Here is a 56779-nt window from a genome sequence, read left to right on the forward strand (position 1 = left end):
CCCCGCCCAGGAGCGGGCGCGGCCGTCGTTCCGCCGGTCGGTCGTGCCGCCGTGGGTCAGGCGCGTTTGTGGGCGCCTCGGGCGGGCGTCGCGGGCAGGAAGCGCGGCTCCGCCCAGCCGCGCTCGGCGTAGGCCGCCGCCACCGCCGCCTCCACCGAGGACAGTCGGCCCTCGGGCACCAGCGCGATCACCGACCCGCCGAACCCGCCGCCCGTCATGCGCGCCCCCCGGGCCCCGCCCCTGACCGCCGCCTCCACGGCCACGTCCAACTCGGGTACGGTCACCTCGAACTGATCGCGCAACGACAGGTGCGAGGCGTTCAGCAGCGACCCGATCTCGGTGGCCTTCCCGGCGCGCAGCAGCCCGACGAGCGCCTCGACGCGGTGGTTCTCCGTGACGACGTGCATGGTGCGCTTGCGCTCGTCCCCCGACAGCCGGGACAGCGCGTCGGCCAGGTCGGTGACGTCGCGCAGCGCGGGCACCCCGAGGGTGCGGGCGGCCGACTCGCAGTCGGCGCGGCGCTTGGCGTACTGGCCGTCGGCGAGTTCGTGGTGGGCGCGGGTGTCGATGATGAGGATGCCCAGCCCCTGGGCGGCCAGGTCGAGCGGGATGGCGCGCGAGCCGAGCGAGCGGCAGTCGAGGAAGAGCGCGTGCCCCTCGACCGACAGCGCCGACGCGGCCTGGTCCATGATGCCGCACGGCATACCGACGAAGTCGTTCTCCGCCTTCTGCCCGAGCAGCGCGATCTCCATCGGGGTCAGGCCGAGGCCGTACACCTCGTTGACGGCCGAGGCGACCGAGACCTCCAGCGCGGCGCTGGAGCTGAGCCCGGCGCCCTGGGGCACGTCGCCGTCGACGGCGATGTCGGCGCCCCTGACCCGGTCGCCGAGCAGGGCGAGCACGCCGACGGCGTACCTGGTCCAGCCCTCGGAGTCCGAGGGCCGGGCGTAGACCTGAGGTTGGTCCGGCACCTGCGCGGACAGGATGCGGATCACGCCGTCGGCGCGCGGGCTGACGGCGGCCGTGACGCCCCACGGCACCGCGAACGGCAGGACGAAACCGTCGTTGTAGTCGGTGTGCTCGCCGATGAGGTTGACGCGCCCGGGGGCGTGCCAGACGGTCGCGGGGTCAGCCCCGAAAGCCGCTCGGAAAGCTTCAATTGCCCGCATGACCACACACTCCTCAACAAAGTTCCGTCCGTAGACTAGCGGCATGCAGGAGCTCCGGGATCCGGCCCTGGGTTCGGTCCGCGTCTTCCTCAAGCCCGACGACAACAAGCCGCGCAAGCTCAAGTACAACCTCGGCCACCGCCGCATCCTGACCTTCGGCGGGGCCTACTCCAACCACATCAGGGCGCTGGCGGCGGCCGGGCGCGAGCGCGGCATCGAGACGATCGGCGTGATCAGGGGGGAGGAGCACCTGCCGCTCAACCCGTCCCTCGCGTTCGCGGCCGGGTGCGGGATGCGCCTCGACTACCTCGACCGGGCCTCCTACCGGCGCAAGCACACGCCGGAGGTGCTGGAGCGGCTGCGCGAGCGCTGGGGCGAGGCGGCGGTCCTGCCGGAGGGCGGCAGCAATGCCGCCGCCGTACGCGGCTGCGCCGAACTGCCGGGCGAGATCGCCGAGGACTACGACGTGATCTGCTGCCCGGTCGGCACGGGGGGCACCCTGGCCGGTCTCTCGGCGGGGCTCGCGCCGGGCCGGCGGGCGCTCGGCGTGGCCGTGCTCAGGGGCGCGGGCTTCCTGGCCGGGGAGGTGGCGCGGCTCCAGCGCGAGGCGTACGGCCGGGTGTGGGACAACTGGGACCTCGATCTCGCCCACCATTTCGGCGGGTACGCGCGCACGACGCCGGAGCTCGACGCCTTCGCCGCGCGGTACGGCCTCGAAAGGGTGTACGTGGCCAAGATGCTCTACGGCGTGCTCGACCGGGCCCGGCGCGGCGGTTTCCCCCAGGGGGCCCGCGTCGTGGCGGTCGTGACGGGCTGGTCGTGATCGGCCGGTTGTGATCGGCCGGTTGTGATCGGCCGGTTGTGATCGGCTGGTCGTGATCGGCTGGTCGTGACCGGTCAAGGGAGCTGGTCGAGGATCGGGTCGAGCGCCGCGCTGAGTTCGCGCGCCAGCACCGTCACCGCCCGCTGCGCGCTCTCCTCGACCCGGTCGTGCGGGCCCTCCGGCTCCGGCGGCAGCTCGGCCAGCGGCACCGGCACCTCGACGAGGAGGGTGGCACGCAGGAACGGATTGCGGGCGAGATCCTGCTGGGACGGTTCGACGTACTGGCCGAACAGCTCCTGCCAGCCCTGCCAGCCCCGGTCGCGCCACCACGTCCGCGAGCGGGTGAGCTGCTCGGGCAGCGGGGAGACCAGTCTGACCCGCGCCAGCAGGGTGCCGTCCCAGGTGTTGCGCTCGCAGGCCGCGTCGAGGACGCGCCGGTCCCAGCGCACGTAGCCGGGCGACAGCGACGGCGGGACCGCAAGCCGCCAGGCCGCGCAGGCGAAACGCACCGGCGCGATGTCGCCCCAGTCGAACTCCGCCAGGTTCTTGCGCACGTGGACCGCGTAGCGCCCATCGCGCTCACGGTCGAAGTCCTGGTCGATCCAGAACGCCTTGCTCATGTGTCCCACCGTACGGCCCGGCGGCCTGCGCCGCCGGTGCGACGGGGCTGTCGAGACCACAGGATTTCAGTTATTGTTTGACCGGATGAAGTCATTCGGTCAAGAAACTGGGAAGTGAATGGCCCGCCCCCCCGCCGACCCCACCCGCATCCGCGAACGCGCCCACCGCGTCCTCGACGCCTCGGCCGACCTCGTCCTGCGCTGGGGCTACGACAAGACCACGATCGAGGACGTCGCCCGCGCCGCAGAGGTCGCCAAAGGCACCATCTACCTGCACTGGAATACCCGCGACCAGCTCTTCGTCGCGCTGCTGCGGCGCGAGCGGACCCGCATGCTGACCGAGGTGGTCGAGCAGGACCCGCGCACCCTGGACGAACTCGTCCACGCCGTCACGGCCGCCACCCTGCGGCTGCCGCTGATGCGCGCGGTGCTGCTGTCGGACTCCCAGGTGCTCGGCAAACTGGCCCGGCTCAAGCGCGACAGGACGCCCGGCGGCTTCGACGAGGGCTTCGCCCGGCTGATGGGCCGGCTGCAGGACCTCGGCGTGCTCCGCCGCGACCTGTCGCCCGCCGAACTGGTCACCATCGTCTCGTCGGTGCTCTACGGCTACCTCCTGATGGGAGAGACGGCGGCCGAGCCGTACCGGCTGGCCGACCCGCGCCTGGCCCACCTGGTCGCGGAGACCGTACGGCGGACCGTCGCGCCGGACACCGCGCCCGACGCGCCGGACACGGCGGCGGTCGCCGACGCCGTCCGCGTCTACCTCGGCGAAGCGGTCGAAACCGCCCGCCGCAAACTTGAGGACGTCCTCGAAGGAGGAACAGGATGAAGGTCATTCCGCTCGACGATCCGTCCGCCGACCTCGCCACGGCCGGTGGCAAGGGCGCGTCCCTGGCCCGCCTGTCCCGGGCCGGACTGCCGGTGCCGCCGGGTTTCCACATCACCACCGGCGCCTACCGCGCCTTCACCGCCCCCTTCCGCGACCGGCTCGGCACGGGCGACGCCCAGGAACTGTTCGCCGCCCACGAGATCCCCGCCGACCTCGCCGCCGAGATCCTGGCCGCGCACGCCGCCCTCGGCGACGACGTGCCCGTCGCGGTGCGCAGCTCGGCCACCGCCGAGGACCTGCCCGAGATGTCCTTCGCCGGGCAGCAGGACAGTTACCTCGACATCCGCCGCGACGGTCTGCTCGACGCGGTCCGCCGCTGCTGGGCCTCCCTGTGGAACCCGCGCGCCGTCGCCTACCGCGAGCGCAACGGTGTACCGGAGGAGGACGTCGCGCTCGCCGTCGTGGTGCAGGAACTCGTCGACGCCGACGCGGCAGGGGTGCTGTTCACCGCCGACCCGATCAGCGGCGACACCGGCCGGAGCGTCGTCAACGCCGCATGGGGACTCGGCGAGGCCGTCGTGGGCGGCGACGTCACCCCCGACACCGCCACGGCGGCGGACGGCGCCGTGCGCGCCTACACCGTCGCCGACAAGGCCGTGATGACCGTGCGCGCCCCCGCGGGCACCCGCGAGGAGCCGGTGCCCGCGCACCTGCGCCGCGCCCGCGTCCTCACCGACGCCGAGGTGCTGCGCCTGGCCGCGCTCGGCCAGGAGATCGAGCGCCTGTACGACCGCCCCATGGACATCGAGTGGGTACGGCGCGGCACCGACCTGCTGATCGTCCAGGCCCGCCCGATCACCGGCCTGGTCAGGGAACGGGAGGAGTGGAACGACAGCCGCGACGGCCGCTACCTGTGGAGCAGCGGCAACCTCGGCGAGGCCATCCCCGACGTGATGACCCCCGTCACCTGGTCCCTGGTCAAGATCTTCATCAACGAGGCCATGTCCGTGGCCCAGATGCCCGGACACAAGCTCGTCGGCAACATCGGCGGGCGCTTCTACATGAACCTCAGCATCGCGGTCTCCGCGGCCAAGGCGTTCGGCATGGGTGGCAGGCTGTCGGTGATCGAGCAGGTCTTCGGGCGGATCCCGCCCGGTCTCGACGTACCGCTGCTGCCGGACTCGCGCTGGACGCTCCTGCGGAAGATGCTGCCGATGGCGGTGCGCGTGCGCAGGCGCGTCGCCGGGAACCTCAAGCGGATGCGCCCGTTCCTCCAGACCGCCCGGCAGCGCTGCGACGCCCTGCGCGAGCGGGCCGGCAGCGCCGCCACCCGAGGGGAACTCGCCCGCCTCTGGGACCGGGAACTGCTGCCGTTCGTCGTGGAGACCTGCCAGATGCTGGAGGCGGCGGGCAGGCAGGGCGGCGCCGCGCTCACGATGACCCGCGAAAAGCTCACCAAGATGGTGGGCGAGAGCGACGCCGAGGCCATGCTCACCGGCGCCAACGCCGACGGTGAACTGGCCAGCATGGGCCCGATCGTCGGCCTGGAGCGGCTGGCCAGAGGCGAGATCGACAGGGACGCCTTCGCCCGCGAGTACGGTCACCGGGGCGCCCACGAGTTCGAGGTCAGCCTGCCGCGTCCCGGCGAGGACCCAGCCTGGATCGACAGGCAGCTCGCCGAAGCCGGTCCCAGGGCGGGGGACGAGCTGACCGGGCTGATCGAGCGCCAGCGGGAGGCCCGCGAGGCCGCCTGGCGGCGCTTCGACCAGCGCCACCCGGGCAAGGGCGGCCGGATGCGCGAGCAGGTCAGGCGGTGGAACGCCATCGTGCGCGACCGCGAGAGCACCCGGTCGGAGAACATGCGATCGTTCTGGGCGATGCGTGCCTTCGTCCTGCGCGCGGGCGAGCTGACCGGCCTCGGCGACGACGTGTTCTTCCTGTCGATCGAGGAGATCCTCGCCCTGCTGCGCGGCGCTCCCGCGCCGGTCGAGCGCATCCCGGTCCGGCGCGCCACCTACGACGGGTACGCCGCGCTGCCCATGTACCCGATGCTCATCGTCGGCGCCTTCGACCCCGTGCGCTGGGCGGCCTCGCCCGACCGCCGCCTCGACCTCTACGACGAGCGGGGGAGCGCCGTGCCGGTCTCCGACACCGTCCAGGGCTTTCCCGGGGCACCCGGCGTCGTCGAGGGCACCGCCAGGGTGCTGGCCGGGCCGGAGGACGGCCACCGGCTGCTGCCGGGCGAGATCCTCGTCACCACGCTCACCAACATCGGGTGGACGCCCATGTTCCCGCGCGCCGCCGCCGTCGTCACCGACATGGGGGCGCCGCTGTCGCACGCCTCCATCGTGGCGCGGGAACTCGGCATCCCCGCCGTCGTCGGCACCGGCAACGCCACCGTCCGCATCCGGGACGGCGCCGCCGTACGGGTGGACGGGGCGCGTGGCGTGGTCGAGGTGCTTTCCTGACCGCCCTGACCGGGTGGGGCCCGGGGGCCTCACCCGGTCAGGGCGTCCTCTGCCGGGCCCCGGTGGCCGACCCGGACGTACCACTCGTTGGACAGCAGCAGCGCGCGCGCCTCCTCCGGCAGGTTGAGCAGGAGCGACAGCGACGCACCCCGCGCGGCCTCCGACTCGTGGGCGAGCATCGCCCGGTACTTGCGCTCTCCCCACTTCGCGATGTCGATGCGGGTGGTCACATGCTCGTCGGGGGTGCCGGGAAGCGACTGGCCGGGCTCCGGCGGCGAGCCCAGCACCGCCTCCCACTGGGCGCGCACCACAGACAGCGGCAGCGTCGCCAGGTAGAGCGCCTGGGTGCGCCACGGCGCACCCGCGTCGCGGAACATCTGGCCGTGGGCGGCGGCCTCCACCGCCGCCAGCGTGACCCGGTGGGCGTGCACGTGATCGGGGTGGCCGGAGGAACCGTTCGCGTCGAAGGTGATCACCGCGTCCGGCCGCAGCTCGCGGATGTGGCCGACGACCCGGCCCACCGACTCCTCCAGCGGTACGTCCACGAAGCGCGGGGCGCCGGGCGCGGAGTCCGGGTCACGGGCGTCGGCATACCCCAGCAGGCGGGGCGGCTGAGCGCCCAGGATGCCGAGCGAGCGCTCAAGCTCGCCCGCGCGCACCGTGCCCTCGGCCCACGTACAGTCGACCACGGCGGTCCTCGCCCCGGCGTCGGCGTACTTCGCGAGGGTGCCGCCGCACCAGATCGCCTCGTCGTCCGGATGGGCGAGCACACTCAACACGGTGAAGGTCATGGTGGGGCAGCATAGGGCGTTCCGGTCGGTTCAGCGGGTGATTCTGCGGTCGCCGAACACGAAGGGCGAGTTCTCGCACTCGGCGATGAAGTCGCCGGGGAAACCGAGCTCGAAGTCCGCCGCCGCGTCGAGCCGCTCGACGGCCGCCGCCGGCAGGTCGAGCCCGGCCGCCCCCAGGTTCTCCTTGAGCTGGGCGAGGCCGCTCGCGCCGACGATCGGATGCACGGCCGCCGACCTCGCCCGCGTCCAGGCCAGCGCGGTCTGCGCGGGCGTCGCCCCCAGCTCGGCCGCGACCTCCTGGACGGCCCGCGCCGCCGCGTGGTCGCGCTCGGTGAGCGTCGCCGGATCGACGCGCGTGCCCCCGCCCCGCGCCTCGCCCCGCGTGCCGTCCCCGGTGTGCGCCCCGGACAGGATCCCGCCCGCCAGCGGCCCCCACGCCGCCACGCTCATCCCGGACGCCGCGGCCATCGGCAGCAGCTCCCGCTCGGCGTCGCGCCGCAGCACGTTGTACGGCACCTGCAGTCCCGCGAACGGCGTCCACCCACGCCACTCGGCCAGCGTGTTCGCCCGGCTGACCACCCACGCCGGGGCGTCCGAGACGCCCACGTGCAGCACCTTGCCCGCCCTGACGACGTCGTCCAGCGCCCGCATCGTCTCCTCGACCGGCGTGTGCCGATCCCAGACGTGGACCCAGTACAGGTCCACGTAGTCGGTGCGCAGCCGCCGCAGGCTCCGCTCCAGCGAGCGGACCAGGTTCTTGCGGTGGTTGCCCGAGGCGTTGGGGTCGTCGCGGTCACGGGTCAGCGTGTACTTCGTGGCCAGCACGAACCAGTCCCGCCGCGCCCCGAGCACCTCGCCCAGCACGTCCTCGCTGTCGCCGTAGGCCGAGGCGGTGTCGATGACGTTGCCGCCCGCCTCCGCGTACGCCTCGATCATGGCCGCGTACTCCGGCAGGTTCTCGCCGCGCCGGTAGAAGCCCATCGCGCCGAAGAACAACTCGGAGACCCGCAGCCCGGTACGGCCCAGCACCCGGTAGCGCACGGCTCAGATCACCTCCCGCGCCTCGTTCGCGAAGGCGTCCCCGGTCAGGCCCCACGACACGATGCGCCGGGGCCGGATCCGGATCCAGGCCGGTTCGAACGGGAAGGGCGCCCCGAGCCGCAGCCCCTCCTCCACACCGCCGTCGAGGAAGGTCTCCGCGACCCCGCGCACCTCGACGCCGCGCGGCAGCCACGGGTCCACGGAGGCGAGGTCGTCGACGACGAACGAGACGTCCGGGTTGACCAGCACGTCGCGGAACTTCTTGCTGCCCGCCATGTTCGACCCGGTGACCCCGCCGACCACGAGGGCGTCGGCGGCCGGGTCGAAGACGACGCCCACAGGCCGCGCGGACGGCCGGCCCTTGGCGTCGACGGTGGCGAAGCGGCCCAGCGGCTGGCCGGTCAGATAGGCGATCTCGCCTTCGGTGAAGACACTCATGGCGACGAGCCTGGCCCGGCCGCCGGGATCCGGGGAGACCGGCGTGAGGCTGTCCCCGGCAGGGCCACCCTAGAATCCGGATATGGGCGACAACGAGCTCGGCGCGTTCCTCCGCGCCCGACGTGAGGCCGTCACTCCGGCCGCCGCCGGCCTCCCGGACGGCGGCCGCCGCCGCACCCCTGGGCTGCGCAGGGCGGAGCTCGCCACTCTCAGCGGCGTCAGCGTCGAGTATCTGACCCGGCTGGAGCAGGGCCGTGACCGCCGTCCTTCGACGGAGATCCTGGCCGCGCTCGCCGACGCCCTCGGCCTGGACACCGGCGCCCGCGTGCACCTGCACCGGCTGGTCAAAGCGGTCTCCGGCGGCGTGTGCCAGGGGTTCACGCCGCCCGCCCAGCAGGTGCGGCCCACCGTGCGGGCGCTGCTCGACCGGCTCGGACCCGCGCCCGCCGCCGTCGTCAACTCGGTCGGGGAACTGCTCGCCTGGAACGAGGGGTTCGGACGGCTGGCGGGGGACACCGGGCTGCTCGACGGGCGGCCGCCCAGCTTGCCCAGGTTCGTCCTGACCAGCGCGGCGGCGCGGGAGGTCTTCCCCGACTGGGAGGCGGTCGCCGACCGGTGGGCCGCCGAGTTGCGCGCGGCCGCGGCGCTGGGTGATCCGTACGCGCGGTTGCTCGCCGACGAGTTCGCGCTGGTGGCGGGGGCCCGCTTCGCCCGCTCGGCCGAACTGCCCGCGCGCAGCGGTCTTGAGCGGTGGGTTCCGCCCTGGAGCGGTGAGCTGCGGCTGGCCTACGAGAGCCTGGAGGTGCCCGGCGGAGACGAGCAGCGGCTGCTCGTCTACCTGGCCGCCGACCGGGCCTCGGAGGAGGCCCTGGCCCAGGCTGCCGACCGGGCTTCGGAGCAGGCACTGACCGCCGCCGCCCTCGGCCCGGGGCGTTGAAGACGGCCGCCGAAGCCCTCGGATTGTGTGAGGATGACCGTTCCACCCGGTTCGCGGAGGAGGAACCTTGTCAAAGCGGGTCTTGGTAGCCGTGCTCGTGGTGGTCACGTCCGTCGTCGCCGCCGTGAGCATGGTCTGGGGCGAGCAGCTGCGCTTCACCGTCTCCTCGGGTGGCATGGAGGATGTCGCCCGTACCCTTCAGGTGGGCGAGGAACTGCGGGAGCAGGACATCGGCGGCCTCTCCTTCGAGCTCGTACGGAACGAGGACGGCCTGGTCTACTTCTACCGGGGCCGGGATCTCGACGGGAGCGGCCGCGGCTACGTCTGGAGCCCCGAGCGCCGCGTCGAGGCGAAGCACCTGGGCGGGCCCTGGTACGAGCTCGTCGACGACGCACACCAGTCGCCTTCGGTCACGCCCCTGCAAAGGGGTGCAATGCGGGTCGGCGCCGCGAATCCTTGACCAGAACTTGGCGCCACAGGACCTTGTGTTTACTTGGATCAGATGCCCCAGGCCATGTACTGGAGGGGTAACGAGTCAACACACTAGGCGGTCACGAATGAACCCGAACGCGTTACAGACCAAGGCGCAGCAACGCGGTTGGAACGTCGTCACCGAGCGGGACGCCCACGGGCCCATTCTCACGCTCGTCCGCGACGACTGGGAGCTCTGGGTGGCCTTCTCCGGGAAGGTCCCCGAGTCGGCGACACTGCGCAAGCCCGGCCGTCCCGAGCCCGGGAGGCTGGTGCTGCGCGAGATCGGCATGTGGGTACGCCGGGATCGCACGCAGATGAGCCGCTTCGCCATCGGCGACCGGGTGACGGTCGCGGGACGGATCGGTACCGTCACCGACATCCTGCTCGACAAGAGCCGCATCAGCGGCAAATCCGGGAGAGTCCGGCTGCAGGTCGCCTACGACGGCGGCGGCGTCTCGATCCCTTACAGCGAACAGGTCCATCGTCCGCACGCGCAGGCCGGACAACGGTGACCGTACGGCAGCACCCTCCTCTTCGCAGCGTCCGCGAAGCACCCTCCGCTGCCCGTCACCTCCTGAGGCCCGCCGAGGCCAGAGCACAGCGGCCGGTCGGCGCGATCATCGGCCACGCCACCGGGTAACCGCATCACCGGCCCGTCGGCACCTCCGCGCCCGCCGGGCGCTGCCGTGCCCGTCGGTGCCTCACGCCCGCCGACACCCCTGCGCCCGCCGACACCCCTGCGCCCGTTCGCGGACCTGCGCGTGGCGGCCACGCCTGCTCGCGTCACGGTGCGCCCGCGCACCTGCGCCCGTCGGGGCGGCTGTCAGGGCAGCGGGACCGAAGCGGTGGTTCTGGTGACCAGGGCGAGGCCGTCGTAGTCGTCGGCGAGTACCCCGGTGCCGAAGGTGAACTTGTGGGTGAACCGCGAGGCGGCGGCGCCGAACACACGCAGGTGCAGCCGTTCGCGCAGCCACGCTTCGACGGCCGCGGGGCGCGGGCCGCCGCGCAGGTCGGCCAGGTGGTCGTCCGGGCAGGCACGGAACAGCCTCGCCTCGACCGTGGTGGCGTTGTCGGCGCGCGGCACCGTGAACGTGACGGGCGGGCGGGCGGCGTCGACCCGGCCGAAGCGCGTACGGCGGGCGCGGAACTCCCCTTGGGCGAACAGCAGGCCGAGCGCGTAGTAGGCGGGGCCGAATCGGTCGGCGAGGTACGAGCCCATGGAGGGGATCGGCGTGGAGCCGACGGTGCTCTTGGCGATGTGCCCGTTGTGCGCCCATACGGCGACCTTGGCGGCGGGGTCGTCGAGCAGTGCCGTGATGTTGTCGGCCATGTGGCGGTCGCGGGCGAAGGCCAGCGTGCGCTCGGCGTCGGTGTGGGCGTAGGGGCGGGTCGCGAGGTCGGCCAGCTGGCGCAGGATCCGGGCGTGGGCGCGCGCCGCCTGCGAGCCTCCGGCGGCCAGGGCCGCCTCCAGGCGTACGGCGTCGGCCACGACCTGCGGGTCGAGGGGCGCGCCGCCGATGCGGGCGGTGGCGAGGGGCGCGAGCGGGGCCAGCAGCGGATCGTCGCCGAGTTCGGTGCGCAGGGCGTCCAGGGAGGCGCCGGGGTGCTGCGGGTCGAAACCGATGAAACGCACCTTGCGTCGCGCGGTCGCGTTGTGGCGGCGCAGCCACTCGACGACGTCGAGGACCTCCGCCGTGCTCCACGTCCAGAAGCCCAGGCCCTCGACCAGGGCGGCCGCGTCGCCGGGAGCGCCCCGCACGTAGGCGTCGATCGCCATGGCGGCGGCCTCGCTCGCCTCCATGGCCACGACCGTGAAGCCCAGCTCCTCGACCAGGTACTCCAGCAGCCGGTGCTTGAGCAGGAAGAACTCGCGGCTGCCGTGGGTGGCCTCGCCGAGCCCTGCCACGCGGACGCCGTCGAGGGCCGCGCCGAAGGGCGCCAGATCGGCGGTGCCCCGGCCGGGGGTGAGGTCACGCAGGGGGACGGCCCGCTCCGCGAGCCACGCCACCACCTCGTCGGTCATCGCCCGCTCCCTCCCGCCGCCTCACCGTAGCCCACGCCGGAGCCGCCGGCCGTCGGCCGGAAGTCTCCCCTTCGGACCGACTTTCGTCGATCCCAAGATGGGACGTTCGCCAGGAGAACACCGTCGGAAACCCGCCGAACCGCCCGGGCAGCCCCCTGCCACCCGACGCGTCGATCCCGTGGCGGGGTGGTCAGGGCTGGTGGCGGAAGACGTCGGTGTCGGTGCGGGCGGTGAGGCGAAGGCGGTCGAAGGCGTTCGCCAGCGCTCGCCGTCTCGACCCGGCACCCCTTCGCCACCCGGCAAAGCGTGCGGCTCGAAGACCTGGCGGGCCAGGTCCTGCTGACGGTCGAGGGCTCACCGGAGTACTGGCTCGACCACTACTACCCGGCGGTCACCCCGAGCGGGAAACCCGTCTTCCGCTTGAGTTCCACCGGATCCTGGCAGGAACTTCTCGCCAGCGTCGGCCGCGACGCCGGGGTCGCCGTGGCCGCTCTCCAGGGCGTGCGCTTCTACCCCCGGCCCGGCATCGTGTACGTGCCGTTCGAGGACGCCGGCCCGATCGTGTACGGCCTGACCTGGCGGGCCGCGGGCGCCACGGCCCGGGTGCCGGCCTTCGTCCGCGCGGCCACGGAGAACCCGCCCCGGGCGGCGGACCTCTAGGCCGGCTGCCAGATCCGGTTGCGCAGCTCCACGCCCCTGATCACCTGGACCCGCCACGGTTCCAGGCGCAGGACGTGCAGCCTCGGGTCCGACGGCGAGCTCCAGAAGTCGCCGAGGTGGTAGCCCGCACCGGGCGGGCTGGTCTCGCGGTAGAGCCGCACGGCGTGCCTGGAACAACGGCGAATCCCTGACCGCTCCGTAAGCGCGCCTTACCCTGCGGGCCCATCAAGTGGTCAAGGTTGCCGGCGTCCCCGGGTGGCCGGTCCGGCGGCCGGGAATGGCGGACGGTATGACCAAGGCCGCGCTGCCCGAGCGGCTCGGATACCGGGCCAAGTGCCTGCTTCTCGGGCCACCGCTGGTGACCTCCGAGTTGCGGCGCGAGCGCATGCCCAAGCGGGTGGCCCTCGGCGTGCTGTCGTCGGACTGCGTGTCCTCCTCCGCCTACGGTCCCGAGCAGATCCTGGTCGCCCTCGTCCCGGCCGTGGGGGTGGCGGCCTTCGCCCTGATCATGCCGATCACCGCGGTCGTGCTGGCCGTGCTCGCGCTGCTCACCCTGACCTACCGCGACCTCGTCACGGTCTTCAGCCAGGCGGGCGGATCCTACGTGGTCGCCCGGGAGAGCTTCGGCCGCGACGTCGCCCAGGTAGCGGCCGTCGCCCTGCTCATCGACTACACGGTGACCGTCGCGGTCCAGGCGTCGGCGGGCACCGACGCCCTGCTGTCGATGATCCACCTGATCGGCGACAGCCCCACCGCCTACGGCCTGGACGCCGTCAAGTCCGAGCTCACCATCGGCGTCGTCGTCCTCATGTGCTACCTCAACCTGCGCGGCGCCCGCGAGGCCGGGCGGCTGCTGGCCGTCCCCTTCTACCTGTTCGCCGGATCCGTCGGGCTGGTCGTCGTCGCCGGGCTGGCCCGTATCCTCGTCGAGGGCGGCCTGCCGCACGCCCCGTCGGCGCCCGGCGTCATCCCGCCGGGGCAGCCGGGGGAGGGGCTGCTGTACGGCGCGTCCCTGTTCATCCTGTTGCGCGCCTTCGCCAACGGCGGGTCCTCGCTGACCGGGCTGGAGGCGATCTCCAACGGCGTCGGCGCCTTCAAGGAGCCCACCGGCCCGAACGCGCGTACCACCATGACGGTCATGAGCTGCACCCTGGCCGTCCTCGTCGGCGGCATCGCGGTGCTCGCGCACTACACCCACGCCCTGCCGTACACCGACGGCAGCCCCACCGTGCTCGCTCAGGAGGCCCGGCTGGTCTTCGGCGAGGGCGGGCTCGGCACCGCCGTGTTCGTGTTCGTGCAGCTCGCGACCGCGCTGATCCTCTATACGGGCGGCAACACCTCGTTCACCGGTTTTCCGTACCTCGCGAGTTTCGTCGCGGAGGACCGCTTCCTGCCGCGCGCCCTCACGCGGCGCGGCCACCGGCTGGCCTTCTCCAACGGCATCCTCGCCCTCACCGCCGTCTCGATCGTGCTGCTCCTCGTGACCCGCTCCAGCGTGCAGCAGCTCGTCGCCCTGTACGCCATCGGCGTCTTCACCAGCTTCACCATGGGTTCGGCCGGGCTGTGCCGTCATCACTGGGTCGGGCGCGGGCCCGGCTGGCGCCGCAAGGTCGTCCTCACGGCCGTCACCGCCATGGTGTGCGCGCTGGTGGTGCTGATCTTCGCGGTGACCAAGTTCACCGAGGGCGCCTGGCTGGTCGTGGTGGCCTTCCCGCTCGGGGTGTGGGCGCTGATCCGGATCAACCGCCGCTACCGGGCCGAGGCCGCGGCGCTGTCGGCCCTCCACACGCCCGCCGAGCCGCTGGGGCCGCCCACGGCGGTGCTCGTCCTGGTCAACTCGGTGGACCTGGCCGCGCTCAAGGCGCTCAGGTACGGCCTGGGCCTGCGCCCCAAGCAGATCAAGGCCGCCCACATCGCCGTGGACAGGCAACTGGCGGAGCGGCTCCAGCGCACCTGGACCCGCGTCACCGGCCTGCCGCTCGACCTGGTCGACTGCCCGGACCGCCGGGTCGCGACCGCCGCCGCCCGGCTGGCCTCAAGCCTCGGGTCCGACGTCACCGTGCTGATCCCGCACGGGATCTACGCGCCCGTCATCGGCCGCCTGATGCACGGGTGGACCGCCGACCACATCGCCCGACACCTGGCCCGGGTCCCGGGAGTGACACCCCTCGTCATCCCGTACGACGTCGTGGACGTGCGCTGAGCACCAACGGGTAGGTCGCCGCCGTCGCCGTCACCATGAGCGCGCAGGCCAGCAGTGCCCAGCCGACGCCCTGCGCCCGCACCAGCACGGCACCGGCGAAGGCGCCGAGCAGCATCGCGGCCACCGAGGACACCCGGCGGGCGGCCCTGGGGTTGTCCCCTCCGGCCAGGGTCGAGTCCGAGGCGAGGCCGGTCAGCGTCTGCGTCAGCACCGTCGTGGTCATGTCGGGGACGTGCAGGCGGCGGACCGTGCCATTGCGCAGCCCCATCGCGAAGGCGAGGACGGCGATCAGCAGCAGGTCGGCGGCGAGCGCGAAGGCCAGCACCGCGGCGACGGCCTGCAGCGCCGCCTCGGCGGCCAGCGCGCCGCGCAGCCACTCGGACGGGAACCGTTCGCGAAAGCGCAGTTCGGCGCGGCCCGCGCACACCGAGCCGGCCAGGAACGCCGCCAGCGACGACAGCGAGCGTTCGATGGAGAATCCCGGCGCCCCTGCCAGCGCGAAGCCGATCACCACCACGTTGCCGGTCATGTTGGCCGTGAACACCTGTCCGAGCCCGAGGTAGGAGATGGCGTCGACGAAGCCGCTGACCAGCGTCAGCGTGACCAGGGTGGGCGGGTAGCGGCTATCTCCGGCCGTGGTCACGGCACGGGGCCCTCGTGATCGTCCCGCCCGCCGCGCGGACGGGGCCGCTCCTGCGGTGGCACCGTCGGAGCCGGGCGGGTTCAGGGCGGTCGCCCCATGGTCGTGGGCGACCGCCCTGTCCGGTTCGCGGCACTCGGCTCGCGATCAGCCGAGAGCCCTCATCAGCTGGGCCTTGTTCATCTTCGACCGGCCCTGGATATTGCGGCGCCTGGCCTCGGCGTAGAGCTGGTCGCGAGTGCGCTCCGCCATGGCCGAGCGGGTGCGGCTCATGGGCTTCGCCGAGCGGGTCCGGCTCGTTGGCTTCGCCGTGGCGCGGCTCGCGGGCTTCGCCGTGGCGCGGCTCATGGGCTTGGCCGTGGCGCGGCTCGCGGGCTTGGCCGTGGTGCGGCTCACGGGCTTCGCCGTGGTGCGCGAGGTGGTGCGCGTGGCGGTGCGGGTGGTGGCGGTCCTGCCCCGCGCCTTCGTGGCCGAGTGAGTCGCCTTCTTGGCGCTCTTGCCGGCGTGTTTGTGTTTCGGGCTTGATCCCCGAGGCATGGTGTCATCCTTTCGCGGGATGGTCTTCTACCAGCCCCTTGCCCGGCAAATCCTTATGCGTCACCCCAATATCGGATAAAAAGGATTAAGGGCGTTGAGTCGCTTTTGGCGGTCTATCTTGTCTTCTGTTCCCCATTCGGGTCCGGTCAGGCGCCCGCCCGGCTCCGGGTGGAACCGGGCGGGAACCCCGCATCAGGCGGCGGCCAGCGGCCTCCAGGACACCACCGTGATCGCCGCCATCGCGGCCGACGCGGCCCAGAAGGTCGCGGTGACGCCCGCCACCTGGCCCACCAGCCCGCCGAGCAGCGAACCGGCCGCCGCGCCACCCACCTGGACCAGCGAGTACACGCTGCCGACCCGGCCGCGCAGCCCGTCGGGCACCGACCGCTGCAACAGCGTGGCGACGATGATCCCCCAATTGACGCCGTGCGCCCCGAACACCGCGAGGACGGCGCCCGCGAGCAGCGGCTCGGTGGTGGCCGCGAGCACGGCGTGCGTGACGACCTCCACCACCAGCCCGCCGCGCAGCAGCACCCTGGCCGGTACGGCCCGCTGCACCCGGGCGGACAGGAACCCGCCGACCAGCCCGCCCACGCCGAACGCCGCGAGCAGGAACCCGTACCCCGCCGCAGCCAGCCCCAGCCGCTCCCGCGCCAGCAGTGCGAAGACGGCGAACGCGGCGCAGAAGGCCACGTTCGCCACCCCCATCGTGACCGCCAGCGTCCGCAGCAGCCGGTGCCGCCACAGCCACCGCAGCCCGGCCCGCACGTCCTCGCGGACACGGCCCGTCGCCGTGCCACGTGGCGGCCGGACCCGCATGGCCGCGATCAGCGCCGCCCCGGCCAGGAAGGTGATCGCGTCCACCGCGAACGGCAGCGCCGCCGCCGAGGCGAACAGCCACCCGCCGAGCGGCTTGGACAGGATCTGGTTGCCCAGCACGGTGGTGGTGGCCAGGCGCGAGTTCGCGATCGTCAGCCGGTCGGCGGCGACCGTCGCGGGAATCAGGGCGCCGAACGCGGTGTCCGCGAGCGTCTCACCCACGCCGAGCAGGAAGAACACCGCGTAGATGAGCGGAATGGACACCGCGGAAGCGGCGATCGCCACCGCCAGCCCGGCCACCGCCAGCCCTCTGAGGACGTTGACGACGATGATCAGCCGCCGCCGGTCGAGCCGGTCGACGTAGACGCCGCTGAGCGGCGCCACGAGCAGCCAGGGCAGTTGCTGGGCGAAGGCCGCGCCGGCGACCAGCAACGGCTCGCCGGTCAGGGAGGCGACGAGCAGCGGGCCGGCCGCGAGGGTGATGCCGTCGCCGAGGTTCGACACGGCGGAGGCGGCCCACAACCTGGTGAAGTCCGCGCCGAGACGCGCGGACCTGAGAGCACGCAAAACAGAGCTCCTCGATCATGAGAAACGGTCATCGACTGCTGACCGCCCCCAGCGGGAGCGCCTGCCTGCGCGAACTCAGCGGGCGCGCCCCCGCTTGGAAGCGGTGACGGGATGCTCGCTGCTCATGTGTACCTCCGGCCGCTCGACTGCTGTTCGACCGCTTAGGGTAACGGCCGCTAGCCCCTGACCGACAGGGCGTGGTGGAAGACGTTTCGCGGATCCCAGCGCCGTTTCACCCGCTGCAGCCGCGCGTAGTTGTCGCCGTAGTAGAGGGTCGACCACGGCGCCCCCGAGGTGTTCCAGTCCGGGTCGGCGTGGTCGATGTCCGGGTAGTTGATGTAGGCGCCGCCGCAGTTGCCGCCCGGCACCGGCACCCCGCCGGTCCCGGCGAAGGTGTCGCGGTGGAAGCTCCGCACCCACGCGAGCTGCTCCTTCCCGTCCTGGCCCTCCTCCCAGTTGCCGAGATGCAGCATCTTGAGCATCGACGAGCGTTCCACGGTCGCGGTGGCCCCCGGCGCGACGGTGTTGACCCGCCCGCCGTACGACAACAGCCACAGCAGCCCGTGCGGCCGGTCGAGGTGGTCGTAGGCGACGTCGGCCTGCCGGTCGGTCAGGCGGCTGCGCAGGTAGGCGGACTTGCCCTTGTAGCGCCCCTGCTCGGACTCGGCGCCGAGCGAGAGCGTACGGACGGCCTTGAACCACGGCATGGTCGTGTACGGCGGGACGAACACCTGCGGCGTCACCCCCTCGGCGACGGTGGCGAAGTAGCCGTCGAGCAGTTCGCGCGCGCCGCGCACGCCCGCGTCCACCTGCGTCGGCATGACGATCCCGCCGGGGTCGGCGCCGGGCTTGCGGCCGGGGATCAGCAGCGAGCCCCACAGGGCCGCCGCCGGCGTCCCCGCCGCGCTGTTGCGTTCGTGCCATTCGCCGTGGTTGCGCAGCAGCCTGCGGAAGGACTCGCGGCTCAGGTCCTTCCACGACCAGATCGCGATGCCCGACAGGACCGACGCGGGCGGCTTGGGCAGCAGCGTGCGGGGGTCGCGGCCGCGCGCGGCCGGATCGCGCAGCCAGTAGCGGGTGACGACGCCGAAGTTGCCGCCCCCTCCGCCGGTGTGGGCCCACCACAGGTCGTGGTGGGGGTCGTCCGGGTCGCGGGTGGCGACGACGGCGCGGGCCCGACCGCCGCGGTCCACGACCACGACCTCGACCGCTTCAAGGTAGTCGACGGTGAGCCCGTGGAGCCTGGACAGCGGCCCGTAGCCGCCGCCCGCGATGTGCCCGCCGGCGGACACGCCCCCGCATTGCCCGCCGGGCAGCGTCACCCCCCAGCCGAGGTAGAGGGTCCGGTACGTCTGCATCAGCGTGGCCCCCGCCTCGACGAGGAACGCCCCGCGCTTCTCGTCGAAGCGGACCTCGTTCATCTCGCACAGGTCGATCACCACCTGCGCGCCCTCGCCGACGAAGTTCTCGTAGCAGTGCCCCCCACTGCGTACGGTGACCCGCCGCCCGGCCCGCACCGCCTCCTGGACGGCCCCGACCACCTGCTCGGTCGAGCCGACGACGTGGAAGTACTCGGGACGCGGCTGGAAGCGCTCATTGGTCCTGCGGACCGCCAGGTCCTCGTATCTGGGGTCGTCCGGCCGGACCACGACCGCCTTCACGGCCGCCTTCTGGGCGTGCGCCGCCCCTGCGGGCGCCAGGCCCGCCGCTGCGATGCCGCCTCCGACGACGGCCGTGCTTCCGATGAACCCCCTGCGGGTTACCTCGCTCATGCGTTCGACGCTAGGCGCGCGTGGCGGCCAGGAGAATGCACCTCGCTGCACGACAGGGGTGGACCTAGGGACACCCTTCAGTGGTGGAAACCGGGGCGCTGCGGGGCGCCCGCGCCCCTGCGCAGCCGCTCGACCGAGCGGCCGAGATCGTCGGCGAGCAGCGCCACCTCGTCGCGGCCGACGCCGTGCCTGACCAGCACCCGCTGGATGACGGTGTCCTGCCTGGCGGGCGGCAGCGGGTAGGCCGGTACCTGCCAGCCCCTGGTGCGCAACTGCTCGGTGAGATCGTAGAGGGTCCACCCGTCGGCGGGGGCGGCCAGCGTGTAGGAGACGCCGGGCAGGCCGCCGGTGCCGTCGTACAACAGCGTGAACAGGCCCAGGTCGGCGATCCGCTCGCCGAGGTAGCGGGCGGAGTCCGCGCACGCCTGGTGGACCTTGCGGTAGCCGTCGCGGCCCAGGCGCAGCAGCAGGTAGTACTGGGCGATGATCTCGCCGCCGGGCCGGGAGAAGTTCAGCGCGAACGTCGGCATGTCGCCGCCCAGGTAGCTGACCCGGAACACCAGGTCGTCGGGCAGCATCCGGGCCGTGCGCCACACGATCCAGCCGACGCCGAGCGGGGCCAGGCCGTACTTGTGACCGGAGGAGTTGATCGAGGCGACCCGTTCGACGCGGAAGTCCCAGGCGAGCTCCGGCTGCACGAACGGCGCGACGAAGCCGCCGGAGGCGGCGTCCACATGGATGGGCACGTCGAGGCCGGTGTCGGCCTGGATCGCGTCCAGCTCCGCGGCGAGTTCCGCGACGGGCTCGTAGTCGCAGGTGAAGGTGACGCCGAGGATGGCGACGACGCCGATCGTGTTCTCGTCGACGTACGAGCGGAGCTGGTGGGGCTGCAGGCCGGTCGCGTTCGGCTCCAGGGGCACCTGGCGTAGTTCGACGTCGAAGTAGCGGGCGAACTTCTCCCAGCAGATCTGGACGGGCCCGCACACCAGATTGGGCCGGTCGGTGGGTTTGCCCGCCTTGCGGCGGCGCTCGCGCCAGCGCCATTTCAGCGCGAGTCCGCCGAGCATGGCGGCCTCGCTGGAGCCGGTGGTGGAGCAGCCCATGGTGGCGTGCCCCTCGGGGGAGTTCCACAGGTCGGCGAGGATCTGCACGCAGCGCCGTTCGATCTCGGCGGTCTGCGGGTACTCGTCCTTGTCGATCATGTTCTTGTTGAGGCTCGTGTCCATGAGCCGGTGCACCTGCTCGTCGTTCCACGTGGTGCAGAACGTGGCGAGGTTCTGGGCGGCGTTGCCGTCGAGGAGGAGTTCCGAGCGCAGCAGTTCGTAGACGGCCCACGGGTCGTTCTCGGTGTCGGGCAGCCGGAACTTCGGCAGCGCGTTCTCACTGAGCGGCGTCGTGTAGACATCGTCCTTCCAGGACTCGGTGCCGGTGACAGCGTGCAGTGCCATCGTGAATCGCCCCCTCACCTGGGGTCATACCTTCCGGTCTGCGGCTTCAACCCATGAGTGTCCGGATTCGGAGAGTTGGCGAAAATGGGGCCATGTCCTCCGAAGTCCGATACCGGGTGGCCGCCGAGGCCGGTCTCGCGGCCGGGGTCGCGCTGCTGACGGCGCTGCTGGCCCACCACGCCGTCTGGCTGACCTGGCCCACCATGACGACGCTCGCCGACCCCGCGCCCCTGGCCCTCGCCGCCGGGCTCGCCGTCGCCCTGGTCCTCGTACGGCGCCGCCTGCCCACCCTGGCGCTGCTGGCGGCGGCACTGCTGTTCGGGCGCTTCATCGAGACCGGCGTCGCCGTGGCGGTCATCGCCTACGCCGCCGCCGCCCGTGCCCCGGTCAAGACCTATGTCGTGGCCGCCGCGCTTCCGGTCGGGCTGTCCCTGCTGCTGGCCCCGCCGCACACCTGGCGCCAGATCGCCGTGGTGAGCGTCACGATCTCGCTGGTCTGCGTCGCCCTGCCCGCCCTGCTCGGCCTCGTCCTCGTCCAGCGCGAACGCCTGCTGCGCGCCCTGCGGGAGCGCAACGAGGTCCTCGAACGCGCCCACGAACTGACCGCCGCCCAGGCCCGCCTGCTGGAACGCTCCCGGATCGCCCAGGAGATGCACGACCTCATCGGCCACCGCCTGAGCCTCGTGTCCCTGTACGCGGGCGGTCTGGAACTCAGCGCCGACCCGCCGCTGGCCGAACGCGCCCGCCTGGTGCGCGACACGGCGGCCACGGCGATGAGCGAACTGCGGACCGTCCTCGACGTCCTGCGCACCGACCGGCCCGGCGACGGCGTCACCGACGCCACCGGCACCCGCGCCGACCTCGAAGCACTCGCGGCCGAGTCACGAGCGACCGGCACCCCGGTGGCCTTCGCCTGGAGCGGGCCGGACATCGGCGGGGAGCACCGGGCCGTCCGCATCGCCGCCCACCGGCTGGTGCGCGAGTCGCTGACGAACCTGCACCGGCACGCGCCCGGCGCCTCCTGCGCGGTCGAGGTGTGCCACGAGCCCGGCGGGCTCGCCGTCCGCGTGGAGAACGACCGGCCCGCCGGGCCCCGGCGGGAGCGGAGCGGCGGCACCGGACTGACCGGGCTCGCCGAGCGGGTGCGCCTGCTCGGCGGCACGTTCGCGGCCGGGCCCACCCCGGAAGGCGGGTTCCTGGTGCGGGCCGTGCTGCCCTGGGACGGCACCCGTACCGAGGAGGAGAGCGCGCCGGCCGCGCCGCCCGGCGCGGCCGGGCGGCGGCCGGGCCGATGGCAGCGGGTGAGCGGGTACGGGGTGCACGCCGCCGCCCTCGCGGCGGTCGCGGTGCTGCTCATCGCCGTGGTGTCCTACCTGCCGATGCCGTCGCGCGTCGCCATGATCGAGCTGGGCATGTCCGACGCCGGGTTCCGCCGCTCGGCCGTCGACTCGGAGCCGGTCGCCGAACTCGCCGTCGCCGGGCACGAGCCGCCCCGCCCGCCGGGCTCGCACTGCTGGTACTTCTACGCGGGCTACGACATCGCCGCCGACCCGGTGCGCGTCGCCCGCTACTGCGTCGGCGGCGGCCGCATCGTGGACCGGCGGGTCATCACCGTCCACGTCGGCTCCTCCGGCCGGGGAGAATGACGGCATGCCACCCATCCGCGTCCTGCTCGCCGACGACGAGGCCCTGCTCCGGACCGGCGTCCGGCTCATCCTGGAGCACGCCGACGACGTCCGGGTGGTGGCGGAGGCCGCCGACGGCGCGGAGGCCGTCGCCCAGGCGCTCGCCCACACCGTGGACGTGGCGCTGCTCGACATCCGCATGCCCGTCATGGACGGCCTGGCCGCCGTCGCCGAACTCGCCCGCGCGGCCCCCGGCGTGAAGACGCTCGTCCTGACCACGTTCGGCGAGGAGGACAACCTGGCCGAGGCGCTCCGCGCGGGCGCGGCGGGCTTCCTGCTCAAGGACACCGGCCCGCAGGAGCTCATCCACGCGGTCCGCACCGTGGCGGGCGGGCACGCCATCCTCGCCCCCCAGCTCACCCGCTGCCTCATCGACCGCTACGTCGGCCAGAGCGGCAGGGACGCCGGCCGGCTCGTCGAGGGGCTGTCGAAGAAGGAACGCGAGGTGCTGCTGCTGCTCGGTGCCGGGCGCTCCAACGCCGAGATCGCCAAGGACCTGTACATGGGGGAGGGGACGGTGAAGACCCACGTCAGCCGCATCCTCGCCAAGCTCGGCTGCGGCAACCGGGTGCAGGCGGCGATCATCGCCCACGACGCCGGGATCCTGGCCGATCGTTGACACGGCACGGCCGATCGGCAGATACCGGACCGGGCGTGTCGTCTCCAGGGTGGGAGCCATGCTCCAGACCCTCACCGCGCTGCTGGCCGCCTCCGCCGTCGGCCTCGGCGCGCTCACCCCGCCCGCCACCGCCCCGCCCGCCGCCTCGCCCGCTGCCGGCCGGTCAGCGGCCGGTCAGTGGCGGGTCAGCGGCCGATCGAGCGCAGGTAGGCGCCGAGATCCTCGGCCGCCTTGACGTTGCGGGGGCCGCTGACCGCGTCGCCGTACGACATGACCAGGTAGCGCCGGTTCTGCACTGCGGGGATCGAGCGGAGTTGCGGCAGCGACTCCAGGAAGGCGATCTTGTCCTTCGCGGGCCGGTCGGCGTAGTCGACGATCACGATGACCTCCGGCCTGGCCTTCACCACCGGCTCCCAGCCGACCGTCGTCCAGCCCTTGCGCAGGTCGGCGAAGACGTTCACGCCCCCCGCCGACTCGATGACGTCGTGCGGCGCGGCGTGGCGCCCGGCCGTGAACGGCTGGTCGGTGCCGGAGTCGTAGACGAACACCCGGGCCGGTGAACCGCCCGCAGGCCAGGTCTTCCTGAGGGCGGCGATCCGGCCCTTCAACTCGGCGACGAGCGCGGTGGCGCGCTCCTCCACGCCGAAGACGCGCCCGATGTTGGCCAGGTCGGTGTACAGCGCCTCCAGCGGCGGCACGTCGAGGCCGGCGCCGCCGTACCCCCAGCAGGTCTCGGTGTGCAGGTAGCTGGCGATGCCGTTCTCCCGCAGCAGCGCGGGGGTGATGCCCCGCTCCTCGCTGAAGCCCGAGTTCCATCCGGCCAGCACCCAGTCGGCCTTCGCGGCGACGACGATCTCGCGGGTGATGCGCTCGGTGCCGAGCCGTTCGACCTTGGCGTAGTCCGCCTTCCACGGGGATCCGGCGATGGCGGGGTCGCCGAGGGCGTTCATGACGTAGCCGCGCATCCGGTCGGCGAGACCGAGCGCGAACATCTTCTCCGCGCCGCTCACGTCGTAGGCGAGGGCGCGCTGCGGGGGCGCGTAGGCCACGTCCTGGCCGCAGTTGGAGACGGTGACGGTGGTCGGCGACGCCGCTGAGGGGGTCACACTGGCGCCGCAGCCCGTGAGCAGCAGCGCCGCCAGCGCGAGCGAGGCGGGACGTTTCATGATCATGTGCGGACTCCTCCGGGGAGGTCGTAGAGAAGCTGGAGGGCCCCGGTGCGCGGATGCGCGACGACCGTGACCGAGACGCCGAAGACGTCCTCGACCAGCTCTGGGGTGAGAACCTCCGCCGGTGCGCCGGTGGCGACCAGCGAGCCGGCACGCAGCACGGCGACGCGGTCGCAGACGGCGGCGGCGAGGTTGAGGTCGTGCAGCGCGGCCAGCACGGTCAGGCCGGAGCCGCGCAGGAAGGACAGCAGCGCCACCTGGTGGCGCACGTCCAGGTGGTTGGTGGGCTCGTCGAGGACCAGCAGGCGCGGCTCCTGGACCAGCGCGCGGGCCACGAGCACCCGCTGCCGCTCGCCGCCGGACAGCGTCAGCACGCTGCGGCCGGCCAGGTGGGAGACGTCCATGCGGGCCATGGCCCCGGCGCACAGTTCGCGCTCGCGGGCGTCGAGCGCGCGGTTGCCGCGCGCGTGCGGCGTCCGGCCGAGGGCGACCACCTCCTCGACGGTGAAGTCGAGTTCGGCGTGGCTGTCCTGGGTGAGCGCCGCGACCGAGCGGGCGCTGTCCCGCAGCGACAGCGTGCCCAGGTCGGCGCCGTCCAGCAGGACGGCGCCGGAGGACGGGCGCAGCGCCCGGTAGACGCAGCGCAACGCGGTGGACTTGCCGCTGCCGTTCGGGCCGACGATCCCGACGATCTGGCCGGGGGCGACGTCGAGGTCGAGGCGTTCGACGAGGGCGCGGCCCGCCCGCTCGACCGACAGGGAACGCAGGGAAAGGATCATCTACCGGCCTCCGAACAGGTAGCCGCGACGGCGGATCAGCACGACGAACACCGGCACGCCCACCAGCGCCGTGAGAACGCCGAGCGGCAGTTCCTCCGGCGCCGCCAGGGTGCGCGCGAGCAGGTCCACCCACACCATGAACACCGCCCCCGCCAGGGGCGTGACGGCCAGCACCCGGCGGTGCGACGAGCCGACCACCATCCGCACCAGGTGCGGCAGCACCAGCCCGACGAAGGCGATAGCGCCGCTGACGGCCACGATCAGGCCGGTCGCCATCGCGGTGAGCAGGAACAGGCCCCGCCGTACGCGCTCGGCGTCCACGCCGAGGCTGGCGGCGCTCTCGTCGCCCAGCGACAGCACGTCCAGCGCCCGCGAGTGCCGCAGCAGCACCAGCACGGTCACCACCACGCCCGCCGTGACCGGCGGCAACGACTGCCAGGTCGCCCCGCCGAGGCTGCCGAGCAGCCAGAACAGCACCGTGCGCGCGGCCTGCCCGTTGGGCGACAGGAACACCAGGACGCTCATCAGCGCCTGGAACCCGTACGCGAGCGCCACCCCGGTCAGCACCAGCCGCAGCGGCGTCAGCCCGAGCGGCCCGCGGGCGGCCAGGTACACGAGGGCCGTCGCGCCGAGCGCGCCGAGGAAGGCCGCCGCCGACAGCGCGTACACTCCGAGGCTCGCAAACAGCCCGAACACCACCACGGCGGTCGCCCCGACGGAGGCGCCGGAGGAGATGCCGAGCACGAACGGGTCGGCCAGCGCGTTGCGCACCAGCGCCTGGACGGCGACGCCGACGACGCCGAGCCCGGCGCCGACGACGGCCGCCAGCAGCACGCGCGGCGTGCGGACGTCCCACACGATGGAGTAGCCGGTGACCTCGTCCGCGCCGATGGTCCCGCCGAAGAGCGCCGCGCCCAGGTGGCGGGCGGCCTCGTCGAGGGGGACGACGGACGGGCCGAGGGAGATCCCGGCCAGGACGGAAAGCAACAAAACGATCAATAGAATCGGCAGCAGCGTGCCGGTTCTCGACATGAGGTCCTCTCGGGCATGGGGCAGCCCAGGACGGCCGCCTGTGGTCGTCGCGGTGGCAGGAGTCGCTCAGGCGGCGGGAGGACCGCGCCGCACCAGCGCGTGCGACAGCCACAGGGGTACGGCGTCGGCCGCGACCCGCTCCGGCTCGACCGGGCGCGGTTCCGCCCGGGTCGGTGAGACGTCGTGGCGGCACAGGTACCAGACGACGTGGGCGGCCAGCCTGCGCAGCAGCGCCCACAGCGCGACCTCGCCCCGCTCCAGCCACCACGCGGTCAGCACGGTCGCGAGCGTGTGCAGGAGCAACATGCCGAGACCCGGCGAGAGCCCCGAGTGCGGCTCGCTCACGTGGACGGCGGGCGCGGGGTCGAGAGAGGAGAACAGCAGGTGGGAACCGAGCTGCCCGGAGGCGAGCACCACCATGATCGCCGGAAGCGGGCGCTCGCGGCCCGTGGCGGCCAGGCCGATCGCCAGGCCCCCGCCCACCGCCAGGACGAACGCCTGGAGGGGCACGGTGCCGCCGCCCATGAGGTGGGCGGCCGCCGCCAGTCCCGCGCACACCACGGCGAAGACCGCCGAACGGGCGGCGCGCAGGGTCGGGTCGGCGGGCATCCCACGCATCATGCCACGAACCGGACCGGTCAGAGGAGGGCGGGTAGGGTGACTGCCATGGGGGTGTTACGGCATGCGCTCGACGTGCGCGTACCCTCGGCCCCCGGCAGCGAGCGGCCGTTGCTGCGCCTGTGGCCCTTCGCCGTCTTCGCCGCCCTCCTGACCGTCCTCAACGCGGTGATCTTCGCCGGCGAGGCCGGGTTCGGCGCCCTGTCCGTCCCCGCCGCGCTGATCGCCGGCTACCTCGGCCACCTCAGGACCCTGCGGCGCCGCGACACCCTGCGGGTGGCGGCGGAGTTCGGGCGGCGGCAGGTCCTCGAAGAGCGCGCCCGCATCGCCCGCGAACTCCACGACATGGTCGCCCACCACATGTCGGTGATCGCGGTGCGGGCCGCCAGCGCGCCGTACCGGATCGACGGCGGGGTGGGGGAGGGGGCCGCCAGGGAGTTCGCCGACCTCGGCGGCGCCGCCCGCGAGGCGCTGCGCGACATGCGCCACCTGCTCGGCGCCCTGCGCGGCACCGACGTTGCGCCGGAGACCGCGCCGCAGCCCGGCCTGTCCGACCTCGGCGCGCTCGTCGACACGGTACGCCGGGCGGGCCTGCCGGTGACCCTCGCCTGCGAGACGGCCGAGCCGACCCCGGTCCACTCGCTGACCGCCTACCGGATCGTCCAGGAGGCGCTGAGCAACGTGGTCAGGCACGCACCGGGCGCCGCCACCAGCGTCGCCGTCCGCGATGACGCCGGCACGCTGGTGATCGAGGTGGAGAACGCGCCCTCGGCCGGTGGGGTCGTGGCGCAGCCGGGCTCCGGCCTGGGGCTGATCGGCATGCGGGAGCGGGTGGCGGCGCTGGGCGGCGGGCTCACGACCGGTGTCGTGGACGGGGGCGGCTTCGCCGTACGGGCGTGGTTGCCGAAAGGAGACGAGTGATGATCACGGTGCTGGTGGCGGACGACCAGGCGATGATCAGGGCCGGGTTCTCCGCCCTGCTCGCCGCCCAGCCCGACCTCCGGGTGCTCGGCGAGGCCCCCCGGTCCCGCTCCTGAGGGGACGCCGCCGACGGGGACCCTCTTCCTAGGGTCGCCGCATGAAGAGAGTGAACGCCTCCTCGTCCGGCACGACCGCCGAGTAGTCGAAGGCGCCCTCCTCCGAGTCGATGTCGTGGAACCTGCGCCACACGCGCTCGCCGTCCACCAGGATCGGCTGCTCGTAGTCCACGAACCGCTTGCCGGGAGCCTCGGCCAGCGCCTCCGCGTGGTGCAGCAGCGTGAGCGTGTCCAGCGGCGCGCCCAGCAACAGCACCCTGCCGCCCAGAGCGACCAGGCGGGCCAGCGGGCTGCCGGGGCCGTGCGGGTCGTCCCACGGATGCTCGTCCATCAGTTCGGCCGCCGCCGGTGCTATCCCGTGTCGGGGCGCGACCGGTTCCGGGCCGCCGCTTCGGAGCGGCGTACCTTCCTGCGGCGTACGGCGAAGGTCACGTCGATGGCCGCGATGACGGCCAGCGGGATGGCCAGCGCCGTGATCGCCCGGACCTCGACGATCAGCCCCACCGCCCCGAGGACCAGCAGGAACGCCAGGACGGCCAGCCCGATGCGCACGTGCAGCACGCTCCGGGAGTATGACTGTTTCTTGTTATACAACATGAGAAACCCGTGCCCCGAGTGATTTGTCCGCTAACGCGAACGTCGCACCTCCCGGCTCGCCGGGCATCTCGTGGTGTGCTCAAGGATGGAAGACGCTGACCCCGCCCGGCCCGACGAGCAGCCCGACGACGATCAGCACGGCACCCCACAGGAGCTGCCGCCGGGCGAGGATCGTGTAGACGCCGGAGACGACGAGGACGACCGCAAGAATCCACAGCAAAGTAGCCATGACCCGGCACTGCCCTCCGAAGGCGGCGTTTAACATCGGGGCGGTGCCCGCGCCTTGCCTCGGACCCGCGAACCCGGAAAACTCGTTCCGCACGGCTGGACGGCCGGACTCGTAGGCAGGAGCGGGTGTGATGACCGAGCACGGCGGCGAGGTGCGCAACGAGGTGTCCGGCCACGTGGGCGGACCCGTGGTGCAGGCGGGGCAGATCGGCAGCGTGGTCTTCCACACCCCCTCCGGCCCGCCCGTCGAGATTCCCCGGCAGCTTCCGCCGCCTCCGCGCGGTTTCGTCAACCGGGCCGTCGAACTCGCCGCCCTCGACGACCTGCTGAACGCCGACCTGCTGAACACCGACGGCGGCGCGGGCGTCCCGCTGACCGTGGTGGTGAGCGGCCTCGGCGGCGTCGGCAAGAGCGCGATCAGCCGCCGCTGGGCCCACGGGGTCAGCGACCGCTTCACCGACGGGCAGCTGTACGCCGACCTGGAGGGCTACCGCCACGGCGGCGGCGTCGAGGTCGGCGACGTCCTCGGCGGCTTCCTGCGCTCCCTCGGCGTCCGCGAGGAATGGATCCCGGCCGGGCTCGCCGAACGGGCGGCCCTGTTCCGGTCCAGGACCGCGGGGCGGCGGCTGCTCGTGCTCGTCGACGACGCCCACCACGCGGCGGAGGTCGTGCCGCTGCTGCCGCCGTCGGCGACCAGCGCGGTGGTGGTCACCAGCCAGCGCCGCCTCGGCGGGCTCGTCGTGGACGGCGCACGCTCGATCCCGCTGACCCCGCTCACCCTCGACGAGAGCCTCCACCTGCTGTCGAACCTGGTCGGCGCCGACCGCATCGCGGCCGAGCCCGCCGCCGGGGCGGAACTCGCCCGGCTGTGCGCGGGACTGCCGATCGCGCTGCGGGTGGCCGGGGCCCGGCTCATCCAGCGGCCGAGCAGACTCGTGAGCAAGCTCGTCGCGGAACTCGCCGACGGCAGGCGCCGCCTCGAACGGCTCAGCGCAGAGGGCGACCTGTCGGTCGAGGCGGTCTTCGAGACGGCCTACCGGGGGCTGCCGTCCGTGCCCGCCCGCCTGTACCGGCTGCTCGGGCTGCTGCCGCTGACCACGTTCTCCGCCGGGCTCGCGCAGGCCGTGCTCGGCCGCGAGGCCGAGCCGTACCTGGAGACGCTGCTCGAAGCCCATCTGGTGGAGGAGCCACTGCCCGACCGATTCCGCCTGCACGACCTGGTCAGACTGCACGCGGCCCGCTGCGCCGAACGGGAGGAGCCGGTCGCCGACCAGGAGGCGGCGCTGCGCGCGGCGGCGTCCTGGTACCTCGGCGCCGTCTCCGCCGCCGACCGCGCGATCATGGGCGACCGCGTACGGCTGGCACCCGAACCCCCCGCACCGGCCGAGCCGTTCGGCTCCTCCGGCGAGGCCCTCGACTGGCTCGAAGCCGAACGCGGCAACCTGCTCGCCCTGCTGCGCCTAGCCGCGAGCGCGGGCTGGCACGAGTTCGTCTGGCAGTGCGCCGAGGCCCTGTGGGCGCTCTACCACCAGCGCAAGCACTACGCCGACTGGCTGGAGACCAGCAGGCTCGGCGCCGAGTCCGCCCGCGAGCTCGGCTACCACGCGGCCGAGGCCCGCATGCGCAACCAGCTCGCCCGCGCGTACATCGAACTGGCCGACTTCCCCACCGCCGGCCGCGAACTGGACGCGGCCGCAGGCGCCGCCGAGGCCGCGGGCGAGCCGCTGCTGCGCGCGATCGTGCTGGAGTCGTTCGGGCAGGCCGAGCTCGCGCAGAACCGGCCGGAGGCCGCCGCCGAACGGTTCACGCGGGCGCTGGAGATCCACGAGGCGATCGGCCGCCGCCGGGGCATCGGCATGCAGAGCTACCATCTCGGCCTGGCCCACACCCGGGCCGGTCACGCCGAGGAGGCCGTCGCCGCCTTCCAGCGCGCCATGTCGATCATGGAGGAGCGGGACGACGAGCTCAGCCAGGGCAAGATCGCGATCGAGCGGGCCGTCGCCCTGCGGCACCTCGGCCGCGGCGCGGACGCCGCCGCCAGCGCTCGGCAGGGGCTGGCCGTCATGCGCGAACGCCGGGTGGCGGCCAAGCAGATCAAGGCCCTGCGCATCCTGGCCGACCTCGCCGCCGACGACGGCGACCGCGAGCAGGAGCGCCGGTGCCTGGAACAGGCGCTGTCGGTCGCGCTGGCGTCGGGCAACCAGGCGGAGGCCGACCTTCTGCGGGAACGGCTGACCTGACCGGGGCCGGCGACCTAACCGGCCGGGTGGGTGACCGACACCGGGAAGCTGCGCGGGCCGATGCCGACGGACAGCAGCCCGGCCGGGTCGCGGCCCGCGGCGGCCCAGCCGTACAGGACCGGGGGCAGGCAGCGCGGATCGAGCCCGCCGCCGGGCGCGCGGGCGAGCAGCGTCCCGGCGCCGCCGCGCAGGCTCATCCGCACCAGTCCGTCGCCGGTGACCGAGGCGGGGGGNGCCGCCGCGCCCGGGTAGCGCAGCAGCGTCTCCTGCAACCACTCCGCCGGGCGGTCGCGGCCGATGACGACCGAGGCGCTTTCCAGCAGCCGCCGGTCGAGATCCTCCTCGTCCACGACCAGGTGAGGGTCCGGCTCCGCCGCCCCGGTGCGGGCGGCGGCGGGAAACCGGCGTAGTACGGCGTGGCCGTCGCCCTCGAACCGCACCTGCGCCAGGAACGCCGTCACCTCCTGCCGCTCGGCGCGCGGCTCGGGCAGGGGGATCTGGACGACGGGGCCGGGCGGGCTCGGCAGCTCCATGAGCCGGTAGGCGAGCCGCCGCAGACGCTCCTGGGCGGCGCCGAGCCCGGCCAGTGTGCGGCCGGTCGTCTCCGCGTGGGCGCCCGGACGGTGCGCCGTCACCGCGAGCCCGATCTGCTTGAGCAGGTCGCGGCGGCGGTCGAGCCTCGGCAGGCTGCGGCTCAGCTCGGCCGTCGGCGAGCGCGGGTCCAGTTCCTCGTGCTCGCGGCCGGAGGAGGCCAGCAGGGTGGGGCGGTCGAGGGCGGCGCCGTAGAAGGTGACCGAGCCGTGGTCGCCGACCACCACGTCGGAGGCGATCAGCGCCGCCTGCCAGCCGTGCTCGGGCGGGATCAGCGCCAGCCCGGCGGCCCTGGCGTCGGCCAGCCACAGGCGTACCTGCAGGCCCCCGTATTTCTTCCAGACGTTCGGGTGCGCCACCACCGCCACCCGGAACTCATCCAGCGGCAGCTCGCTCGACAGCCGCGCGGGCAGGTCGCGGCCCGCGCCGAGCAGCGAGTGCTCGCCCCAGGTCGAGCTGACCAGCACCAGCGTGCCGCCGGGCGGGACGTCGAGCGCGCGCCGGTAGCGGTCGCGGCGGGGCAGGTGCGCCACGATGCGGTCGAAGCAGGGGTCGCCGGTGACCACGGCGCGCGGCGCGGCCTCCGGGCAGTAGCGGGCCAGCCGGTCCACCTGGTCGGGGTGCGACAGGGCGATCGCGGAGGGGACGACCGCGCCGTCGCGCATGAGCTGGCTGCGCGCCAGGCCGGAGACCTCGGAGCTGTAGCCGTCGGCAGTCCTGAGCAGCCGGTTGTGGCCGGCGCCGTGCGGCATGAGCAGCAGCGGGGCGTCCAGGCGGTGGAGGTCGCCGTTGGCGGAGGCCGACAGCGCGAGGTCGTAGCGGGTGCCGACGGCCTGCCGCCACGGGATGACGCGGGCCTGGATCTCCTCCAGGTAGGCCAGCAGGCCGTCGTCGAAGGCCGATCCGCTCACGGTGGTGAACACGGTCTGGACGCGGGGGTCCGAGCCGAACACCGGCAGTACGTCGAGGAGCCGCCCAGCCGACGTCAGGTTCCTGGCCACCGCGAGAACGTGCTTGCGGGCCCTGACGGTGGTCCAGCGGTCGTGGTCCACACCCCTCCAACCGGCGGCAGAACAGTATGGGTCGCATCCTATGAGCCTGTGGAGGCGGTGGCCACCGGCGTTGTCGTGAGTCCGGGACCGCCCATGATCAGCTCTGGTAGCTTTGCGCCACATGGGGGAAACGCTGTCACGGCGGAGCAAAGCCGTGCGATTAGCCGCCGCGGGAGCGGTACTCATCGCGCTCGGTCACGGAACCGTCGCGGGCGATGACGATCTTTTCCCGCTGGGGCCGATGGTCCAGTACGCCTTCAGCATCCCGCCGGACGGAGAGATCCGGTCGCTGTTCATGGCGGCCGAGACGGCGGCGGGCACCCGCGTCGAGATTCCCATCGAGCCGAGCCATGTCGGCATCCGCCGCGCCGAGCTTGAGGGTCAGCTGACCCGCTACGTCGGCGATCCGTCGTTGCTCCAGGAACTGGCCAAGGCGTACTCACGGCTGCAGCCGCAGGCGCCGCGCCTGACGAAGCTGTACGTCATCACCAAGGTGATCAGCCTGAAGGACCGGCGCCCCGCCTCCACCCGCGACGTCGTGAGGGTGTCATGGTCGGTGCGGTGAGCCGCTGGTGGTTCTCCCCGGTCCCGGTACGGCGGATCGCCGTCCTGCGCGTCGTCGTCTACCTGTTCCTGCCGGTGGACATGCTGCTGTTCACCGGCGGCGTCTGGGGCCACACGCAGACGACGTCCGTCTACCAGCCGGTGCTCCTGGCCCGGCTGCTGCACCTGCCCGGGGCCGCTCAGCCGCTGGTGTACATCCTGTTCGCGGTGGTCGTCTGCGCGGGGCTGGTCGCGGCGAGCGGACGGCTGCCGCGCCTGGCGGGGTACGTGGCCGCCTTCGGCTACCTGCAGTGGGCGATGCTGGCCATGTCGTACGGCAAGGTGGATCACGACCATCTCGCCCTGATCGTCACCCTGTTCGTGCTCCCCAGCGTGAGCAGGGCAGGGGAGCAGGCGGCCGGGTGGGCGGTGCGCTGCGTGCAGGTCGCCGTGGTGGCCACCTACTTCCTGTCCGCCTACGCGAAGATCCGCTTCGGCGGGTGGGAGTGGCCGAACGGCGCCACCTTCCAGTGGGCGGTCACCCGGCGCGGCACGTTCTTCGGCCACTTCGTCGCGGGCGTCCCGGGGCTGCTGCTCATCGGGCAGTGGGCGATCCTGCTGTTCGAGGCGGCCTCGCCCATCGCGTTGTTCGTGCGGGGGCGGGCGCTGTACGCGTGCGTGGCGGCCATGCTCGTCTTCCACCTGGTGACCTGGTCGCTGATCACCATCCACTTCCTGCCCCACGTGATCTGCGTGGCCGCGTTCCTACCGCTCGAACGTCTTGGGAAGCGCGCACGCGGCCGTGCCACCGGGCAGACGGGCGCGGTTGTTCGCGACCAGCCGGTATAGCCCGTGCGCGAGCCAGCGCACCGGCGGCAGGCGCATGACCAGCCCCAGCGGGCTCCACGGCAGCCCGGCGTCGATCAGCAGCCGCGCCACCGCCTGGGCGCCGCCGTGCACGCCGCCCTCGGAGATCCACAGCAGCTCGTACTCGGCCCGCTCGCGGGTCACTCCGAGGGCGGCGAGGTCGGCGGACTGCCAGGAGGTGATCCGGGCCCGGGTGCGCAGGTTCCGCCGTACGAAACCGACGCACACCGTACAGAATCCACAATCTCCGTCGAAGACGAGTACGGGTCTCATAGGTGACGAGCCTACGGTGTCCGGACAGCGGTGTCCGGTCAGCGGCGTCCGGGTCAGCGGCGCAGCAACGCCCGGAGGGCCGCCGTGACCGTCTCGGGGTCCTCCTCCGCCATGAAATGGCCGCAGTCCACCGTCGTGTGGACCAGGTCGGCGGTCCACGCCTGCCAGCGGGCCCGCGCGTCGAAGCCGAGCGCCGCCCCCCAGTCCTGCTGCAGTACGGTCACCGGCATCCCCAGCCGCCGACCGGCGGCCCGGTCCACCTGGTCGTGCTCGACGTCGATCGTCGCCGAGGCGCGGTAGTCGGCCACGATCGACGGCACCGCCTCCCGGCAGGCCTCCAGGTAGGCGGCGGCGGGCACCGCCTCGGGACGCCGCGCCCACGTGGACAGGAAATGGCCGAAGAACGCGTCCGGGGCGGCCGAGATCAGCCGCTCGGGCAGGCCGGGCGGCTGCGCCATCAGGTACAGGTGGAAGCCCACGGCCGCCGACGTGCCGCTCAGCACCTCCCACATGTCCAGCGTCGGCAGCACGTCGAGGCAGGCCAGGTGGGTGACGGCGGCCGGATGGTCGAGCCCGGCGCGGAAGGCGACCAGGGCGCCTCTGTCGTGACCGGCCAGCGCGAACCGCTCGTGGCCGAGCGCCCCGGCGAGGGCGACGACGTCGGCGGCCATGGCGCGTTTGGCGTACACACCCGGATGACCGGCCTCCGGTTTGTCGCTGGCGCCGTATCCGCGCAGGTCGGGGCAGATGACGGTGTGGTCGGCGGCGAGATCGGCGGCCACGTGCCGCCACATCAGGTGCGACTGGGGGAAACCGTGCAGCAGGACGAGCGGGCGGCCCGTGCCGCCGACGGCGACGTTGAGGGCGACGCCGTCGGCGACCTGGACGCGTTCGTAGCCGAAACCGGGGATCATGCGCATGCCTTTCTCGTGGGACGCCCCGACTGTGCCAGCGCCGAATCAGCATCCGGTCAGCAACCCTCGTCCGGGCGTGGAGGCCCCCGCGGCTGTGTCGGCGGTGAAACGGCATCCGGTCAGCGACTTCGTCCGGGAGTGGGAGGCCCCGCGACTGTGCCGGCGGTGAAACGGCATCGGGTCAGCGACTCTCGTCCCGGCGCAGCGCGAGGAAGGTCCCTGCGGCTGTGTCGGCGCCGGATCGGCATCCGTCAGCGGTAGCGTGGCGGTCGAGATGGACGGGGAGCGGGTCGCCTTCGGCGTGCTGGGACCGGTGGCGGCCTGGGACGCGCACGGTGGCGCGCTCGCGCTGAAGGGCCCGAGGCATCGGGCGGTCCTGGCCCGGCTGATCGTCGCCCGCCGCCGGGTGGTGCCCGTCGCCCGTCTGGTCGAGGATCTGTGGGAGGACCCCGGTCCTGGCGCGGTGGGCGCGGTGCAGACCTTCGTGGCGGCGCTGCGCCGGGTGCTGGAGCCGGACCGTCCGCCGAGGACGCCCGCGCGGCTGCTGGTCACCGAGGGGCCCGGGTACGCGCTGCGGGCGGCGCCGGACGCCGTCGACGCCTGGCGGTTCGAGGCCGTCGTCCGTGCCGCCGCCGGACTGCCTCCCGAGCGGGCGCTGACCGCGCTGGAGGAGGCGGCGGCGCTGTGGCGCGGGCCCGCCTACGCCGAGCACGCCGACGAGCACTGGGCCCTGGGCGAACGGCGGCGGCTGGCCGAACTCCGGCTGTCGGCGGCCGAGCAGGTGGCCGAGGCCCGGCTGGCGCTCGGGCTGGCCAGGGAGGCGGTGCCGGACCTGGACGCGCACGTCGCCGAACACCCCTGGCGTGAGGACGCCTGGAGGCTGCTGGCCCTGGCGTTGTACCGTACGGGCCGGCAGTCCGACGCGCTCGCGGTGCTGCGGCGGGCCCGCACGATGCTGGCCGGCCAGTTCGGCGTGGACCCCGGCCCCGGCCTGCGCCGCCTGGAGACCGCCATCCTCAACCAGGACCCGGGCCTGGACCCGCGGCCGGAGAAGACGGACCGGTACCTCGACCACGACGAGCTCGACGCGCGCCGGAAACCGGGCCTGGATCTGCGGCCGGAGGACACGGCCGCCCGAAGCAGGGGGAGCGGCGACGAGGACACGGGCGCCGAAGCCGGGGGGAGCGGCGGAGAGGGGACGGCGGCCGACCGGTTGTGGGCGCGGGCGGCCTCCGACTTCGAGCGCACGGTGGAGCCGGGCGCCCGGCTGCGGTCCGCGGTGGGCCTGCTGCGCGACCTCGCCGTCACCGGCGGCGGCGGGCTGACCTCGGCGCGGGAGCACCGGCTGCAGGCCGTGGTCGCGGCGGAGGAACTCGGCGATCCGGAGCTGACCGCCAGGGTGATCGGCGCCTACGACGTACCCGCGATCTGGACCCGCGCCGACGACCCCGAACAGGCACACCGGATCGTGGCCGCCGCCGAGCGGACGCTGGCCGCCCTGACGGAGGGCCGCGAGCCGCTGCGCTGCCGCCTGCTGGCGACCATCGCCGTCGAGTCGCGCGGAACCCGGTCGCCGCGCGGCCCGCAGGCCGCGCGCGAGGCGGAGGAGATCGCCCGCCAGCCGCTCGACCCGGCGCGGCTGGCGTTCGGGCTCAACGGGGTCTTCATGCAGTCCTGCACGCGGGCCGGTCTCGCCGACCGGCGGGACGCCGTGGGCGCCGAACTGGTGGAACTGTCCGAACGGCACGGCCTTGCCACCTTCGAACTGCTCGGTCACCTGATCCGCACGCAGGCGCTCGGGGCGCTCGGCGACCTCGGGACGGCCGACGTCCACGCCGCCGCCGCCGACCGGCTGGCCGCCCGCGACGATCGGCCGCTGGCCCGGGTTTTCACCGGCGGCTACCGGGCCCTCCGGCTGGCCGCCGCAGGGCGGATCGCCGAGGCGGAGGCCGCCTACCGCGCGCTCGCCGACCGGCTGGCGGGCGCGGGAATGCCCGGCGTGACCCACGGCTTCCTGCCACTGGCACTGCTGTGCCTGCGCCTGGCCCGCCTGCCCGGCCCGGCGGGCGGGCTCGGGCCGGTGCTCGCGACGGTCGGTGACGCCGGGGCGGGGTGGGGACCGTACCGGCTGTGGGCGGAGCCGTTCGCGCTGTTGCGCGACGGGCGCCGCGCGCAGGCCCGTGCGGCGTTGCACGCCCTGCCGGAACCGCCCGCCGACCTGCTGTACGAGGTGTTGTGCTGCCTTGAGGTGGCGGTGGCCGCCGAACTGGGCGACCGGGAGCGGTCACGGCTGCTCCACGCCCGGTTGCTGCCCGCGGCGCACGAGGTCGCGGGGGCGGGCAGCGGCCTGGTGACCCTGGGCCCGGTACGCCGGTGGCTCCGCATGTGCGCACCCTGAGCGGGCTCGCTGCGGCCGAGCGAGGCCCGGACGCTGTGGCGGACACGGGGAAGGGCGGCCCGCTCCGGTGAACGGGCCGCCCTTCGTCAGTCAGGGAGCGACTAGCCGATCGCGTAGGCGCGGCGGACGGTCTGGGTGACCGTGTCGCCGTTGCCGTCGGTCGCGCTCGCGCGCAGCGACACGAATCCGGCGGCGGCCGGGTTGGCGATCCGCGCGGCCCAGTGCGGGCCGGCGGCCTTGACCGGGACGGTGGTCCAGGTGGCGCCGTCGTCGGCCGACATCTCCAGGCGCAGGCTCTTCACCTGTGCTTTGGTGGCGCCGGGGTTGCGCTCGGTCCAGATCGGGATCGTGGTGGTGGATCCGGGTTTGGCGCGGTTGTGGTCGTCGAGCCCGTGCGGCGCGAACCGGACGGCGGTCAGCGGCAGCGCCTGCGCCGAGGCGGTACGCGCCGAGCGGAACGTCCACGCCGCCTCCACCGAGGTTGACAGCGTGGAGTGCGGCACCTGGCGGGTGCCGGTCGCGGTCAGCGTGTACGTCGCAGCCTCGGCGGGCAGGGTCGCCTCCACCCCGCATCCGCGCGGGTCGAACACGTAGCACCCCGTGTAGTCGGTCTTGGCGACGACCTGGCCGTCCTTGGCGAGGGTGACGCTGCCGGAGGCGTCGGCGTCCATGCCGGTCCGGCCCCTGGCGGCGTCGCTGAACAGGCGGGCGGCGCTGAAGGCCAGCTTGTCGCCGTCGCGCTCGCCGCCGAGGGTGGCGAAGGACGGGCCGCTGACCGCCGCGTTCCACGTCTCGCGGGTGTGGCCGCCGGCCAGGCGCCTGCCGGTGTCCTCCGTGAAGGCGTTGCCGGTTCCCAGGGCGGACTGCCAGGTGAGGCCCGGCGTCCGGTACTGGATCAACGTGCCGGGCAGCGTGACGTTCGGCGTGCCGATTCCGAAGGACCAGTCGTTCTCCGCCCACTCGTGCGCCACGTAGTGCCTACCGGTCGCGGCGACGCCCGCGCCCCGGTGCGTGGTGGTCACCTTGGCGAGGTCCTTGGTCCTGGCGGCGTAGGTGAGGTTCTCCGGGATCCCGTCGGCTCCCCGGATGACGAGGTCGTAGCGGTACGGGCTCGGGGTGGCGCCCGGCTTGTGCCAGAGGGTTCTGGCCATGTAGGTGAGCCCCGTCTGCTTCGTGGGGATGGCGTAGAACGCGCTCGGTTCCAACCCGATGGCCAGCCAGCCCAGTCTCCACCAGCCGTTGCCCACGAACTGCTCGAAGAGCCTCTCGGGCGCGGCGGTGGGCTCGTCCACGGTGAACGCCACCGGCTTGCCCTGGCGGGCGTCGACGTTCACCTCCGTGGGCCCTGCGACCTTCACCACCTGGTGGGCGGTGGTGTACTCACTGGCGCCCTGGACGTCCAGGTAGACGTTCCATTCGCCGGCGGGCAGCCGGTAGGTGCCCGACCCTTCCCAGTAGCCCAGGTTGCGCAGCTGGCCGTCGGCGGTGTAGGCGTACCCGAGCATGGCGGCGGGGGCGCCGGTCCGGTCGACGGCGGTGAACCGCACGTCGTAGGACTCGGGTTCGACCCAGGCGTTGGCGACGGTGCGGACGATCTGGTCGCCCGCCTTCGCGGTGACGGTGCCGGGGTGGTCGCCGGGGGCCTTGCCCTCGGTGTTGATCGTGACGGTGACCGGGGTGCTGCCCTTGGCGGGGATCTCGACGCGCTGGGCGGAGACGCGCAGGGTCTCGCCTTCGACGGTGAGGTCGAGGGTGACGGGGGTGTCGGCGGCGTTGGTGTAGACGATCTCGCGGGTGGCCACGCGTCCGCCGGTCGAGCCGTAGGGGAAGGCGGCGTGCAGGTTGGCGGGTGTGGCGACCACCTGCTGCGTCACGGCGCGGAGCACGTCCACGCGTCCGGCGCCCTGGTCGAAGAGGGTGGTGCCGGGCTGGGGCGCGGCGCTGCCGGTGAGGGCGGCCTTGAGCTGTTTGCCGGTCCAGTCGGGGTGTTTCTGCGCCAGGATGGCGGCGGCCCCGGCGACGTGCGGCGTGGCCATGGAGGTACCGGACATGGCCACGTGCGAGCCGTCGGCCGTGCCCTTGGCGGCCGCCGCGATGATGTCCACGCCCGGGGCGGTGACGTCCGGCTTGACCGCGTGGTCGTGCTTCCGGGGGCCCCGGCTGGAGAAGACGGCCATCTTGTCGGACTTGTCGACCGCGCCGACCGTCAGAGCGGCGTCCGCGCTGCCGGGACTGTCGACGGTTCCGGGCCGGGAGCCGCTGTTGCCCGCCGCGATGACGAACAGGGTGCCGGTCTGCTCCGAGAGCGTGTTGACGGCCTGCTCGACCGGATCGAGGTCGGGAGTGTCCGGCCCGCCCAGGCTCATGCTGATGATCTTGGCCTTGACGTCGACGGCGGCCCATTGCATGCCCGCCAGGAGCACGGAGTCGGTGAAGCCGAAGCTGCCGAGCTTGCCGACCGCCAGTTTCGCGCCGGGCGCGACGCCCTTGTACTTGTCGCCGACACCCGCCACGGTCGCTGACACATGGGTGCCGTGGCCGTTCTCATCGGTCGGGTTCGGTTCGTCGGAGAAGTTCCGCGAGTGGGTGACCACGCCCTTGAGGTCGGGATGGTCGGGGTCGTAGCCCGTGTCGAGCACCGCGACGGTGACCCCGGCCCCGGTCAGGCCCTGCTGCCACGCCTGCGGGGCGCCGATCTGCGCGACGCTCCGGTCGAGGGTGGGGAATCGTTTACCGTCGAGCCAGATCTTGCCGGAGGCCCGCGTACGGGCACCGTCCGCGACGGCCTTCCAGGTCCTGGCGGCCTCGGCCTTCGGGACGTTCATCGTCGCCAGGCCCAGCCCGGCCAGCTGCCTGGCCTGCCGCGCGCCGCCGAGCACGGCCGCCTCCCCCGAGGCGGACTGCGTGATCAGCGGGATCTCCTTCTTGTGCGCGTCGCCGTAACCCCACTCAAGGAGCTGGGTGACGTTGAACAGCCGCTCGTCGAGCAGCCCCTGCGCCACCAGCGGCCTGGCGTCCGACGGGACGATGTGCAGGTCGCCGTCGCGCTTCGTCACCTCGAACCGGACCTCGCGCTGTGCGCCCGGCTCGACGTGGTAGCCCTGATCGGTGACGGTGACCCGGTCTCCCGTCAGCAGGGTCACCGTCCCCGGGGACGCCCCGGCGGGGGCGGCGCTAGCGGTGGCGGCGGTAGCGACGCCGGCGGTCGTCGAGGCCACCATCGCGGTGGCGAGCATGCTGATGCGTAACTTCAAGCTTTCTCCCCATGGTTGACAGATTGCTTTGACCATAAGCGGCGCACACTGGCAAGTCGCTGTAAACCACGCAACCGGCCCACAAGATCACTCTCTGGCGCCCCTTCCCTGTCGGATTCACCCCGTGCTCCCTTCATTCAAAGTTTGAAAGAAGGGCAGATGCGCGGATCCCTGAAACGGATGCGGGCCGACAACCGCTCGATGGTGCTCGACTACGTCGTACGGCAGGGCCCCGCCGCCCGTCTCGACATCGCCGACCACGGCATGGGCGGCGCCTCCGCGCTGGCCGAGATCATCCCGTACGAAGCGGCCTGACCCCGCTGGGGCCTCCCCTCGCGGGGGAGGCCCCAGCCTCCTGAGTTTGCTGGCAAGCGGGCAAAAGTACCGCCAAGCTCCGCGAATCACCCCGGCATTCGGGCAGGCCCAGGTCATGAGGCTGGTCGTCGATCTCAACCGCTGCCAGGGGTACGCGCAGTGCGCCTTCCTCGCACCCGACGTGTTCACCCTGTACGGCGAAGAGGCCCTGATGTACGCCCCCAACGTGGAGGAGCCGCAGCGGGAGCAGGTCAGGCGCGCGGTCGCCGCCTGCCCCGTCCAGGCCATCTCGGTGGACGGCGTCGGCAAGGCCGGCGGGCAGGGTGGCGGGCAGGGTGGCGGGCAGGGTGGCGGGCACGGTGGCGGGCATGGCCGGTGACGACATCGGGCGCATCGTCGTCGTCGGAGCCTCGCTGGCCGGGCTGCGGGCGGCGGAGAAGCTGCGGCAGGAGGGCTTCACCGGCACCATCACCATGATCGGCGACGAGCCGCAGGAAGCCTACGACCGGCCGCCGCTGTCCAAGCAGGTCCTGATCGGCCGGGTGCCGCCGGACTCCACCGCGCTGCCGTGGCGCTGCGCCGTGGACGCCGAATGGCGGCTCGGCACCCCCGCCACCGGACTGGACCTGGAAGGCAGGAAGGTCCGCCTCGCCGACGGCGAGGAGGTGCCCTTCGACCGCCTCCTGATCGCCACCGGCACCCGGGCCCGGCCGTGGGCCAAGGAGGTCGAGGCCGAACTCGACGGGGTCTTCGTGCTCCGTACCAGCGGCGACGCCGCCGGGCTGAGCCGCAAGCTGAACGCCGGGCCGCGCCGCGTGCTGGTCGTCGGCGCCGGGTTCACCGGCTCCGAGATCGCCTCCGCCTGCCGCGAGCGCGGGCTGGAGGTCACCGTCGTCGAACGCGGACCCGCTCCGCTCGTCGGGGCGCTCGGCGGCGTGATCGGCGGCGTCGCGGCCGAACTCCAGCGCGCCCACGGCGTCGACCTGCGCGGCGGGCTCACCCTGACCGCGCTCGAAGGCGACCAGGCGGGCCGGTTGCGGCGTGCCCATCTGTCCGACGGCGGCACCGTCGACGCCGACGTCGCGGTGATCGCGCTCGGCGCGCTCCGCAACACCGAATGGCTCGCCGGCTCCGGCCTCGCCGCCGGGCCGCGTGGCGTCGCCTGTGACGCGGGCTGCCGCGCCTTCGACGTCAACGGCCTGGTCACCGAGGACATCTTCGTCGCCGGAGACGTCGCCCGCGCCCCGCATCCGCTGTTCGGCTACCGGTTCCTGTCGCTGGAGCACTGGGGCAACGCCGTCGAGCAGGCCGAGATCGCCGCTCACAACATGGTCAGCCCCGGCCCCCGGCGCCGCCCCCACCTGTGGGTGCCCGCGTTCTGGTCGGCGCAGTTCGGCGTCAACATCAAATCCGTCGGTGTCCCGCCGATGGGCGAGGAACTCGTCGTCACCCAGGGCGCGCTGTCCGAGCACCGCTTCGTGGCGGTCTACGGCTTCCAGGGGCGCGTCATCGCCGCCGTCGGCTTCGACCAGGGCCGGTGGCTGGAGTTCTACCAGGGGCTCATCGAGTCTGCGGCGCCCTTCCCGCCCGAGTTCGCCACCGTGGACCGGCCCCCGGACGGCCGGCGTCCCGTGCCCGCCGACTTCCCCGACCCGTCGCTGCCCAGCCACGGGCCCACCGTCACCGTGAGCGGGTACGCGCCCAACGAGCGCCGCGTCACGTTCACCCCGGCCCGCCCCTGAAGGACACCGCCATGAGCTCCGACACCCTGGTCCGGCAGATCCTCGACTACGGCAACCGCGCCGACCCCTACCCGCTGTACGCCGAACTGCGCCGCACCCCGGTGGCCAGGCAGCAGGACGGCGTCTACGCCGTCGGCACCTACTGGGAGGTGCAGCGCCTGCTGCACGACCCGAGGATCAGCTCCGACGCCCGCAACCGCGACCCCCGCGCGGGCGGCCCGCCGCTGCCGCAGGAGGACGACCGCCTGCCGCCCAGCTTCATCCGCCTCGACCCGCCCGAGCACGACCGGCTGCGCCGCATGGTGAACCGGCCCTTCGGCCCGCCGCACAGCCCCCGCCGCATCCACGACATGCGCGGCGAACTCTCCCGGATCGTCACCGGGCTGATCGACCGCTTCCCCGGCAACGGCCACGTGGACATCGTCGACGACCTCGCCTATCCGTTCCCCGTCACGGTGATCTGCAAGGTGCTCGGCGTGCCGCACGAGGACGAGCCGCGCTTCCACCGCTGGGCCCAGGCCATCGTCGCCGGCCTCGACATCAAACCCGGCGAGGACCCCGAAGAGCGCATCCGTGTCGCCCAGGCCGCGCGCATGGAACTGGGCTCGTACCTGAACGACCTCATCGAGGAGCACCGCCGCGCCCCCGGCGACGACATGTTCTCCGCCCTGGTCACCGACACCGGGCCGGACGGGCGGCTGCCGGCGATCGACCTGGTCGTCACCGGGGTGCTGCTGCTCATCGCGGGCCACGAGACGACCGTCAACCTGATCGCCAACGGCATGCTCACCCTGCTGCGCAACCCCGTCCAGCTCAAGCGGCTGCGCGAGGAGCCCGGACTGGTCGTGCCGCTCGTGGAGGAACTGCTGAGGTTCGAGCCGCCGGTGCAGTTCGTGCCCTCGCGCACCTGCCTGGACGACATCGAGGTCGCGGGCACCGTGATCCCCAAGGGCGCGCCCATCTGGCTGTTCCTGGCGGCCGGCAACCGCGACCCGGAGCGTTTCCAGCGGCCCGACGTGTTCGACCCGGAGCGCCGCGACAACCAGCACCTCGGCTTCGGCAGCGGTATCCACTACTGCTTCGGGGCGCCGCTGGCCCGGCTGGAGGCGCAGCTCGCGCTGACGGAGCTGGCCCGGCGGCTCGGCGACCCGCAACTCGTGACCGACCCGCCGCCGTACCGGACCAACCCGGTCCTGCGCGGCCCCCGCCATCTGCCGGTGACCTTCGCCGACCTCATGGACTGACCCGGCCGGGTGACCACTCGGGGCCTCACCGGACTCCGGCCCGGATCATCCCCGCATACGATCATCCGTGAAGGCATCGAAGGAGGTCCGCATTGCTCCGCTTACGCCTGTCCGCCGTGGTCGCCGCGATCCTGGGCGCGTCCCTTCTCCCCGTACCGGCCTCGGCCGCGTCCGCCTCTCCTTTGACCTGCTCGCCGCTCGTGCCGGTCTACGGCGTGGACGCCGACGGGAAACTGCGATGGTACGGCCACCGCGCCGGAGCCTCCGGCGCCGACTCCTGGGCCGCCGACAGCGGCAAGGAGATCGGCCACGGCTGGAACACCCTGACGAAGGTCTTCTCCGGCGGCGACGGTGTGATCTACGCGATCGACGCGACCGGCGACCTGAAGTGGTACCGCCACCTCGCGCCGCAGACCGGCGAACGCGGCTGGGCACCCGGCGAACGCACCGTCGTCGGCACCGGCTGGGGCGCCTTCGTCGACGTCGTGTCGGCGGGCTCCGGCGTCATCTACGCCCTCGACCGGGCCGGTGACCTGCGCTGGTACCGCCACCTCGGTCCGGCCACCGGCACGACCGCGTGGGCGCAGGGCAGCGGCAAGGTGATCAGGTCCGGCTGGGGGGCGATCACCTCCCTGATGACCGGCAGGGACGGCATCCTGTACGGGATCAACGCCGCCGGCCTGGTCCGGTGGTACGACCACTCCGACCCGGAGGGCGGCGGCACCGCCTTCGGCCCCGGCACCGGCCTGGTGGCGGGCGAGGGCTGGGAGCGCTACCGCAGCCCGGCGGGCGCGGGCGCGGGCGTCGCCTACGCTCTCGACGGCTCAGGCGGCCTGTGGTGGGAACGCCACGCCGACCCGCGCGCGGGCGCCCCCGTGTGGGGGCAGCGCGTCCCGGCACGCGCCGGGTTCGCCGGGTTCAGGACGGTCTTCGCCGACGTCGCCGCCTGCTCCTCCGACGCGGCGTTCACCGGGCAGACTCCCGGCGAGGACGGGCAGAGCCTCTACTACAGCGGTGGCAAGGTGGGCGCGGTCATGACGCGGGGCGCGCGCACCGCGGTGACGTTCGGCGGGCTGCGCAGGTTCACCGAGCCCTCGACGACGGCGACCGTCTCGACCCGCGCGTGGGTGCGCCTGTTGCCAGGGCCGTGGGACCCGGCGGCCGAATGGGCGGCGGCGTGGCCGTCCGCCAACGCCGGCCGTACCGACGACGACCTGCTGGCCGTCGCCACCCAGTACTTCGCGGGCGCCGCCGACCGGACGGAGAACGGGCTCGTGTACGCGGGCGACGCCGACTACGGGCCGTTGCTGCCGGACGGCACCAGGCAGGAGGGCGCCGACTTCAACGACTACCTTGGCGTGACCTGGACCTACGGCACCAGAACCGACCCCCCGGAGGCCGACCAGAAGAAGGCGCTGGACTGCTCGGGCTACGTCCGCATGGTCTTCGGATACCGGGGCGGCCACCCGCTGGGCATCGATCCGGTGCCGAGCCCGGCCGCGCTGCCGCGCCGGGCCGTGCAGATGGCCGACGAGCGGGCGCCGGGCGTCACCGTCGCCGACGGCGGCCTCGCCAAGCCCGGCTCCTACGGCGCCTTACGGGCCGGTGACCTGCTGTTCTGGGACGGCAGCGCCGACGACGGCACCGACATCGACCACGTCGGCATCTACCTGGGGGTGGACTCGGCGGGCAAGCACCGCTTCGTCTCCAGCCGCAAGACGCCGAACGGCCCCACGCTCGGCGATGTGGGCGGTCCCTCGACGCTCGACGGCGGGACCCTCTACGACCGGACGTGGCGCAAGGCCAAGCGGCTCTGAGCGTCACAGGCGTCACAGGCGGGCGAGCAACTCGGCCTTCTTCGTGCTGAACTCCTCGTCGGTGAGCAGGCCCTCGGCGTACAGGCGGCCCAGCTCGCGGATCCGGTCGTAGATCACCGACGCGTCGGCGTCCGCGGCGGGCCCGCCCTGGGCGGCCGCGTCGAAGGGGGCGAGACTCGGCGCGGGCGCCTCCAGGGCTCGTGCGGCGGCGGGCCCGGAGGTCACGCTCGTGCCGGCAGGGGGCGTCACCGGCGGGTGTGTGCCGCTGTCGCGCGAAGAACCCGCGGACGTCCACAGATGCGCGGTCACGGTCGCGGCCATCACCAGCGCCCAGGCGTCCTCCTTGGCGCTGTCCTCGGTGAGCAGGCAGGCGAGGTCCTTGCCGGGCTTGACCCCCTCGTGATCCTCTTCTCCGGTCACGACCCGCAGGTGGCCCTCGCCCGTCGAGTCGTCCGGCACCCAGTCGACCCGCCGTACGTCCGCCAGCGGGTACGCCACCCGGCGCTGCCTGCGTTTGCGGGAACCGGCCTCGTCCGACCACTCCAGCCGGATCGCCTCGCCGTCGAAGCTCGCGGTGCCCTCCCACGTCCGGATGCGCAGCGGCAGCGGGGGGACGAGCCCGAGCGCGAACTCCTCCGGGCGCGGCCCGCCGCCGCCCACCCGGGCGGCCTCGACCGTGAGCCTGAGCCGGTCGGCGTGGTACTCGGCGACGAGTTCGGTGTCGGGCCCGCCGGTCAGCACGAACGGCCGGGCCCTGTCGGGCAGCAGCCCGCCGACCTCGGCGTACGGGTCGGCCCGGTCGAGCAGCCGCAGCCGCAGCCGCCAGCCTTTCTTCCCCTCGGCCGCGAACTCCACCGCCGCGATGGCCGCGACCGGGACCTCCAGCCGGGACAGGACCTTCAGCAGCGCGTGGGTCCGCCACCGGGAGCTGTACTGGATCACGACCTTCTCGTGATCCAGATGCCACGTCGCCGTCCGCCCCTGCAGTTGATCCATGCCGACGAGTCTAGAGCTGACGTTCCCGGCGTATGCGGACGAACTTCCGGATCGCCGGTCAGTAGCAGCGGGCTCTGGTGGGGGTCACCCGGATGGCGGTGGAGAAGTCGGCGAAGGTCTGCTCGGGCGTCAGGCCCGCCCACTCCATCGACTCCAGGTGCTTGTCCAGGTAGGCGGCGACCTCCTGCTCGGTCAGCGGCGCGGACCCGCCGGGCGGCGCGGGGGACAACTCGGCCGTGCCCTCGATGGTGAGCACGCTGTGGTGCTCGGCGTCGCCGTCGAGGTCGAGGTTGAGCGAGACCCGGGGGTTGGCGCGCAGGTTGCGGACCTTCGGCGCCTCCGGGTTGCTGAGGATCAGGAACGTCGTCCCGTCCCACACGTACCCCACGGGTGAGGACTGGGGCTGGCCGTCCGGGGCGACCGTGGTCAGCCAGACGATGGTCTGCTCTTCGAGGCGCTGTTCGGCGTCGGCACCTGCCTCGCCGTCGAGGTTGGGAAGCACGCGTGCAGTTTACGCAGAAGTTGATCGTCTGCGAGGCCGTCTTGGCGGATGTCGGTCAGGTCGTCGCCCAAGCGCCCCCGCGCCGAGCAGCCCGTGGGGACACTATGGGAGCGCCCTGACGCGTACGTGACGAACAATCTCCGGCGCGCGACCGCGTGCCGCGCGCACTGCCCAGACTGGGACCATGCGTGCCGCCTACATCGAGCAGTTCGGTCCACCCGAGGTCATCACGTACGGCGAGCTGGCCGAACCCCGCCCCGGCCCGAACGACGTGCTGGTCGACGTCGCCGTCACGGCGGTCAACCACGTGGACACCTTCGTGCGCTCCGGAGCCTGGCGCACCCCGCTCGCCTTCCCGTTCGTGATCGGCAGAGACCTGGCCGGTACGGTCGCCGAAGCCGGCCCCGGAGCCGCCGGGTTCGCCCCGGGCGAGCGGGTGTGGTGCAACAGCCTCGGCCACGCCGGCCGCCAGGGGGCCGCCGCCGAGCGCGCGGTCGTCCCCGCCGAGCGGCTCTATCGGCTGCCGGACGGCGTCGATCCCGAGGACGCGGTCGCGGTGGCGCACCCGGCGGCCACCGCTTACCTGGCGCTGTTCACGCACGGCCGGGTGCGTCCGGGGGACACGGTCGTGGTCGAGGGCGGCGCGGGCAACGTGGGCAGCGCCCTCGTGGTCATGGCGGCCGAGGCGGGAGCCCGCGTGGTCGCCACCGCGCGGGCGGGAGACGCGGAGTTGTGCCGGGCACTGGGTGCGGCGGAGGTCGTGGACCACCGCGACCCGCAGGCCGCGAAGCGCCTGCGCGAGCACTGCCCGGCGGGCGCCGACCTCTATCTGGACACCTCCGGGCGCAACGACCTGGAAGGCGCGGTGGACCTGCTCGCCAAGCGGGGCCGGATCGTGCTGCTGGCCGGGATGCGTACCCGCCCGGTGCTGCCGGTGGGCCCGCTCTACCTGAAGGACTGCTCGATCGCGGGGTTCGCGATCTCGCAGGCCACCACGGCGGAGCTGGCGGAGGCGGCGGCGACGATCAACCGCCTGCTCGCCGCCGGGCGGCTGCGTCCGAGGGTGCTCTCGCGGCTGCCGCTGTCCGACGCGGCGCGGGCGCACCGCATGGTCGAGGAGGGCGCGGGCGGCGGGAAGATCGTCCTCAGCGTGACTTGACGAACCCTGCGTGAGTGCCTGGCCCGCCGCCGGAGGGCGGCCGCAGGATCCAAGTCATGGGCGCATCGATAATCGACACTTCACCACTTTTCCAACTAAGTGCCGATATATCAGTATCGGCGGCTCCGGAGGACGTCTACGCGGTCGTCAGCGACCTGCCGCGCAGCGGCGAGTGGAGCCCGGAGTGCCAGGGCGGGGTCTGGATCTCCGGCGAGCCCGCGACGGAGGGCGCCGTCTTCCGGGGCCGGAACCTCCGCAGCCCCGATGTCGTCGCCTGGGCCCCGCTGGTGCGCGGCACCTGGCACACCGAATGCCGCGTCGTCGCCGCCGAACCCGGCCGCGCCTTCCGCTGGATGATGCTCTCCTACGCCGGAGAGGACCAGGAGAGCGTCTGGGGCTTCGCGATCGCCCCGCAGGCGGGCGGCTCGCTGCTGACCCACCACTTCCGGATGGGCAAGGCCACCTACGGCATCCACAAGATCGTCGCCGACCTGGGCGAAGGGGAACGCGGGCGCTTCGTCGCCGAGTGGGCGGCGAAGCTCGAAGGCGATCTCGCGGCGACGCTCAAGCGGCTCAAGGACGTCATCGAGACGTCCTGACACCGAACCGCCGACAAACGGCCGACAGGCGTGGGGAGAGGGCAGTCGCATGTTTCTGCAACGAGTAGGCAATCGTGGGATCCGGCTGGGCACACTGTTCGAACGGGCCGCCCGCAGGCACCCGGCCTGCCCGGTGATCCTCGACCATGATCTCGACATCGCCCCCGAGCGCGGGCGGCGGCTGGTCCTGACCGAACTGGCGGACCTGGTGGACGACTTCGCCTCCCGGCTGTGGGCCGCCCGGGTCCGCCCCGGCGAGCGGGTCGTGGTCCACAAGTCCAACAGCTTCGACATCTCCCTGCTGACCTGCGCGATCGTCCGCATCGGCGCCGTGCCCGCGCTGCTGTCGCCCAAGCTGGACGGCGCGACCGTACGCGAACTCGTCAGCCGCATGAACCGCCCGTACCTGATCACCGACCAGGTCAAGATCGAGACCGAGCTGTCCGACAAGGTCTTCGACCTGGCCGAGCGGGTGCTGCTGGCCACCGGCACCCACCCGCAGGCCGTCTCGCTGGCCGACTTCGCCGGGGCCGAACGGGTGGCGCCGGTGACCATGCCGCGCGAGCACCCGACCCTGATCACACACACCTCCGGGACCACCGGCGTCCCGAAGCTCGCCGTCCACACCGGGCAGACCTTCCAGGCGAGGTACCGGCCCCAGGCGACCATCGTGGCGGCGGCGCTGCGCAAGCGGGAGCCGATCGCGATCCACGTCTCGTTCGTGCACTCGCGCATGTACACCGCCATGCCCATCTCGATCCTGCAGGGGCACCCGCTGCTCATCCTGCGGGAGGACGACCCGGAGGCCGTGGCCGACCTGTTCGCGGCCGTCCCGCCCGGCTTCATCGAGGCCCACCCGAACGCGTTCCTGCGGTGGGAGGTGCTCGCCGACGACCCGCGCGGCCCGCTGGCCAACGTGAAGTACTTCAGCTCCACCTTCGACGCGATCCACCCGAGGACGGTGAACCGCCTGCTGCGCGCCTCGCGGCGGCGTGCCCCCCGGTTCGCCCAGTCGTACGGCCAGAGCGAGGTCGGCCCGATCGCCGCGCGCACCTACAGCAGGAAGGGCGGCGCCGACTTCGACGCCCGCTGTGTCGGCCGGCCCTTCCCCGGCATGACCGGCGTGCGCGTCGTCAGCCGCGACGGCAGGCGCCCGACCAAGTCCTCGCCCGGCTACATCGAGGTGCTCAGCAACGGCCGGATCATCACCTACCTGGGCGAGCACCCGCGCTGGGAACTGCAGGCCGAGGGCGAGTGGTGGCGGATGGGCGACGTCGGCTACCGCACCAAATGGGGCTGCCTGCACATGCTCGACCGCGAGGTCGACGAGATCCCGGGGATCGACAGCACTCTGGAGATCGAGGACAAGCTGCTCACCCGGCTGCCCGAGCTGATCGAGGTCGTGCTCGTCCCCAACGCCGACGACCTGCCCCAGCCGGTGGTGTCCACCCGGGAGAACCGGCCCCTGGACCCGGCCGCGTGGCGGGCCGCGGTCGCGGGGCTGCCCCGGCTCGCCGACCCGGTGCAGTGGCGGCAGGAGGACCTGCCGCAGACCGCGACGACGAAGATCAGGCGCCTGGAACTGGCCGAACTCCTCAAGGCCGGGCGGCACAACGGCGAACCCGCGACCTGACGCATTCGGCGTCCCGCCCGAACGGGCGCAGTCACATTCGTTTTCGGTGCGCGTGACCCCCGCAGCACGAAACTCCATGAGAACCAAGGAAATGGGGCAGTCATGTCCATTGACCGGGTGAACCGGGCGGGACCCGAAGTGAAAACGCCCGCACAACTGAACTCGCTCACCGGGCTGCGCTGGGTGGCCGCGCTCACGGTGTTCCTCACCCACGCGTTACAGACCCCGGTGAGCGTGCCCCGAGGCGAGTTCGGCGCGGCCGTCAACGCGCTGGTCGCCATGACGGGGACCGTCGGCGTCTCCGTCTTCTTCGTCCTGAGCGGCTTCGTGCTCACCTGGTCGGCGCGCCGGGACGACACCGCGCCCCGGTTCTGGCGGCGCCGCTTCTTCAAGGTCTACCCCAACTACCTCGTCGCCTTCCTGGTGGCGGTGGCGTTCATCGCCTGGATGGGCGAGGCGGTCGGCTACGCGAGCCTGTCCGAGCAGGCGCCGGCCGTCGTCCCCCAACTGCTGCTGGCGCAGGCGTGGTGGAGCGACCTCGGGATCAGCGCCGCCTTCAACACCGTCGGATGGACGCTGTCCATCGAGGCCGTGTTCTACCTGTGCTTCCCCGCGCTGTTCGCGCTGCTGAGCCGGGTGCGCCCGGGGCGGCTGTGGTACTGGGTCGGCGCCATGGTGGTGCTCGTCTTCGCCTTCCCACAGCTCGCACGGCTGCTGCCGGAGGGCGAGCCGGTCTTCTGGGGCCTCGGCAACTGGGAGATGTGGTTCGTCTACATGTTCCCCCTCACCCGGATGGCCGAGTTCGTGATCGGCATCCTCCTGGCCAGGATCGTGCTGACCGGCCGCTGGATCGGCTTCCCGCTCCGGGCGGCGGCACTCGTCCTCGCCGCCTCCTACGCCGTGGTCCTCAACGTCCCCCCGGTGTACGCGATCGCGGCGGTGGCCATCGTCCCGATCATCCTGCTCATCCCGGCCGCCGCCACGGCGGACCTCGAAGGCCGCAGATCCTTCCTGGCGCACCCCGTCATGGTGCGGCTGGGCACCCTCTCCTACGCCTTCTACCTCCTGCACGCCCTCGCCATCACGCTGATCTTCTTCTTCCTCGGCCCCGGCTTCCAGGCGACCGGCCTGTCGGCCGCCGGGCTGTTCGCGGGCAGCCTCGCCCTGTCGCTGGCGGCGGCCTGGGTGCTCTACGAACTCGTCGAGAAGCCGGTACAGCGCAGGTTCGCCACGAGCCGCGCCCGCAGGCTCCAGGAACAGACCGAACACCCCGAAGTACCGACCCGGTGGAGGTGAACGCCCGTGGGTTCCGCAGCCAGGACCGCGATCATCGGCGGAGGCATGGCCGGATGCGCGGCGGCCAGAGAACTCGTCAGAAGCGGCCGCGAGGTCACGATCTTCGAGACGGGGGAGGGGCTGGGCGGGCGGGCACGCTCGTGGCACCGGCCCGAGATCGAGCCCACCGTCGGCATCAACCTCATGTACGTCAGCTTCTACCCGCTGATGACGAGACTGGTCGAGGAGTACGGTCTCAAGGACCAGCTGGTGCGCATCTCCAGCGACGTCTACATCTCCGACGGCGGCAACGCCGTACCGCTGTCGTCGGACTCCCCGCTCAACATCCTGAAGTACCCGCTGGCGTCGCTGCGCGACCGGCTCGGCTTCGCGTTCGCGGGCCTCCAGCAGGTACGGCGACGCGACCGCCTCGACCTGTTCGACCCGCTCAAGGCGGCGCCGTTCGACGACGGCAGCTCGATCGCCGACTTCGCCCACCGGTACATGTCGCCGCGCGGCTTCGACTTCCTGCTGCGTCCCCAGGTCGAGGGCTTCTGGAACTTCAGGTGCGAGGACGTCTCCAGCGTGCACGGCCGGGCCCTGCTGGCCTGGCTGGGCGGCTCGACCTTCCAGGTCTTCCGCGACGGCATGCAGGTCCTGGCCGAGCGCCTGACCGAGGGCGCGGAGCACCGGCTCGGCCACGAGGTCACCGACCTGCAGCTGACCGGCGAGGGGGTCCGGGTGATCGCCCGCACCCCGTCGGGCGACCCCGTCGGCACGGTCGTCGACGACGTCGTGGTGGCCACCCCGGCGCCGATCGCCGCCAAGCTCACCGCCACGCTGCCCGGCGACGTGGTCGGCGGCGAGACCCGCACGTTCCTGGAGACGCAGGAGTACGAGCCCGCGATCTCCTTCGCCTACCTGGTCGAGCCGGGCGGCCTGCCTGCGGGCGCGCACATCGTGGCGGGCGGGTCGGCCGACCCGCCGATCCGCAACATGATCACCTATCCGCGCAAGGTGCGCGACGGCGACGGGCGCCTGACGGACCGGCTGCTGGTGTTCGCCTACCCGGGCCGGGCGCTGACCAGGCGGCTGCTCGGGGCCGCGCCGCAGGAGCAGTTCGCGGCGGTCACCCCGCTGCTCAAGACGCTCTGGCGGGACTTCCCCGCCGACTGCGAGCCGTTCCACGTCGTCGAGCGGCCTTTCGGCTTCCCGATCCCGGCGCCGGGCCGCTACCGCAGCTCGGCCCGGGTGACCCGCGGCCTGCGCCCGCCGGTGGTCTTCGCCGGCGACTACTTCAACTCGCCGACCACGGAGGCGGCGCTGCTGTCCGGCGTACGCGCCGCGAACGCGCTCCTCACCGCCTGACGCTCGGGTAAGAGGCCCACACGCAGAAGGCCGGAAAAGCAGTGGCCCGCCGCTCCCTCAAGCGGCGGGCCACAGTCTCAGAGGCCGGGCAACCTGGTGATCGAGCCGTCCGGGTTCCACTTCACCGGACGCGACTCACCGCTCGCGCTGACGGAGTAGCCGACGATGACGCCGCTTCTGTTGATGCTCCACACGTAGTCCTCCGCGCTGTCCGGCAGCCCGGGCAGCGCGGTGATCGCCCCGCCGGGGCTCCACCGCACCGCCCGCCACGTGCCCGCCGCGTCCTGCGAGTACCCGGCGACGACGCCGCCCGCGTTGATCGAGATCGGGTACGGCGAGGCCCCGCCGGGCAGCGGGGGCAGGTCGGTGACGCTGCCGTCGGGGTTCCAGCGCAGCGCGCGCCAGCTGTTGTCGGCCTTCCACGACGGCCCCACGACGACGCCGTGGTCGTTGACGTCGTAGGCGGTGCTGCCCACGGCCCCGGGCGGGGCGAGGTCGGTGACGCTGCCGTCGGGGTTCCAGCGCACCGCGTGCCACTCGTAGGCCCCGTTCTGGAGGATCTCGGAGTCGCCGACGACGACGCCGCTCGCGTTGATCCCCCACGCCTGGCCGTTGCGCCCGCCGCGCAGCAGCGGAAGTTCGGCGACCTTGCCGCCCGGCCGCCACTTGACCGGCCGGGGCGTGCTCAGCCCGCCGGACCAGCCGGCGACGGTGCCGTGGTCGTTGCCCCGGAACGGGTCGTAGGCGGCCGAACCAGCGCGTCCCAGCTCGACCAGGCCGCCGTCGGGGTTCCACTGCACGGGGACGCCCTGGGACTCGCCCACGATGACGCCGCGCCGGTTGATCCCGTAGGCCCGTGCGGTCGTGGCGCCGGGCCGCTCACGCAGCGGCGTGACGCTGCCGTCGGGGTTCCACCGTACGGCCCGCCGCTGCCCGGCGCCGGTGTCGACGTACCCGACGACGACCCCGTTGTCACCGACGTCGTAGGCGACACCGGTGGGTTGCGGGGTCACGGCGTGGGCGGGGCCGACCAGTGTCGAGGCCAGGGCGACGGCCGCTGTGACGGCTGCTAAAGTCCGCTTTCTCAGCATGGTGCCACTCCTTTGTCTCTGAACGCTCGCCGGAATCGTAGGCAGCCCGCTGATCTCCGCGAATCGCCGACCCGCTGACAATTCATTGCCATCGGATCATTGCCATCGGCCAGGCCGCCGCCATCGCCCTCCGGATGCGGACGGCGGCCCGCGCCCGCTACTTGCCCGGCGCCTCGGACTCCTCCGGGACCGCCTCCTCCGCCCCGATCGGCGGCACCTGCCGGAGCGCCGCCATGACGAGGACGGCGATGGCGACCATCACGACCGCGCTGATGGCGGACACGACGTTCATGCCGTTGAGGAACGCCTCGCGGCCGAGGGCGAGCAGCCGCTCGCCCGCCTGACCGGGCAGTTCCTGCGCGACGGCGAACGCGCCCGCGAAGCTGTCCTCTACCGTCGCCGCGACCGAGGCCGGCAGGTCGTCAGGCAGCGCCTCGACGATCTGGCCGCTGTAGATGGCGGTGCCGATGGTCCCGAAGACCGCGATGCCCATGCCGGCGCCGAACTCGGCGGAGGTCTCCATCATCGCGGAGGCCGATCCGGCCTTGTCGGGAGGCGCCGCACCGACGACCAGCCCGGTGCTGAGCGACAGCAGCGGGTTGATGCCGAACGCCAGCAGCACGCTGCCCGCGATCAGCAGTGCCAGATGCGAGTCCACGTCGAGCATGGCGAGCACCACGTAGCCCGCCGCCGCGATCGGCAGCCCGCCCACGATCACCTTGGCGGGCGGGAACTTGGCGGCGATCATCGGCGCCAGCAGCGCGCCCACGATCGTGGCCAGGCCCATCGGCAGGAACCACACCCCGGCCTGCAGTGGCGACAGGCCCTCGATGAGCTGGAGGTACTGCGCGTAGTAGAAGCCGAAGGCGTACAGGGTGAGCTGGCCCAGCAGCATCGCCACCAGCGCGCCGGTGAAGCTGCGGTTGGCGAACAGCCGCAGGTCGAGCAGCGGGCTGGCCAGCGTGCGCTGACGGCGTACGAACAGCGCCCCGACGAGCAGCCCGACCGCGATGGCGGTGAGCGGCGTGACCCCCACCCCGCTCTTGGCGATCTCCTTCAGCCCGTACACCATGGGCAGGATCGCCGCCAGCGACAGGCCCACGCTGACCAGGTCCAGCCGTCCCGCCGAGGAGTCACGGTACTCGGGCAGCAGGATCGGCCCGGTGATCAGCAGCAGGACCATGATCGGGGCGCCGAGCAGGAACACCGAACCCCACCAGAACCACTCCAGCAGGGCGCCGCCGATGGCCGGGCCGACCACGCCGCCGATCGAGAACGACGTCAGCCAGATGCCGATCGCCATCGAGCGCTGCTTGTCGTCCTTGAACATGTTGCTGATCAGCGCCAGCGTGGACGGCATCAGCGTGGCACCGGCCAGTCCCAGCAGCGCCCGGCTCGCGATGAGCATCTCGGAACTGGTGGAGTAGGCGGCCAGCACGGAGGCGGCGCCGAACGCGGTCGCGCCGATCAGCAGCAGCTTCCTGCGGCCGATGCGGTCGCCGAGCGTCCCCATCGTGATGAGGAAGCCCGCGATCACGAAGCCGTAGATGTCGGTGATCCACAGCAGTTCGGTGTTGGTGGACTTCAGGTCCGCGCCGAGGTGCGGGATCGCCATGTACAGCACGGTCAGGTCGAGGGCGATCAGGATCGTGGGCAGGGCCAGCACGGCCAGCCCGATCCACTCCCTGGGCCCGGCTCGCACCCCGGAACCAGGGGGAGCTGTCGAGGACATGGATTTTCCTTTCACGACACATATGGACGCTTGGCACGGGCCTCTCGCAGGGCGAGGGCCCACCAGACGAGTTGGTCGAGCAGGTTCGCGGCGGCGGCGTTGCAGGACTCCGGATCGGTGGGCCTGCCGCTTTCGTCGAACTGCTCCGGATGGTTGCGGAAGCCGACGCTCTCGCGGACGCTGACCGCGTGCAGCTCGGTGAACACCGGTTTCAGCGCCTCGACCGCGCGCAGACCGGCCGCCATGCCGCCGTAGGAGACGAAGCCGACCGGCTTGGTCTTCCACACGTCGCCGTACCAGTCGATGGCGTTCTTCAGCGACGCGGGGAAGCTGTGGTTGTACTCAGGGGTCACGACCACGAACGCGTCGGCCGCGCTCAGCCACGGCGCCAGGTCGCGCACGGGCGGCGGCGGATCGCCCCCGTCATCGGTGAGGACGTCGGGCAGCCAGGTCTGGGCCAGGTCGATGATGTCCACGTCGAGGTCGCCGCGCCGGTCGGCCTGGGAGGCGAACCACCTGGCGACCGTGGGGCCGAAGCGGCCCTCGCGGATGCTGCCGATGATGATCGCCACCCGCAGCCGGTCCTCGCCCATCGGATCCCTTCCTTCACACGGCTCACCCAGCGTCCGGTTGTTCGCCCACCAGGATGCGTCCGCGCTGTTACGGCGGAGTTCGGGTCGAGTGATGGTCCGGTGCGGGCCGCAGGATCTGACAAACTCCCAGCTCGTCCGTTCCGGGGCCGGGCGGGGGCCTGCGAGGGTTCAACCATGGGCAGATCCCTTGTCAGCCACCCGTCACCGCGAGGTGCGAAATGACGATCACGTTCACTCCCGAGGCCCTGGCCGACCGGACGGCCTGGACCCGGCCGGAGGCCATGTTCGAGATGCTGGGCGAGTACCGGCGCAAGGAGCCGGTCGTGTGGGTGGAGGGGACGGGCTTCCTCCCGTTCTGGCTGGTGACCCGCTACCACGACATCATGGAGATCGAACGGCAGCCGGAGCTGTTCACCAACCGCCCCGGCCCGATCCTCGCCGAGGCAGAACCTCCGGCCGAGACCGCGGAGGAGGACCTGAAGCCGTTGCCGCACCGCGACGGCGAGGACCACCGGGCCCACCGCGCGATCGCCCAGAAGTGGTTCAAGTACGGCACCA

General features: G+C 73.0%; 50 protein-coding genes and 2 pseudogenes (1 of these 52 running past the window's edge). 27 read left to right on the forward strand and 25 right to left on the reverse strand.

Going from position 1 to position 56779, the window contains the following annotated elements; genetic code table 11:
• Positions 1-56 precede the first annotated feature (56 nt).
• On the reverse strand, positions 57-1169 hold the full coding sequence (galK, locus tag ABD120_RS16780; RefSeq protein WP_343950825.1) for a galactokinase: 1113 nt from the start codon (positions 1167-1169) through the stop codon (positions 57-59).
• A 43-nt stretch (positions 1170-1212) separates the two neighbouring features.
• Here galK and ABD120_RS16785 point away from each other — a divergent pair, with 43 nt between their 5' ends.
• Entirely contained in the window at positions 1213-1992 is a 780-nt protein-coding gene (locus tag ABD120_RS16785) for a 1-aminocyclopropane-1-carboxylate deaminase/D-cysteine desulfhydrase (protein WP_343950826.1), read from the forward strand.
• A gap of 74 nt (positions 1993-2066) precedes the next feature.
• On the opposite strand, the gene ABD120_RS16790 is transcribed toward ABD120_RS16785, so the two are convergent.
• Positions 2067-2612 (reverse strand): hypothetical protein, encoded by a 546-nt coding sequence (locus tag ABD120_RS16790; RefSeq protein ID WP_343950827.1) that lies wholly within the window; start codon positions 2610-2612, stop codon positions 2067-2069.
• 118 nt (positions 2613-2730) lie between these two features.
• Between ABD120_RS16790 and ABD120_RS16795 the strand changes: the two genes are divergently transcribed.
• Both ABD120_RS16795 and ABD120_RS16800 read left to right on the forward strand, forming a co-directional pair.
• Positions 2731-3441, forward strand: a complete 711-nt coding sequence (locus ABD120_RS16795) for a TetR/AcrR family transcriptional regulator (RefSeq protein ID WP_343950828.1) — start codon at positions 2731-2733, stop codon at positions 3439-3441.
• Positions 3438-5909 (forward strand): PEP/pyruvate-binding domain-containing protein, encoded by a 2472-nt coding sequence (locus ABD120_RS16800; RefSeq protein WP_343950829.1) that lies wholly within the window; start codon positions 3438-3440, stop codon positions 5907-5909. Before ABD120_RS16795 ends, ABD120_RS16800 begins: the two co-directional genes overlap by 4 nt.
• Positions 5910-5938: 29 nt before the next feature.
• On the opposite strand, the gene ABD120_RS16805 is transcribed toward ABD120_RS16800, so the two are convergent.
• Genes ABD120_RS16805 through ABD120_RS16815 form a run of 3 tightly spaced genes read right to left on the reverse strand, consistent with a single transcriptional unit; the run spans position 5939 to position 8179 of the window.
• The gene (locus tag ABD120_RS16805) at positions 5939-6700 is read right to left on the reverse strand and encodes a PIG-L deacetylase family protein (RefSeq protein WP_343950830.1); all 762 of its coding nucleotides are present in this window, start codon (positions 6698-6700) and stop codon (positions 5939-5941) included.
• Between the two features lie 30 nt (positions 6701-6730).
• Positions 6731-7741: an aldo/keto reductase gene (locus tag ABD120_RS16810; protein ID WP_343950831.1), complete on the reverse strand. Its 1011-nt coding sequence runs from the start codon at positions 7739-7741 to the stop codon at positions 6731-6733.
• Between the two features lie 3 nt (positions 7742-7744).
• Entirely contained in the window at positions 7745-8179 is a 435-nt protein-coding gene (locus ABD120_RS16815; RefSeq protein WP_343950832.1) for a PPOX class F420-dependent oxidoreductase, read from the reverse strand.
• An 82-nt stretch (positions 8180-8261) separates the two neighbouring features.
• Here ABD120_RS16815 and ABD120_RS16820 point away from each other — a divergent pair, with 82 nt between their 5' ends.
• The 3 genes from ABD120_RS16820 to ABD120_RS16830 all read left to right on the forward strand — a co-directional run bounded on the left by ABD120_RS16820 (position 8262) and on the right by ABD120_RS16830 (position 10102).
• A complete protein-coding gene (locus ABD120_RS16820) occupies positions 8262-9116 on the forward strand; it encodes a helix-turn-helix domain-containing protein (protein WP_343950833.1) in 855 nt (284 codons plus the stop codon).
• Positions 9117-9183: 67 nt separating this feature from the next.
• The gene (locus ABD120_RS16825) at positions 9184-9576 is read left to right on the forward strand and encodes a hypothetical protein (RefSeq protein ID WP_343950834.1); all 393 of its coding nucleotides are present in this window, start codon (positions 9184-9186) and stop codon (positions 9574-9576) included.
• A 97-nt stretch (positions 9577-9673) separates the two neighbouring features.
• Positions 9674-10102 (forward strand): hypothetical protein, encoded by a 429-nt coding sequence (locus ABD120_RS16830; protein WP_343950835.1) that lies wholly within the window; start codon positions 9674-9676, stop codon positions 10100-10102.
• Between the two features lie 311 nt (positions 10103-10413).
• Here the strand turns inward: ABD120_RS16830 and ABD120_RS16835 are convergent, their stop codons facing one another.
• Positions 10414-11613: an erythromycin esterase family protein gene (locus ABD120_RS16835; RefSeq protein ID WP_343950836.1), complete on the reverse strand. Its 1200-nt coding sequence runs from the start codon at positions 11611-11613 to the stop codon at positions 10414-10416.
• A 273-nt stretch (positions 11614-11886) separates the two neighbouring features.
• On the opposite strand from ABD120_RS16835, the pseudogene ABD120_RS16840 reads away from it, so the two are divergent.
• Positions 11887-12273, forward strand: a pseudogene (locus tag ABD120_RS16840) (LysR substrate-binding domain-containing protein); the annotation flags it as partial.
• On the opposite strand, the gene ABD120_RS16845 reads toward ABD120_RS16840, so the two are convergent.
• Positions 12270-12434, reverse strand: coding sequence for a hypothetical protein (locus tag ABD120_RS16845; RefSeq protein WP_343950837.1), 165 nt, complete (start codon positions 12432-12434; stop codon positions 12270-12272). The pseudogene ABD120_RS16840 and the gene ABD120_RS16845 overlap by 4 nt on opposite strands.
• Positions 12435-12562: 128 nt before the next feature.
• Here ABD120_RS16845 and ABD120_RS16850 point away from each other — a divergent pair, with 128 nt between their 5' ends.
• A complete protein-coding gene (locus ABD120_RS16850; protein WP_343950838.1) occupies positions 12563-14476 on the forward strand; it encodes an APC family permease in 1914 nt (637 codons plus the stop codon).
• Here ABD120_RS16850 and ABD120_RS16855 read toward each other — a convergent pair.
• Complete coding sequence (locus ABD120_RS16855; protein WP_343950839.1) at positions 14445-15119, reverse strand: YoaK family protein; 675 nt, start codon at positions 15117-15119, stop codon at positions 14445-14447. The two genes, ABD120_RS16850 and ABD120_RS16855, sit on opposite strands and share 32 nt — an antisense overlap.
• Before the next feature lie 235 nt (positions 15120-15354).
• On the opposite strand from ABD120_RS16855, the gene ABD120_RS16860 reads away from it, so the two are divergent.
• On the forward strand, positions 15355-15594 hold the full coding sequence (locus tag ABD120_RS16860) for a hypothetical protein (protein WP_343950840.1): 240 nt from the start codon (positions 15355-15357) through the stop codon (positions 15592-15594).
• 251 nt (positions 15595-15845) lie between these two features.
• Here ABD120_RS16860 and ABD120_RS16865 read toward each other — a convergent pair whose 3' ends face one another.
• The 3 genes from ABD120_RS16865 to gad form a co-directional block, all read right to left on the reverse strand.
• On the reverse strand, positions 15846-17039 hold the full coding sequence (locus ABD120_RS16865) for an MFS transporter (protein WP_343950841.1): 1194 nt from the start codon (positions 17037-17039) through the stop codon (positions 15846-15848).
• A 176-nt stretch (positions 17040-17215) separates the two neighbouring features.
• A complete protein-coding gene (locus ABD120_RS16870; RefSeq protein WP_343950842.1) occupies positions 17216-18811 on the reverse strand; it encodes an FAD-binding oxidoreductase in 1596 nt (531 codons plus the stop codon).
• A 77-nt stretch (positions 18812-18888) separates the two neighbouring features.
• Positions 18889-20259, reverse strand: a complete 1371-nt coding sequence (gad, locus tag ABD120_RS16875) for a glutamate decarboxylase (protein ID WP_343950843.1) — start codon at positions 20257-20259, stop codon at positions 18889-18891.
• Positions 20260-20351: 92 nt separating this feature from the next.
• On the opposite strand from gad, the gene ABD120_RS16880 reads away from it, so the two are divergent.
• Together ABD120_RS16880 and ABD120_RS16885 are read left to right on the forward strand one after the other, a co-directional pair.
• Positions 20352-21905, forward strand: coding sequence for a sensor histidine kinase (locus ABD120_RS16880; protein ID WP_343950844.1), 1554 nt, complete (start codon positions 20352-20354; stop codon positions 21903-21905).
• A gap of 4 nt (positions 21906-21909) precedes the next feature.
• Entirely contained in the window at positions 21910-22563 is a 654-nt protein-coding gene (locus ABD120_RS16885) for a response regulator (RefSeq protein ID WP_343950845.1), read from the forward strand.
• 185 nt (positions 22564-22748) lie between these two features.
• Here ABD120_RS16885 and ABD120_RS16890 read toward each other — a convergent pair whose 3' ends face one another.
• The 4 genes from ABD120_RS16890 to ABD120_RS16905 form a co-directional block, all read right to left on the reverse strand.
• Complete coding sequence (locus ABD120_RS16890; RefSeq protein ID WP_343950846.1) at positions 22749-23735, reverse strand: ABC transporter substrate-binding protein; 987 nt, start codon at positions 23733-23735, stop codon at positions 22749-22751.
• Complete coding sequence (locus ABD120_RS16895; protein ID WP_343950848.1) at positions 23732-24511, reverse strand: ABC transporter ATP-binding protein; 780 nt, start codon at positions 24509-24511, stop codon at positions 23732-23734. The genes ABD120_RS16890 and ABD120_RS16895 overlap by 4 nt, the downstream gene beginning before the upstream one ends.
• Complete coding sequence (locus ABD120_RS16900; RefSeq protein WP_425563983.1) at positions 24512-25501, reverse strand: FecCD family ABC transporter permease; 990 nt, start codon at positions 25499-25501, stop codon at positions 24512-24514. It lies immediately after the preceding gene.
• A gap of 108 nt (positions 25502-25609) precedes the next feature.
• Complete coding sequence (locus ABD120_RS16905; RefSeq protein WP_343950851.1) at positions 25610-26152, reverse strand: MFS transporter; 543 nt, start codon at positions 26150-26152, stop codon at positions 25610-25612.
• Positions 26153-26209: 57 nt separating this feature from the next.
• Between ABD120_RS16905 and ABD120_RS16910 the strand changes: the two genes are divergently transcribed.
• Complete coding sequence (locus ABD120_RS16910; RefSeq protein WP_343950852.1) at positions 26210-27082, forward strand: sensor histidine kinase; 873 nt, start codon at positions 26210-26212, stop codon at positions 27080-27082.
• Positions 27083-27262: 180 nt separating this feature from the next.
• On the opposite strand, the pseudogene ABD120_RS16915 reads toward ABD120_RS16910, so the two are convergent.
• Positions 27263-27617, reverse strand: a pseudogene (locus ABD120_RS16915) (AAC(3) family N-acetyltransferase); the annotation flags it as partial.
• Between the two features lie 257 nt (positions 27618-27874).
• Complete coding sequence (locus tag ABD120_RS16920; RefSeq protein ID WP_343950853.1) at positions 27875-28024, reverse strand: GPGG-motif small membrane protein; 150 nt, start codon at positions 28022-28024, stop codon at positions 27875-27877.
• Between the two features lie 130 nt (positions 28025-28154).
• Between ABD120_RS16920 and ABD120_RS16925 the strand changes: the two genes are divergently transcribed.
• From ABD120_RS16925 to ABD120_RS16935, 3 genes are all read left to right on the forward strand, one after another.
• Positions 28155-30263 (forward strand): tetratricopeptide repeat protein, encoded by a 2109-nt coding sequence (locus ABD120_RS16925; protein WP_343950854.1) that lies wholly within the window; start codon positions 28155-28157, stop codon positions 30261-30263.
• Between the two features lie 1797 nt (positions 30264-32060).
• The gene (locus tag ABD120_RS16930; RefSeq protein ID WP_343950855.1) at positions 32061-32471 is read left to right on the forward strand and encodes a hypothetical protein; all 411 of its coding nucleotides are present in this window, start codon (positions 32061-32063) and stop codon (positions 32469-32471) included.
• The gene (locus ABD120_RS16935) at positions 32468-33298 is read left to right on the forward strand and encodes a hypothetical protein (RefSeq protein ID WP_343950856.1); all 831 of its coding nucleotides are present in this window, start codon (positions 32468-32470) and stop codon (positions 33296-33298) included. The genes ABD120_RS16930 and ABD120_RS16935 overlap by 4 nt, the downstream gene beginning before the upstream one ends.
• Here the strand turns inward: ABD120_RS16935 and ABD120_RS16940 are convergent.
• Together ABD120_RS16940 and ABD120_RS16945 are read right to left on the reverse strand one after the other, a co-directional pair.
• The gene (locus ABD120_RS16940) at positions 33215-33589 is read right to left on the reverse strand and encodes a thiol-disulfide oxidoreductase DCC family protein (RefSeq protein ID WP_343950857.1); all 375 of its coding nucleotides are present in this window, start codon (positions 33587-33589) and stop codon (positions 33215-33217) included. The two genes, ABD120_RS16935 and ABD120_RS16940, sit on opposite strands and share 84 nt — an antisense overlap.
• Positions 33590-33642: 53 nt before the next feature.
• Positions 33643-34509: an alpha/beta fold hydrolase gene (locus ABD120_RS16945; RefSeq protein ID WP_343950858.1), complete on the reverse strand. Its 867-nt coding sequence runs from the start codon at positions 34507-34509 to the stop codon at positions 33643-33645.
• A gap of 268 nt (positions 34510-34777) precedes the next feature.
• On the opposite strand from ABD120_RS16945, the gene ABD120_RS16950 reads away from it, so the two are divergent.
• The gene (locus ABD120_RS16950; protein ID WP_343950859.1) at positions 34778-36901 is read left to right on the forward strand and encodes an ATP-binding protein; all 2124 of its coding nucleotides are present in this window, start codon (positions 34778-34780) and stop codon (positions 36899-36901) included.
• A 101-nt stretch (positions 36902-37002) separates the two neighbouring features.
• Here the strand turns inward: ABD120_RS16950 and ABD120_RS16955 are convergent, their stop codons facing one another.
• A complete protein-coding gene (locus ABD120_RS16955) occupies positions 37003-40155 on the reverse strand; it encodes a S8 family serine peptidase (RefSeq protein ID WP_343950860.1) in 3153 nt (1050 codons plus the stop codon).
• Positions 40156-40314: 159 nt separating this feature from the next.
• Between ABD120_RS16955 and ABD120_RS16960 the strand changes: the two genes are divergently transcribed.
• From ABD120_RS16960 to ABD120_RS16980, 5 genes are all read left to right on the forward strand, one after another.
• Complete coding sequence (locus ABD120_RS16960; RefSeq protein ID WP_343950861.1) at positions 40315-40470, forward strand: hypothetical protein; 156 nt, start codon at positions 40315-40317, stop codon at positions 40468-40470.
• Positions 40471-40585: 115 nt separating this feature from the next.
• Positions 40586-40849: a ferredoxin gene (locus ABD120_RS16965; protein ID WP_343950862.1), complete on the forward strand. Its 264-nt coding sequence runs from the start codon at positions 40586-40588 to the stop codon at positions 40847-40849.
• A complete protein-coding gene (locus ABD120_RS16970; RefSeq protein ID WP_343950863.1) occupies positions 40806-42212 on the forward strand; it encodes an NAD(P)/FAD-dependent oxidoreductase in 1407 nt (468 codons plus the stop codon). The genes ABD120_RS16965 and ABD120_RS16970 overlap by 44 nt, the downstream gene beginning before the upstream one ends.
• An 11-nt stretch (positions 42213-42223) precedes the next feature.
• The gene (locus ABD120_RS16975) at positions 42224-43456 is read left to right on the forward strand and encodes a cytochrome P450 (RefSeq protein ID WP_343950864.1); all 1233 of its coding nucleotides are present in this window, start codon (positions 42224-42226) and stop codon (positions 43454-43456) included.
• Positions 43457-43548: 92 nt separating this feature from the next.
• On the forward strand, positions 43549-45273 hold the full coding sequence (locus ABD120_RS16980; protein ID WP_343950865.1) for a tachylectin-related carbohydrate-binding protein: 1725 nt from the start codon (positions 43549-43551) through the stop codon (positions 45271-45273).
• Between the two features lie 12 nt (positions 45274-45285).
• On the opposite strand, the gene ABD120_RS16985 is transcribed toward ABD120_RS16980, so the two are convergent.
• Positions 45286-46269, reverse strand: a complete 984-nt coding sequence (locus ABD120_RS16985; RefSeq protein ID WP_343950866.1) for a DUF4429 domain-containing protein — start codon at positions 46267-46269, stop codon at positions 45286-45288.
• A 58-nt stretch (positions 46270-46327) separates the two neighbouring features.
• Entirely contained in the window at positions 46328-46771 is a 444-nt protein-coding gene (locus ABD120_RS16990; protein ID WP_343950867.1) for a nitroreductase/quinone reductase family protein, read from the reverse strand.
• 184 nt (positions 46772-46955) lie between these two features.
• Here ABD120_RS16990 and ABD120_RS16995 point away from each other — a divergent pair, with 184 nt between their 5' ends.
• From ABD120_RS16995 to ABD120_RS17015, 5 genes are all read left to right on the forward strand, one after another.
• Entirely contained in the window at positions 46956-47930 is a 975-nt protein-coding gene (locus ABD120_RS16995) for an NADPH:quinone reductase (protein WP_343950868.1), read from the forward strand.
• Positions 47931-47986: 56 nt separating this feature from the next.
• Positions 47987-48529 carry an SRPBCC family protein gene (locus ABD120_RS17000; protein WP_343950869.1) on the forward strand — a complete coding sequence of 181 codons (543 nt, stop codon included), beginning with the start codon at positions 47987-47989 and terminating at the stop codon, positions 48527-48529.
• Between the two features lie 49 nt (positions 48530-48578).
• Complete coding sequence (locus ABD120_RS17005; protein ID WP_343950870.1) at positions 48579-50162, forward strand: AMP-binding protein; 1584 nt, start codon at positions 48579-48581, stop codon at positions 50160-50162.
• 102 nt (positions 50163-50264) lie between these two features.
• Complete coding sequence (locus ABD120_RS17010) at positions 50265-51458, forward strand: acyltransferase family protein (protein ID WP_343950871.1); 1194 nt, start codon at positions 50265-50267, stop codon at positions 51456-51458.
• A gap of 6 nt (positions 51459-51464) precedes the next feature.
• A complete protein-coding gene (locus tag ABD120_RS17015) occupies positions 51465-52805 on the forward strand; it encodes an FAD-dependent oxidoreductase (protein WP_343950872.1) in 1341 nt (446 codons plus the stop codon).
• A gap of 77 nt (positions 52806-52882) precedes the next feature.
• Here ABD120_RS17015 and ABD120_RS17020 read toward each other — a convergent pair whose 3' ends face one another.
• The 3 genes from ABD120_RS17020 to ABD120_RS17030 form a co-directional block, all read right to left on the reverse strand.
• On the reverse strand, positions 52883-53896 hold the full coding sequence (locus tag ABD120_RS17020) for a hypothetical protein (protein ID WP_343950873.1): 1014 nt from the start codon (positions 53894-53896) through the stop codon (positions 52883-52885).
• A gap of 157 nt (positions 53897-54053) precedes the next feature.
• The gene (locus ABD120_RS17025) at positions 54054-55628 is read right to left on the reverse strand and encodes an MFS transporter (RefSeq protein ID WP_343950874.1); all 1575 of its coding nucleotides are present in this window, start codon (positions 55626-55628) and stop codon (positions 54054-54056) included.
• Between the two features lie 11 nt (positions 55629-55639).
• Positions 55640-56221, reverse strand: coding sequence for an NADPH-dependent FMN reductase (locus ABD120_RS17030; protein ID WP_343950875.1), 582 nt, complete (start codon positions 56219-56221; stop codon positions 55640-55642).
• A 218-nt stretch (positions 56222-56439) separates the two neighbouring features.
• Here ABD120_RS17030 and ABD120_RS17035 point away from each other — a divergent pair, with 218 nt between their 5' ends.
• Positions 56440-56779: the start of a cytochrome P450 gene (locus tag ABD120_RS17035; protein WP_343950877.1), read on the forward strand. Its footprint extends 875 nt past the window's final position; the window shows 340 of its 1215 coding nt (coding positions 1-340); the start codon lies at positions 56440-56442; its stop codon lies beyond the right edge, outside the window.

This window comes from Nonomuraea longicatena (assembly GCF_039525605.1).
In the GTDB taxonomy this organism is placed as follows: domain Bacteria; phylum Actinomycetota; class Actinomycetes; order Streptosporangiales; family Streptosporangiaceae; genus Nonomuraea; species Nonomuraea longicatena.

Coding starts and splice junctions, on each gene's coding strand:
- galK (WP_343950825.1), bottom strand. CDS start 1,169: ATGCGGGCAATTGAAGCTTTCCGAGCGGCTTTCGGGGCTGACCCCGCG.
- ABD120_RS16785 (WP_343950826.1), top strand. CDS start 1,213: ATGCAGGAGCTCCGGGATCCGGCCCTGGGTTCGGTCCGCGTCTTCCTC.
- ABD120_RS16790 (WP_343950827.1), bottom strand. CDS start 2,612: ATGAGCAAGGCGTTCTGGATCGACCAGGACTTCGACCGTGAGCGCGAT.
- ABD120_RS16795 (WP_343950828.1), top strand. CDS start 2,731: ATGGCCCGCCCCCCCGCCGACCCCACCCGCATCCGCGAACGCGCCCAC.
- ABD120_RS16800 (WP_343950829.1), top strand. CDS start 3,438: ATGAAGGTCATTCCGCTCGACGATCCGTCCGCCGACCTCGCCACGGCC.
- ABD120_RS16805 (WP_343950830.1), bottom strand. CDS start 6,700: ATGACCTTCACCGTGTTGAGTGTGCTCGCCCATCCGGACGACGAGGCG.
- ABD120_RS16815 (WP_343950832.1), bottom strand. CDS start 8,179: ATGAGTGTCTTCACCGAAGGCGAGATCGCCTATCTGACCGGCCAGCCG.
- ABD120_RS16820 (WP_343950833.1), top strand. CDS start 8,262: ATGGGCGACAACGAGCTCGGCGCGTTCCTCCGCGCCCGACGTGAGGCC.
- ABD120_RS16830 (WP_343950835.1), top strand. CDS start 9,674: ATGAACCCGAACGCGTTACAGACCAAGGCGCAGCAACGCGGTTGGAAC.
- ABD120_RS16835 (WP_343950836.1), bottom strand. CDS start 11,613: ATGACCGACGAGGTGGTGGCGTGGCTCGCGGAGCGGGCCGTCCCCCTG.
- ABD120_RS16850 (WP_343950838.1), top strand. CDS start 12,563: ATGACCAAGGCCGCGCTGCCCGAGCGGCTCGGATACCGGGCCAAGTGC.
- ABD120_RS16870 (WP_343950842.1), bottom strand. CDS start 18,811: ATGAGCGAGGTAACCCGCAGGGGGTTCATCGGAAGCACGGCCGTCGTC.
- gad (WP_343950843.1), bottom strand. CDS start 20,259: ATGGCACTGCACGCTGTCACCGGCACCGAGTCCTGGAAGGACGATGTC.
- ABD120_RS16880 (WP_343950844.1), top strand. CDS start 20,352: ATGTCCTCCGAAGTCCGATACCGGGTGGCCGCCGAGGCCGGTCTCGCG.
- ABD120_RS16885 (WP_343950845.1), top strand. CDS start 21,910: ATGCCACCCATCCGCGTCCTGCTCGCCGACGACGAGGCCCTGCTCCGG.
- ABD120_RS16890 (WP_343950846.1), bottom strand. CDS start 23,735: ATGATCATGAAACGTCCCGCCTCGCTCGCGCTGGCGGCGCTGCTGCTC.
- ABD120_RS16895 (WP_343950848.1), bottom strand. CDS start 24,511: ATGATCCTTTCCCTGCGTTCCCTGTCGGTCGAGCGGGCGGGCCGCGCC.
- ABD120_RS16905 (WP_343950851.1), bottom strand. CDS start 26,152: ATGCCCGCCGACCCGACCCTGCGCGCCGCCCGTTCGGCGGTCTTCGCC.
- ABD120_RS16910 (WP_343950852.1), top strand. CDS start 26,210: ATGGGGGTGTTACGGCATGCGCTCGACGTGCGCGTACCCTCGGCCCCC.
- ABD120_RS16920 (WP_343950853.1), bottom strand. CDS start 28,024: ATGGCTACTTTGCTGTGGATTCTTGCGGTCGTCCTCGTCGTCTCCGGC.
- ABD120_RS16925 (WP_343950854.1), top strand. CDS start 28,155: ATGACCGAGCACGGCGGCGAGGTGCGCAACGAGGTGTCCGGCCACGTG.
- ABD120_RS16940 (WP_343950857.1), bottom strand. CDS start 33,589: ATGAGACCCGTACTCGTCTTCGACGGAGATTGTGGATTCTGTACGGTG.
- ABD120_RS16945 (WP_343950858.1), bottom strand. CDS start 34,509: ATGCGCATGATCCCCGGTTTCGGCTACGAACGCGTCCAGGTCGCCGAC.
- ABD120_RS16950 (WP_343950859.1), top strand. CDS start 34,778: ATGGACGGGGAGCGGGTCGCCTTCGGCGTGCTGGGACCGGTGGCGGCC.
- ABD120_RS16960 (WP_343950861.1), top strand. CDS start 40,315: ATGCGCGGATCCCTGAAACGGATGCGGGCCGACAACCGCTCGATGGTG.
- ABD120_RS16965 (WP_343950862.1), top strand. CDS start 40,586: ATGAGGCTGGTCGTCGATCTCAACCGCTGCCAGGGGTACGCGCAGTGC.
- ABD120_RS16975 (WP_343950864.1), top strand. CDS start 42,224: ATGAGCTCCGACACCCTGGTCCGGCAGATCCTCGACTACGGCAACCGC.
- ABD120_RS16985 (WP_343950866.1), bottom strand. CDS start 46,269: ATGGATCAACTGCAGGGGCGGACGGCGACGTGGCATCTGGATCACGAG.
- ABD120_RS16995 (WP_343950868.1), top strand. CDS start 46,956: ATGCGTGCCGCCTACATCGAGCAGTTCGGTCCACCCGAGGTCATCACG.
- ABD120_RS17000 (WP_343950869.1), top strand. CDS start 47,987: ATGGGCGCATCGATAATCGACACTTCACCACTTTTCCAACTAAGTGCC.
- ABD120_RS17005 (WP_343950870.1), top strand. CDS start 48,579: ATGTTTCTGCAACGAGTAGGCAATCGTGGGATCCGGCTGGGCACACTG.
- ABD120_RS17010 (WP_343950871.1), top strand. CDS start 50,265: ATGTCCATTGACCGGGTGAACCGGGCGGGACCCGAAGTGAAAACGCCC.
- ABD120_RS17020 (WP_343950873.1), bottom strand. CDS start 53,896: ATGCTGAGAAAGCGGACTTTAGCAGCCGTCACAGCGGCCGTCGCCCTG.
- ABD120_RS17025 (WP_343950874.1), bottom strand. CDS start 55,628: ATGTCCTCGACAGCTCCCCCTGGTTCCGGGGTGCGAGCCGGGCCCAGG.
- ABD120_RS17030 (WP_343950875.1), bottom strand. CDS start 56,221: ATGGGCGAGGACCGGCTGCGGGTGGCGATCATCATCGGCAGCATCCGC.